Here is a 57,671-nt window from a genome sequence, read left to right as displayed (position 1 = left end):
ATAAAGGGGGTTTTTCAATGTCTGTTTGGACAGTAGCAGGGTATAAGCCTTATGAGCTTGGCATCTTTAAACAAAATGATCCGGCTGTATTCTTTATCAAAAAAGCGCTGGAAAAGGAGCTCCTGCGCCTGCTTGATGAAGGCATGGAATGGCTATTGATCAGCGGCCAGCTTGGTGTCGAGTGCTGGGCGGCAGAGGTGCTGTTTCAGTTGAAGGAGGAAGTTCCTCATGTTAAACTTGCTGTGCTTACTCCGTTTGCGCAGCAGCAGGAAAATTGGAAAGAAGAAACCCAACACTATTATGAAGCGATTCTCGCCAAAGCTGATTTTGTCGATTCAATATCGAAGGAGCCGTATAAGAGCCCGTCACAATTTCGAAATAAAAATCAATTGTTTTTGCGAAAAGCAGCTGGCCTCCTGGCAATTTATGATGACGAAAAGCCGGGATCTCCTCAATATTTGTGGGATATGGCCCGGGCTTTTCAAGAGAAGCATCCGTTTGAGATTCGCCAAATAACATTTTATGATTTGCAATTTATTACAGAAGAGGAACAGTTGAAAGAAACAGACTGGGATTAAGGGCTGAATAGATTGACAAATGCGCCTGTTTTTGAAAAAATAAATGCAACACGGTTTGGAATATATTGAGGTGATGACGGGAATGTTATCTAATAAAGTGAAACTGACAGCGAAGGACATTTTAGAAAAAGACTTTAAAACTTCTATGAGAGGCTATAACCCAGATGAAGTGGATCAGTTTCTTGATTTAATTATTAAGGACTACGAGGCATTTCATCAAGCTATCGAAGAGCTGCAGCAGGAGAATCTGCGCTTGAAGAAACAAAGTGAAACGACAATGCGCCGTTCGCAGCCTGCTCCGGCTCCGGCTCCGCAGCCAGCTGCCGGTTCAACAAACTTCGATATTCTGAAGCGCTTGTCCAACCTAGAGCGGCACGTCTTCGGGGATAAGCTGTACAACGAATAAGTAGCTGTGCAGCTGAACAAACTCTTGCATTAGTTGGTTTTTTCCTATATAATAGTGCAGGTGACAATAATAGCGTTCGGGTAATCGCTGCAGCTGTTTAGCTGCAGAGGAAAGTCCATGCTCACACAGTGCTGAGATGCCTGTAGTGTTCGTGCCTAGCGAAAAAGTAAGCTAGGGCAGTTCGGCTCCGGCTGGATTGACGGCAGGGAAAATGCCTAAGTCTTCGGATATGGCATGATTACCTTGAAAGTGCCACAGTGACGTAGCTTTATAAGAAATTATAAAGGTGGAACGAGGTAAACCCCGCGAGTGAGCAACCCAAATTTAGGTAGGGGCACCCTCTTTAAGGAAATGAACAATAAGAGGGGCGGCTGTTTTTAGAACATCCGCAGATAGATGATTACCACCGGAGTACAAGATCATCCCTGATCGCTTGCAGTACAATGGTACAGAACATGGCTTACAGAACGTTATTATGGGATATAATTTCACAAGCTCTCCTTTATGGAGAGCTTTTGTTCTATATGGCTGTTTTTTTAATGAATACATAATTCTATAAGTGCAGGTGATTGGATGCCAACCTATACATTAATGGCTACAGCCGCAATGGGGCTCGAGGCAGTTGTGGCGAATGAAGTGAAAAATCTTGGCTATGAATGCCAAACAGATAATGGAAGAGTTATTTTTCAAGGGGATGAGTCAGCGATTGCCCGCTGCAATATGTGGCTGCGGTCGGCTGACCGTGTAAAGATCATTGTTGGTGAATTTAAAGCAACCACATTTGATCAGTTGTTTGAAGCAACGAAGGCGCTGCCATGGGAGCAGTACTTGCCGAAGGAAGCCGAGTTTCCAGTGCAAGGGAAATCGGTGAAATCGACTTTATTCAGTGTATCTGACTGTCAGGCCATCGTAAAAAAAGCAATTGTTGAACGCCTGAGAAACAAATATAGAATTCAGACATGGCTGCAAGAAACCGGTCCTTTATTTAAAATTGAAGTTTCTTTGCTGAAAGATAAAGCCACACTTACAATTGACACTAGCGGTGCTGGTCTGCATCGCCGGGGTTACCGTATCGCTCAAGGAGGCGCCCCGTTAAAGGAAACGCTGGCGGCTGCTCTTATCCAGCTGACAAATTGGCATCCCGACCGCCCGTTTGTTGACCCGTTCTGCGGTTCGGGCACCATCCCGATAGAGGCAGCCCTGATTGGTCAGAATATCGCTCCAGGGTTTAATCGGGAGTTTGTCTCGGAAGAGTGGCACTGGATGGGCGAAGAGGTATGGGAGAACGCGAGAGTGGAAGCGGAAGATGTAGCCAATTATAATCAGCCTCTAGATATTACGGGCAGTGATATCGATCACCGAATGGTTGATGTGGCGCAAAAAAATGCCTTCGAAGCAGGATTGGCTGATTTAATTCAATTTAAACAAATGAATGTCAAAGATTTCTCGACTTCAAAAGAATATGGAGTGATCGTCGGAAACCCTCCTTATGGTGAACGTCTCGGAGACCGGCCGGAAGTGGAGCAAATGTATCAGGAGATGGGCCAAGCGCTGGCCGGCTACGATACGTGGTCTGTATATATGCTGACATCTCATGAAGGATTTGAACAATTTTACGGCAAGCAAGCGACGAAAAAACGGAAGCTCTTTAACGGGTTTATTCGAACGGATTATTACCAGTATTGGGGAAAGCGCCCGCCAAGACAAAAAGATTAACTTACACTAGCCAGGGGGTCTTGTGCCCCCGTTCGCCCAACGGCCAAATAGATAGAGTTCCGTCCAAAAGAGCCTAGCAAAGCGGCGAATCTTTGCTAAAATAGAGAAAATAGTAAGAACAGGGGCTTTGTCTGCACGAATAAATACAGAATAAAGAACAGCGGATTGATTATTTAATTACGTGGGAGGGCAATGAAGTGATCGGAAATGTTGTTTCTGATGCGAATTGGTTTCAACTATGGGGAGCCGGTTATTTGGTTTGTTTAGGGATCTTGTCTTTTCTGTATGCAAGATTAGTTTCTTCGGACAAGTATGTATTTAAGCGAATGCAGCGATTTTATTTTTATTCAGCTCTGATTTTATTTTATCTTTTCGTAGGCAGCCCGTTTGCTGTTATTGCGGCAGAGGAATTATTTAGCGCGCATGTTGTTGAACTGACGGTTATGCTGTTTGTTGTGCCGCCGCTTTTTATTTTAGGATTGCCCAAAGAGTTCTTGCGGTCTTTCTTTTGGTCTTATCGCACAAGATTTGTGTTAAAGCTGTTTACCCATCCGTGGGTTACAGCGCTCTTATTTAGCTTGCTGTTATCGGTTTATCTGGCCCCTGACATTTTTAACTTCTTGCAAAAGCATACACTGCTGTTAGGAAGCGCTCAGCTTATTATGCTTGGAGCTGCTTTCCTGATGTGGTGGACCATTATTTCACCGTTGCCTGAGATGAATCGCTTATCTGAGTCTGTGCGGGTGATGTATGTCTTTGTAGCGTCTTTGCTGCTTTTGCCGATCGGAATTTTCCTGCTGGTTGCAGAAAGCCCTTTTTATGAAGTCTATAGACCTGGCCAACAATTATTGCCTAACTTGACGGCCTTGCAGGATCAACAGCTGGCAGGAGGCGTGCTGAAGGGGATTCAGCTTGCTTCTTACGGGATTGCGCTTTTCCTTCTTATTTCCAGATGGGCAAAGAAAGAGGAGGAGCCGGATGATGATTTTCCCTTTTATCCGGGACAAGCGATAAATGCTCCGATGAAAAAGTAAGGAGGCGGCTGGAAATATTCCAGCCGTTTTTGTATTTTACCGAAAATTGCGAATGATTTAAGAAAAAATCGAAAAATGTTCGTGAATAACATTGAAATTCTCATGTGTGCTGATATAATTGTGAATACAACTAAACAAAGCATTCGCTCATATAATCGCAGGAATAGGGCCTGCAAGTTTCTACCGAATGACCGTAAATCATTTGACTATGAGTGAGCAGTGGAAGGGCATTCTTTCTTGTTGCCTTCTCAACCCCCAAAGGGCATTGCTTCACTCAGTAATTGAGGAATGACATGATCTTTGGGGTTTTTTCTGTCCAAAAGATCGAAAAAGTTGAGGAGGATATAAAATGAAAAGTTTACAAGATAAGATCGTGAAAGAGGGAAATGTACTCTCAGATCAAGTGCTGAAAGTAGATTCTTTTTTAAATCATCAAGTGGATCCGAAGCTGATGAAAGCAATCGGACAAGAATTCGCCCGCCGTTTTGCTGATGAAAAAATCACTAAAATTTTAACGATTGAATCAAGCGGGATTGCTCCTAGTGTGATGGCTGGTCTTGAACTTGACGTGCCTGTCGTCTTTGCTAGAAAGCGTCAATCGCTTACATTAATTGAAAATTTATATACAGCTGATGTTCATTCGTTTACGAAGCAGGAAACAAACCGAATTGCCGTTTCTAAATCTTTTATAACAGAAGAAGATCATTTGTTGATTATTGATGACTTTCTTGCCAATGGACAAGCCGCACTTGGCTTGCTGGAGATTGCTGAACAAGCGGGCGCCTCTGTTGCCGGCATCGGCATCGTCATTGAGAAAGCGTTCCAGAACGGCCGGCATTTGCTGCTTGAAAAGAATGTCCGGGTAGAGTCTCTTGCCAGAGTCCAATCACTAGCAGATGGCAAAGTGACATTTGCGGAAGGAGTCCTCGCATGAAGCCATCTATTCTCAAATCCGCTTCATTAGGATTCCAGCACGTGCTTGCGATGTATGCGGGCGCAGTCATCATTCCGTTGATCGTTGGCGGTTCTATGGGCTTGACAGCGGAGCAGCTGACCTATTTGGTTTCGATTGATATTTTTATGTGCGGCATTGCGACGTTTCTTCAGGTGTGGAAAGGGCGTTTTGTAGGAATTGGCCTTCCGGTTGTGCTAGGGTGTACGTTTACTGCGGTTGGACCGATGATGGAGATCGGCCAGAAGCATGGAATTTCAGCGATTTACGGGGCGATACTGGTCTCGGGGATTTTTGTCCTGCTGATTTCCTCTTTTTTCAGCCGGCTTGTCCGCTTTTTTCCGCCTGTTGTCACCGGCTCGGTTGTTACCATTATTGGTGTCACCTTAATCCCGGTAGCGATGAACAATATGGCCGGCGGACAAGGCAGTGCTGATTTCGGTTCTGCAGCCAACATCTTTTTGGCATTTACTACTTTATTTATCATTATTGCATTATTCCGCTTTTTCGATGGATTTGTCCGTTCGATTGCTGTGTTAATCGGATTGCTCGCTGGAACAGTTATTGCCGCTTTTATGGGGAAAGTAGACTTTTCGCCAGTCAAAGATGCAGAACTTGTCCATATGGTGCAGCCGTTTTACTTCGGGCTGCCGACATTTGAATGGGCTTCAATCTTAACGATGATTCTGGTGGCTGTTGTGAGCATGGTGGAATCAACAGGCGTTTATTTCGCTGTTTCGGATATCTGCGAGCAAAAAATTGATAAAAAAGATATAGCAAAAGGATACCGTGCAGAAGGGCTTGCTTATACGCTTGGCGCTATTTTTAATGCTTTTCCTTATACCGCATTTTCCCAAAATGTCGGTCTCATGCAGTTATCCGGCATTAAGTCAAAAACGGTCATTTATTATACCGCCGGCTTTTTAGTGATCCTCGGTCTTGTGCCGAAGATCGGCGCCTTGACGACGATTATTCCGTCCGCCGTTCTTGGCGGAGCCATGGTAGCAATGTTTGGTATGGTGGTTGCGCAAGGAATTAAAATGTTGAGCCGGGCGGATATGTCCTCTCAGGAAAATTTATTAATCATCGCTTGTTCAGTCGGCATGGGCCTTGGCGTTACGGTGGTGCCTGAATTGTTTGCCGGGCTGCCGTCTGGTTTGCAAGTCTTAACGGGCAACGGCATTGTTGCCGGCAGCTTGACAGCAATCTTCTTAAATATTTTATTTAATGAGATTGGCCGGAAAAGCAAGAAGATCGTTCAATTAACAGAATCAAAAGTGTCTTGACCATACAAGGTGCTCTTCATCACATCCCCCTTTCCCAGCCAAGAAAGGGGGATGTGTTTGTGTTCTTATTTCAATTCAAGAAGCAAAACTAATTTTTGTTTATTGAATGGTTCTAAAGATTTGTCAAACAATAAGACTGAGACGAGAGCCTCTAGAGGTTAAAACATCCTCCTGATTGCTTCCTGTGACTAAAAAATTATAAAATAAGATTGAAAATCATTATCGGTCGTGTTAACATGTAATTGAAGATGAAAATTATTCTCAGCGTTAATTAAAAATTATTAATTAAAAGGACGGTGCTTTTTCATGGTTTGGATGTTTGTAGCGGCAACAGTTGTAGCATATGGAGGCGTAATGAAATATGTGATCGACGGTGTCGGCAAACCGCAAGCACCGCGTAACTAAATAGAACTAAAAGGAGTTCGGGAATGGTCATATTCCGAACTCCTTTTTAATTGAAAACTAAGGGGGGACCGTGCGGAAAAGGAAGCACCTGAAATGGAAATCAACAGTCCCCATTTATAACCAAAACAAAAAAGGCTGCAGCCAATCTCTATTTTCAGCGAAGAGTTTATCGGCAGTTTAAAAGAAGGCTCTAACGCCTTCTTTTTTTCGTATGGGAAAGTTGGCGAAAATCGTTTACAATAAAAGAAACTTATTCACAGATGAGAAACTTATATAAGGAGAATTATGAGAATGTCAGTAGCAGCCATTGAGCAAACGATGACTCAAATGATGTCAAAAACAGTCGGTCTTTTCGAGATCTTTCAACGGGCCGGTGATGAAGAGAGGGCTAGAAAGGCCAAATTATTTTTAAAAAAGTTACATGATGAAGAATTCATTGTGGCGTTTTGCGGTCACTTTTCAGCCGGCAAATCTACGATGATCAATGAATTGACCGGGGAAAACCTGCTGCCGTCCAGCCCGATTCCGACAAGCGCAAACCTCGTGAAGATTCATCATGCTTCCGAGGACTTTGCCAAAGTTTATTATAAGGACAAGCAGCCCCTTCTTTTCAAGGCACCTTACGATTTTGAAAGGGTAAAGGAGTTTTGCAAAAACGGGGAAGAAGTGGAAGCAATTGAGATTGGCCATAGCACTTCTAATTTGCCGTCTGAGGTAACGGTTATGGATACACCGGGTGTAGATTCGACAGATGATGCCCACCGCATCTCAACGGAGTCTGCCCTTCATTTAGCCGATATGGTGTTTTATGTGATGGACTACAACCATGTGCAATCGGAATTAAACTTTATCTATACAAAGGAATTGCTGGCACATGGAGTAAAGCTGTACTTAATCATTAACCAGATTGATAAGCATCGGGAAGAAGAGCTTTCCTTTGAAGCGTTTCAACAATCTGTGCATACGTCTTTTGCTGCTTGGGGAGTCGAGCCGGAGCGGTTTTTCTTTACAAGTTTAAGAGAACGCTCCTTGCCGCATAATGATTTTCAGGAAGTGAAGGAACTGATTCAGGAAAGCATGACGGACAGGGAGGAGCTTGCCCTCCGCTCTGCCGAAACAATGATGAACCGGCTCGTCAGCGAACACCTTGCCTGGCTAAAGGAAGAACAGGCCGAAACAAAAGAAGCTCTGCTGTCTTTGCTGGGTGATGAATGGAATGAGCAAGAGATTGCTGAGAAAGAACAGCAAGCTAAAGAGCAGTTAGACAAGCGTGATGCACAGGCCCTGGTTCGCGAATTGGAAGAGGGCCGGGAAAAGGTGTTGAAAAATGCTTACTTAATGCCGGCTTCCACGCGCGAATTGGCAAGAGAGTTCTTAGAAGCTGTCCAGCCCGGTTTTAAAGTGGGGATGCTGTTCAGCAAGAAGAAAACAGAAGAAGAACGGCAAAGAAGGTGCGAGCGCTTCCTTGCTGATTTAAAGGAAAAAATAGAAACTCAGCTTGAATGGCATCTGCGCCAGCAAGTAAGCAGCTGGCTGAAATCAAGCGGACTCAATGATGATGAGCTGCAGCTGGAAGCAGAAGAGCTGACAGTGCCGGTTGATGGACAATTAATTACCGGCATGGTGAAATCAGGAGCAATGGCTACCGGGGATTACGTTCTTACGTACACGGACGACCTAGCCGGACAACTGAAGAAGAATGCACGCCGGTTAACGGACGCTATTAAAGAAAAAGCTGCTGAACGGATGGAGAAGCGTTTTGCTGCGGAGAAGCAGGAGCTTCAGGCGAGATGGTCAGTATGGCATGAGAAGCTTAACGCTGTTCAACAACTGAGTCAGCTAAAAGCCGCAGCAGAGCAGCGGCAGCAGGAAATCCGCGGTCTGCTCGCAGAAGATCAGATCACTCTTCCTGCTCTATATGAAACACTTGTCAAGCAATGGGAAGAGCAGCAAAGCAAAGTCACTGTTTTTGATGAAGCGATCGCTGCTGAGCTCGCGGCTCCGTTGGCGGAGGAGAAAAAACGAGAAGAAGAAAGCGTTCCTGTGCCCGTTGGAAAGCCGGCTGGCACGGTAGCAGAAACGGCTGCCCGATTGAAAAAAATGGGCACAAAGCTGGCTGGCATTCCAGGCTTTCACCGCTTCATCGATGGATTGAAGCAAAAGGCTGCCCGCCTGGAGGAACGCGAGTATACGATTGCTTTATTTGGCGCCTTCAGCGCTGGAAAATCTTCTTTCGCGAACGCAATGCTCGGCGAAAAGGTGCTGCCGGTTTCGCCAAACCCGACAACCGCCGCTGTTAACCGTATTCACCCGCCTAGCGAGGGAAATGCTCATCGGACGGCGAATGTGCATTTGAAAACTGAACAGCAAATGCTCATTGACTTGCAGCAGTCCCTGCAATTTTTCAAGCAAACGGTTCAGTCGCTTGACGATGCCTTTGAGCGAATTCCCGGATTGCTGCAAAATACCGACGGAGAAGGCCGCGAAAATATTCATTTATCCTTTTTGAAAGCTTTCTATGAGGGTTACAAGGAATATAAGGAGCATCTCGGAAAAACGCTTTGCGTGGATCTGCCGGCATTCCAAGGCTTTGTTGCCAATGAGAAACAAAGCTGCTTTGTCGAATCGATTGATTTATATTATGATTGCGAGTTTACGCGCCAGGGAGTCACACTCGTTGACACGCCGGGGGCAGATTCCATCAATGCCCGGCATACGGGAGTTGCCTTTGAATACATTAAAAATTCGGACGCTATTTTGTTCGTTACTTATTATAATCACGCGTTTTCAAAAGCAGACCGTGAATTTCTTATCCAGCTGGGCCGTGTCAAAGATGCGTTTGAGCTTGATAAAATGTTTTTTATTGTGAATGCGATTGACTTAGCAAGCAGCGATGAAGAGGTTGATGAAGTCATTAATTATGTGAAAGATCAGCTGCTGCAGTATGGCATCCGCTTCCCGCGCATTCACGGGGTATCCAGCCTGCAGGCGATTCAAGAGATTGAGCGGGGGGAGCTGGATCATCCTCATTCGAATTTGCGTCCGTTTAAACAAGATTTTCACCAGTTTTTACAAGGAGACTTGGCGGAGATGGCGATCCAATCGGCAGAGGCCGAATGGCTGCGCGGTTTGGAACAGCTTCGCCAGCTGATTGCGACGGCGAAAGAAAACCGTGATAATCGTGAACAGAAAAAAGCGGAATTGGATAGCCAGTTGAATGATATTAGCAGCTATATTAACAAGGAAACAGGCCAATTAATAGAAAAGCGCCTGATCCAGGAGATAGATGAGCTTGTTTTCTACCTGAAGCAACGTGTTTTCTACCGTTTTACCGATTTCTTTAAAGAGGCGTTTAATCCGGCAGCGCTCAATGGCAGCCGGCCAATAAAAGCAGCTTTAAGTGAAGCCATGAAAGAATTGCTTGAAGCAGTCGGCTATGATTTGGCGCAGGAAATGAGAGCGACCAGTCTGCGTGCTGAAAAGCAGGCACATAAGCTGCTTTCAGAGAAATACGAAGCCTTGAAGCTGCATAGCCAGTCTATTCAGCCGCAGCTGCAATTTTCGGCTATTGAATGGCCATCGAGAGAAACTCCTGAATTCCCTGTGGCTTTTCATGAAATGACACCTGAAGCATTTGCGGACGCTCTGTCTTTATTTAAGAATGCGAAAGCCTTCTTTGAGAAAAATGACAAGCAGCTCATGCAAGAAAAGCTGTATAGCCGTTTAGGAGAACTCGCCGATCGTTACTTGGCCGAAGAAAAAGACAAGCTTAGCAAATGGGCACTTGAAGAAGCGGCAGAAGGGCTGCGGTTAATGACGGATACAGCGACTTCCGACGTTGACGAGCAATTTGCTGCTTGGCTGCAAGTGCTTGGTGCCGCAGAGAATATCGAAGAATGGGAGCAGACGCTTGTTGAGCTCGAACGCCCGTAAACAGGCAATTATCGATCATTTTCACGCCTGTGCCACTTGCCGGCATTTTCAGCCGCTGAAAACGGAGCAAGGCATGCGCTACTATTGTGCCCGCCTGCAATATGAAACGAAACCGGCTTATCAGTTTAATTGCTGGAATCCGAAAGACCAAGTGGTTAAACTGTTAAAGAAGAAGCTTGATATGATCAGCGATTCCGATGATGAGTAAAAAGGAGAGGACAACGTGAAATATATCCGTTCGATTAACTGGTTATCAGAGCGCTTGAATGACTCAAATGTTTGCATCGTGGACTGCCGCTTTCATTTGGCAGATACGGCAGCTGGCGAAAAAGAATATGGGAAAGCTCATATCCCTGGGGCCTTCTATGCTCATCTTGATCGGGATTTGTCAGGGGAAAAGAACATTCATGGCGGCCGTCATCCGCTTCCTGACCTAGAGGCGTTCCGCAAAACAGCAGAGTCTTATGGAATTACAGATGAAACCATTGTTATCGCCTACGATAACGGGGATGCCATGTTTGCCGGGCGTTTTTGGTGGCTGTTATCATATATCGGCCACTCGCATGTTTATATTCTTGATGGCGGTTTTTCTGAGTGGGAGAAACAAGGGCTTCCGGTGTCAACTGAGGTACCTGTCCCAAAAGAAGGCTGCTTGTCTATGAATGTGCGGCATGACTGGCTCGTCTCTATTGAAGAAGTAAAAAGGGCAGCTCTTGAAAAAGATGGAACCGTGCTCATTGATTCCCGTGCGCCGGAACGCTATGCCGGAAAAGTAGAACCGCTTGATCGGGTAGCAGGACATATCCCTACTGCAGTCAATTTCTTTTTCCAAGAAGGGCTTCGCCATTCATTTTGGAAGAGCGCGGAGGAACAGAAGGCACGCTTTAAACAGCTGGATCCAAGCCAGCCGGTTATTGTGTATTGCGGATCGGGCGTGTCGGCCACTCCCAATATTATTGCCCTGAAGCAAGCGGATTTTGCTCATGTCCGCCTGTATGCCGGAAGCTACAGTGATTGGTCATCCTATGAAGAATTGCCTGTAGAAAAGGAAAAACAGTGAATGGAAAAGCTGCTCCGTTTGTCAGCAACGGGCAGCTTTTCTCTTGGCTTTGCTTAACTGCCGGGATACTTGTGATAGAATACTAGAGAGGTGACAAAATGAATAGACAAGAACATTTGCTGCTGATAGATGGCATGGCTTTGCTGTTTCGGGCTTTTTTTGCGACAGCAGTCAGCGGCCAATTTATGGTGAACTCACAAGGGATGCCGACAAATGGTGTTCAAGGATTTATAAAGCATGTCCTGACGGCGATTGAATACATGCGGCCTACCCACGCGGCTATATGCTGGGATATGGGCAGCCAAACTTTCCGGAATGAATTGTTTTCCGATTATAAATCGAATCGCCAGGCACCTCCTGTTGAGCTGCAGCCGCAATTTGATCTGGCTAAAGAAGTAGCCGGCTCTTTTTTGTTGCCCAATATTGGTGTGAAAGGGTATGAGGCAGATGATTGTATCGGCACGATTGCCAAGCAGGAACACCAAGGGCGGCGGGTTACCATTTTAAGCGGGGATAAGGACCTTCTGCAGCTTCTTGATCAGAACATTGAAGTGACGCTGCTGCAAAAAGGCTTTGGCAATTACTTAACTTATACGGAAGAAAGCTTCGCTCACCAGTATGCCATTACTCCAAAGCAGTTTATTGACGTAAAGGCATTGATGGGTGACCCTAGTGACGGTTATCCGGGAGTAAAAGGCATAGGCGAAAAAACGGCATTTAAGCTGGTCAGGGAATTTGGCACTATCGATGGCATCCTTGAAAATATCGAACAGCTCACGCCCTCGCAGCAGAAGAAGATGAGAGAAGGCTTCGATATGCTCCATCTATCACGTCAGCTTGCGGAAATTAATTGCGACGTGCCTTTAGTTTGGGATATTACAGAAGCAGACTGGGAAGGGGTTAGCAAAGAAGCGGAAGAAGCAGTGGAGCAATTGGAGTTAAAAACAGTACGACGCCACTTAACACAAATGAAAGCGGCAGCTGCCTATTCAGAGGCTGCTGATCCATTTGCATAATGTTCAAGGTGGGAACTGAAGTGAAGAAAGAACAGGCACTGGCTGATTATTTGCTTAAGTTAGAGGAAAAAGGATTTCGGTTTTCCGATGAAGTGGTCGCTTTTATTTATTTTGGAAAAAGGTCAACGGATGCGTCTGATGTATTAGTGATCGCCGGTATAGAGATTACATTAAAAGTACAAAAGGAATTTGATGGCAGCTTTTTTCTCTCCTTGCTCGAGTGGTTTAAAGAGAAGGGGATCGCCAATCGGCAGACCGCCTTCCGCTTTGCCCGTTCCAACGGTTTGCTGTAGTTCAGCTGATGGCTGGGTGAACAAGATGGAGAATACTTTCGAAAAACAACCGCTTGGACAAACCAGGCGGTTGTTTAGATAAAAACACCGGATCTGCAGCGGGAAAAGCGGAACGAGCGCAATACTTAAAGGAATCTAACACCTGCGTTAGAAGCGGCTGGCCTGCCTCATCGTTTTTTCATGCCTTTGTTTTGCCTGACGCCTTCGCGAGCCAGACTGTCCGCACGATTTTCTTTGCTTGGTATCCATTTCACAAAAAAGAGCGGAAATTCTTTGGACAATGTTAAAATTTCTTTTAAGAGAGGTTTATACACTTCTTTATGTACATATTCTTTTTCAATAGCCTGCACGACTGTTTGGGAATCGCTCCGCAAAGAAACGGTGGCTGCCTCTCTTTCCTTCAATAATTCTAATGCTTTAATGACAGCAAGGAATTCCGCCTCATGTGTATCTTTGATTCCAAAAGGAAAGGAGTAGCGGTCCACATGGCTGCCGTTTTTAATAAACACACCGCCGCCCGCCCAGCCAGGCGATCCGCTGCTCGCTCCATCTGTATATACTTCAAACAAACAAACTCCCCCTTTATCTTTGCCATACAAAATTTTACGGAAAAAACAAACCATTTGCAATATGCAAAGAGGAGAGGTCTGTCCAGCCAACCAAACTGTTCACAAGCAAACGAAAAAAAGATGACTGATTGAAAGCTGGTTCGTTCAGTCATCTGGCTGGCTGTTATTTAGGAAAACGTTTGGCAATATAGCCGAACGGGGTATCGATTAAAGCCACAATCCACTTTAATGCATACGTAGACAGGAAAATTTGAAACCAAATTCCGGCCGGAAATGCGCCAAGAAAAGCAATGCTCGTAAACACAAGTGTATCCAAAAGCTGGCTGATCATCGTGCTTCCATTGTTGCGGATCCAAAATTGTGAGTCTTTCGGGAATTTTTTCTTTAAATAGGAAAAGATATACACATCGGCAAATTGACTGACCAAATAGGCGGCAAGACTGCCGGCAGCGATGCGGGGCAACAAGCCAAACAGCTGTCCTAAAGACTCTTGAGCCATATCAGACGGGCTCGGCTCAAAGAGCAAGACCATTTGCATAATGACTGTCATCATGACTAAGGTAAAAAAGCCAAGCCACACGGCTTTTTTTGCATCCTCCTTGCCGTAGCGCTCATTAAGCAAGTCGGTCGCCAAAAAAGCTGTTCCATACATCGTATTGCCCAGTGTCGCCGTTAAGCCGAATACTTCAATGGTTTTTACTACTTGAAGGTTGGCTAGTATCGTGGCCACTCCAACCCATACGAACAGCCCCATGCGCCCAAATAGTCGATACATCGCCAGAAATATAGTAAAGTTAACAATGATAAATAGAAAGCCGAACCACTCGTTAAACATGTAAAACCTCCTGTAAGATAAAAGAAATAGCGGGAAAATAGTTGTCTTTCTTTGCACATTTGAGCATAACGTACATTATACAAAAACATAAAAATTGGTCAAGAAGAAAAACGGAGGATCGATATGAAAATGAAAATTAAATGGCAGTATGAATTCAAGGGAAGAAAGGCAGAATTTGAATCTGAGTGGATAAGCAAAGATATCGTATTGCCGCTGATCGAGGATCTGGGGAGAACGGGCCGGATGAAAACGGCGACCATTATGGATGAATTATTGAATGAATGGACGGTTAAGGAATTTACAAAATTAAATAAGCAGCTTGATGAAGAACCAAGTGAAGTAGAAGTATACTTTGACGGCGGATTTGACCGCTCTTCACAAATATCAGGAATTGGAATCGCTGTATACTATAAGAAAAACGGTGAGGATTGGCGCTGCCGCATCAATGACCGGCTCTTGCAGCTGGAGTCCAACAACGAAGCGGAATATGCGGCTCTTTACAGGGCTATCGAGCTTCTTGGGGAAATCGGTGTTAAGCAAGTGCCAGTGACGATCACAGGAGATTCACATGTGGTTCTTAAGCAGCTGTCAGGTGAGTGGCCTTGCTTTGATGAAACGTTAAATAAGTGGCTCGACCGAATTGAAAGCAAGCTGGAATCGCTTCATCTTACGCCGCTTTACAAACCGGTGGACAGAAGGCAGAATAAAGAAGCGGATAAACTCGCCAATCAGGCGCTAGAAGGAACCATTGTTAACAGTCATTCGGTTATTTCCTAAGCAGTGTCTTGTTCAGAAAGGTGTGGTGTATTTGGAAAGAAAACAGCTAATAGCCGAGGTAGAAGGAATTTTGCACACATATTGCGAAGGCTGCCTGCTGAAGGCGGCATTTCGAAAAGAGAAGGGAAAATCCTACGCCCATAAATTTTGCATTACAGAATGTACTGTAGGAGAACAGCTTAAAAGGTGCGGAGAGCGCCTGCTTAAATAAAAACAAACAAAATAAAAAGCCGGCAGCATATGCCGGCTTTATGAGTTGGATTATAGTTTTACAACGTTAGCTGCTTGAGGTCCACGGTTTCCTTCTACGATTTCAAAAGAAACTTCTTGGCCTTCTTCTAGGGATTTATATCCGTCGCCTTCAATTGCAGTGAAGTGAACGAATACATCGTCTCCGCCTTCTACTTCGATAAATCCGAATCCTTTTTCATTGTTAAACCATTTTACTTTACCGTTTTGCATGTTAATGAATCCTCCTAAATCTTCGAAACACATCTTATCTATATGTGCCCAAATCAAAATATTCATTACAAACAGAGAGTCTGTTTATAATACATACAATATACCGGAAAAAGTAAAAAAAGTCAAGGAAGGGAAAGGGAAAAATACAAAAAATTTCACCATTTCCGATTAAACGGAAAAACTTCCTTAACTTGTACTGGAACTGCTCTTATAGTAAACTTAAATAGACGAGTACATTCAGGAGGATCCCGATGCCGACACCAAGCATGGAAGATTACATAGAACAAATTTTTATACTTATAGATAAAAAAGGATACGCCCGTGTATCTGATATTGCCGAAGCGTTGTCTGTCCATCCCTCGTCTGTAACGAAGATGGTTCAAAAACTGGACAAGGACGAATATTTAATATACGAGAGATACCGTGGTCTTGTTTTAACTGCCAAAGGAAAGAAAATTGGCAAGCGTCTCGTAGAGCGTCATGATTTGCTGGAGGAATTTCTGCGGATCATTGGTGTGAAAGAGGAACACATTTATGAAGATGTGGAAGGAATTGAGCATCATCTAAGCTGGAATTCCATTGACCGCATCGCTGATCTTGTGGACTATTTTAATGAAGACCCTGCACGAATTCAAACATTGCATTCTTTGCAAAAAAAAACCATGGACTAAAAGGATTGTCCCGCTCGCAAGCTTACAGCTGACCAGCGGGACAATCTTTTTAGTGATTCTTATGACCTATGTACAAGTCACCGCTTTTTTTCTATTATTAAAAAATTAGCTTCGTTAAGGTGGCAGGAAAGCAGTCTTCTTGTTTCGTTTCTTAAAAATCGGGCGGAGAAAAGGTTGATTCCAGGCTGTCATTTTAACAGGGGAAAAAATTTTTTTATTCTTTCTTGCAGCCATTACATAGAATCGGAAGGGAAAGAATAATAATAAAGATAAAAAGCAGAGTGAGATGAGAATAACATGCTTGAAGAAACCAGCTTTTCTTCCTTGATGAAAAAAAAAGATCCGAAGTTGACTCTAAAAATAAAAAAGGAATTTCCGGGGGCTCGCTGCGTTGGAGGAAAATATTCGCCCGCTGATCATTCGGTTACGCTTTTTAAGCAAGATATCGCTATTCAATGTGAAAGGCTTTTAGGATCATTGGAGCGGCTGAAGGAATATGAATGGATTATTTTTGCTCACGAGCTTGGGCATGCGCTTGATGAAGAGCTTCCTTCCTTAAGCGACCGGCTCGAAGAAACGAAAAGCCTCGATGTTTTGGCTCAAATTGAGTTAAATGCTTGGAGCATTGCGGAAGAGCTTATTCCATTTATCGATTCACGGCTGTTTGCCAGGGTGAAAGAAGAATCACTGCGCTATTTTTCAAGAAGCCCGCTTGTTCATTAACATAATAACTGTTCCGTTTTGCCATATGCACAACCGCTCTGAGTCTAGGAGCGGTTCTATTTATATTGCCGAAAGCCGGTTGATTCCCTTACAATGAAGAAAACTAAGGGGGAATAAATCATGGCGAACGGATCGTGGCACACAGAAGCTAAAAGCCAGTGGGATGCGAGAGCGGAAGGATGGCAGTCGAAAAGCGCAGAGATGTGGGAACGAGGCAGCCGAAAAGGGATCTGTCCTTTTTTTTTCGGATATGTTCCACAAGGCAGCCGGGTGGCTGATCTGGGCTGCGGTGACGGTTACGGCAGCCGCAAGCTCCATCAGTCAGGGTATGAAGTGATTGGAATCGATTTATCGAATAAGATGGTTCAGCTTGCCCGCAGGTTTGAAACAGAAGGACTGACGTTCAGGCAGGGAGATTTATCCAGCCTGCCATTTGCTGATGAAGAGCTTGATGCCGTTATGGCTATCAATTCCTTGGAATGGACGGAAAACCCATCTCAAGTGCTGGCGGAAATTCGCCGGGTGCTAAAGCCTTCCGGAAGAGTGTGTGCAGCTATACTCGGGCCAACCGCCGGACCGCGGGAAAACAGTTATAAGCGCTTAAGCGGAGAAGCTGTTATTATGAATACGATGATGCCATGGGAATTTGCCAGATTGGCGGCAGACAACGGCTTTTTGTATATGGCTGAGGAGCATGTGTATAAAGGCGGCATTACAGAGCCATACGTACAGGCCTTCCCAGCTGAATTGAAGCAATCGTTGACGTTTTTTACACTATTTATGATAGAGAAAGCTTGAACAACTGCAAAGAAGGTGTTGACGTGTTTGATCCGACCGCTTTTGATAACATTAAATTTATGATGCAGGCGGAAGTATATGACCGGGATCTTGCCGGCCTGTTTCACATTCATCATCGCACGGATATAATGGATCTCGCCAGCCTCAGCCGGGAAGCAGCGATTACGTTTTCGCTGGCGGAAAGGCCTGGCCTTCAGGTATCGCTGATTATCAAGGCAGACCTGGCAAAGCTGGCAGGGGAGTTGCTGCCTCTTGCCGGTACGGTTCCAAGTGTTTCGCTTCGTATTTTGTACACGGGGTCGGAACAAGAATTGCCAGCGGCGAAGATGGATCTTTTCGAGCGTATATGGGGAACCGAAAGACGCTACGAACGGAAGAAAATAGAATCTGATCAAACTGGTACTGTATATGAATGGCATGTGTATTTCGAGCGGATGATAACAGAAGAAATGCTGCCGGAACTTGGTGACTTGGTGAGTTTTATTGCTGAGTCGCTCCAGATGGAAGCCAAAGACAATAGATGATCTGCAAACGGGGAGAGAATGGAAATGAGAGCGCTGAGTGTGCAAGACATGACAAAATCGTACGGGGAAAAAGTGCTGTTTGATCATTTAACTTTTTCCATCGGTGAAAAGGAACGGATCGGTTTAATTGGTGTAAATGGAACGGGGAAATCCAGCTTGTTAAAAATCGTTGCCGGAAAAGATACGCCTGATGCTGGCGAAATTGTTTGCCCAAATGATTACACCATCGCTTATTTGGAACAAGAGCCCGAAATGAATCCTGAGCTGACAGTAATGGATCAATTGTTTCTAAGTGAGGCGCCGGTGATTCAGCTGTTAAAGGAATATGAGAGAGCATTAAAGCAGCTTGAAGAGAGCCCTCAGGATCAGGAAGTGGCAGAGCAGCTGTTCGAGTTGCAGAAACAAATGGATGCCCTCGGTGCTTGGGAAGCTAATACAAATGCGGAAGCGATTTTAACACGGCTGGGCATTTCTGATTTTAGCCGAAAGGTCGGTGAATTGTCAGGCGGACAGAAAAAGCGGGTGGCGCTGGCGCAAGTACTGATTGAGACACCTGACTTATTAATTTTGGATGAACCGACCAACCATCTGGACTATGAAACGATCGGGTGGCTGGAAGAATATTTAAGTAAATATTCAGGAGCTGTGCTGCTCGTTACTCATGACCGTTACTTTTTAGATCGAGTAACAAATAGAATGTTTGAACTGGACCATGGACAGCTCTATACATACAAAGGAAATTACCAGGATTATATCGCTGCTAAAGCAGAGAGGGAAGAGCTGCAGGCAGCTGAAGAAGATAAGCGGAAAAATCTGTACCGCCGCGAGCTTGCCTGGATGCGCAGAGGGGCGAAGGCAAGAACGACCAAACAAAAAGCCCGGATTGACCGTTTTGAGCAATTAGAAGGATCAATCGGTCAGGGACCGAAGAAAGAACAAATTGATTTAGCCATGAAAGGCAGCCGGCTCGGCAAACAAGTATTCGAGCTAAGTCATGTGTCGAAATCATTTGATGGAAAAGTGATTTTAAAAGATTTTAACCTGCTCGTAAAGCCGGGAGACCGTTTCGGGATTATTGGAAAAAACGGCAGCGGAAAATCGACCTTTATGAACCTGCTTGCCGGCAAACTCCCATTCGACAGCGGTGAAATCGTAACAGGACAAACAGTGAAGACAGCCTATTATACACAAGAGCGCACGGATATGGATGAAAAGATGCGGATGATTGCCTATATTCGGGAGTCAGCGGAAATGGTGACAACAAAGACAGGAGAGAAAATTTCTGCTGCACAAATGCTGGAGCGTTTTCTTTTTCCGATGCATGCTCATGGCACACCGATTTATAAGCTGTCTGGCGGAGAAAAGCGCCGGCTGTACTTGTTGAAGTTATTAATGACGCAGCCGAACGTTCTGCTGTTGGATGAACCGACTAATGATCTGGATACAGAAACTTTGACTGTATTGGAAGATTATTTAGAAGATTTCCCGGGCGTTGTTATAACTGTTTCCCATGACCGTTATTTTCTTGATAAAACGGCAGACCGGCTGCTGATCTTTGAAGGAAATGGGGTCATTGGCTCTTACTATGGACAATACAGCGATTATTTAGCCGAACAAGCGATGGCTGAAAAGCTGGAGAGCGCACCGGCTAAAGAAGCCAAGAACGAAACTGTGAGAGAAAAGCCGAAAAAGAAAAAGTTAAGCTATCATGAACAGCGGGAATGGGAAACCATTGAAGAAGAGATCGCCAATGTCGAGAAGCTCATAAGCAAGGCAGATGAGGAGCTAGAGGCTGCGGGCAGCGATTTTGAAAGGGCGCAGCAGCTAAGCAAGGAATTGGAGCAGCTGAATGAAAAGCTGGAGGAGCTTATTGAGCGCTGGAGTTATTTATCGGAATTTGTGCAATGAGCAAATGAAAGCACCGGCGGTTTCATCTATGGTAAAATGGCGGTAAAGCTTGGGAAAGGAGCCGTTCATTTTGCGTATTGTAAAGATTGAACCTACACCAAGTCCAAATACAATGAAGGTCATTTTGGACGAAGAATTGCCTGCGGGGAAAAGCAATAACTATAAAGCCGGTGTCTCAGAAGAAGCACCGGAGCAAATTCAGTCCATCCTCGCTATTGAAGGAGTGAAAGGCGTCTATCACGTCGCCGATTTTTTAGCAATTGAGCGAAACGGCAAATATGATTGGCAAAGCCTGCTTCCGCAGGTAAGGGCTGTTTTTGGCGAAGCTGCCGGCGGAGAGGAAAAGGCTGCCGCAGCCACGGACTCATATGGAGAGGTTCAAGCCTCTATTCAAACGTTTAAAGGCATCCCCATTCAACTGAAGCTTACTTCTTCCACAGAGGAAAAACGCTTTCCGCTGCCGGATTATTTTTTGGAAGCATTTAAGAAAGCCCAGTTGGCGGAGGATAACTATGTTCTTCAACGAAAGTGGGAAGAGTTTGGAATTCGATATGGTGACTTAGATGAGATGGGCAAAGAAACGGTTGAAGAGATTGTGGCCGCTTATCCGCGCGAGCGTCTGGAAGCGCTGGCTGAGGACGGGGCGCAAGGCAAGCCTGAGCGTGAAATAAAGCGGCGCAGCTTAAAACTAACGGCTTCCATGTGGCAGGAAGAAGCAGACTGGCGCAAACGTTATCAATGGCTGGAGCAGATGGAAGCTCCGTCTGAAGGGGATCTTCCTGTTCTGCAGCTGGCGCTTTCGGACAGTAAGCCGGCGATTCGCCGGTTAGCCGTTGTTTATATTGGCATGATTGAAGACAAAAAGGTGTTGCCGCTCTTATATGAAGGGTTGAATGATCCGACAGTGACGGTTCGCCGCACGGCTGGCGATTGCCTTTCTGATCTTGGATTTGAAGAAGCGATTCCGGCAATGTGCAAGGCTCTGGAGGATAAGAGCAAAATCGTCCGCTGGCGGGCCGCTATGTTTTTATACGAAGTTGGCGACGAAACAGCATTGCCTGCTTTAAAGCAAGCGGAAAATGACCAGGAGTTCGAAGTGCAAATGCAGGTGAAGATGGCGATCGAACGTATCGAAGGCGGCGAAGAAGCGAAAGGGTCTGTCTGGAAGCAAATGACAGAATCCAGAGAAAAATAATGACGGAGGGACCAAAATGACAAACGCTTATGAAGAGTATATGAAGCAAATGGCCGCGCCGATGCGGGCCGAATTGACAAACGCAGGTTTTAAGGAGTTAACAACTGCAGAAGAAGTGAGTGAATTTATGTCCAGCGCAGAAGGCACAACGCTTGTCGTGGTAAATTCGGTATGCGGCTGTGCAGCTGGTTTGGCCCGTCCTGCTGCGGTGCAGGCAACGATGCATGAGCCGGCTCCTGATCATCTTGTGACTGTATTTGCCGGTCAAGACCGGGAAGCAACGGCTCAGATGCGCGAGTTTTTCGATGGCTACGAACCGTCTTCTCCATCAATGGCCTTGTTAAAAGGCCAGGAAGTCGTTCATTTCGTGCCGCGCGAGCATATCGAAGGAAATGATATGGGCTCCATTATTCAAGACTTGACAGCAGCATTTGACCAATATTGCAAATAAACAAAGGATGTCTCCGGGCATCCTTTTTTACAGGAGAAAAGATGATTGTATCTACATCAGCACGCACCAATAAGAATCTTGAAGAAAAAGCAAAAAAGACGGCCGATGAACTGGGCTGCCGATTTGTGCGGAGAGAAAAGCGCTCGATCGCTTCACTGCAGGCGCACTACCATTCTGACTGCCTGATCGTTGCCAAAAGTCGGTTGGAGTTATATTCCCGTGATGCAGAGGAACCGTTTTTCTTTCATCCCAACTCAGCTTCCTTTCGCGTCAAACGACTGATGAGAGGGGAAGAGGATCCGTTTATTGCTGCCGCCGGACTACGGCCGGGGATGTCTTTGCTTGACTGCACGCTCGGTTTAGCATCAGACAGCGTTGCTGCCAGTTTTGTCACAGGAGCGGCAGGCAGGGTAACGGGCGTGGAGGGCCAGCCGGTGCTTGCCTATATGGTGCGAGAGGGCCTAAAGGAATGGGTGTCTCCTTTGCCGGAGCTTAATGCGGCCATGAAGAGAATTGAGGTAGTCAACGAGTCCTATGAGTCTGTGCTGGCCCGCCTTCCGGACCAATCATTTGATATTGTCTATTTCGACCCGATGTTTGCCAAGCCGATCTTAACTTCTGAAGGGATTGCTGGCTTGAGAAAGCTTGCAATTCAGAATGAGTTAACAAAAGATGCCGTTCATGAAGCGCTGCGGGTTGCTAGACACCGGGTAGTTTTAAAAGACCACTATCAATCAGGCCGTTTTGCAGAACTGGGGTTTGCCCAGCAAATCCGTCCTGCTTCTCTCTTTCATTTCGGAACGATTGAAGCAGAAGACAAAAGAAGAGTGGACAGCGTAACAAACAAGGAGTGAAGATCAGATGAGCAACAATGAACAGCAATACCTGGATTTATGCCGGTATGTATTAAAAGAAGGAATCAGAAAAGACGACCGGACGGGAACCGGGACGATTAGTGTATTTGGCTGCCAAATGCGTTTTGACCTGCAGGAAGGCTTTCCGCTGCTGACGACCAAACGGGTGCCTTTCCGGCTGATTGTCAGTGAGTTGTTATGGTTTTTAAAAGGAGATACGAACCTTCGTTATCTGTTGGAGCATAACAATCATATTTGGGATGAGTGGGGCTTTCAAAAATGGGTGGAATCAGAGGAGTACAATGGTCCTGATATGACTGATTTCGGCATCAGAAGCCAGCAGGATGAAGAATTTAAGAAGCTGTACGAAGAGCAGCTTGCTGTTTATCAGCAAAAAGTGTTAACTGACGATGGCTTCGCTCAAAAGTTCGGCGATCTTGGAAACGTATACGGAAAGCAATGGCGCAGCTGGGAAGGCGCCGATGGAGAAGTATATGACCAAATTCAGTATATTATTGATGAAATTAAACGAAATCCGGATTCCAGACGCTTGCTGTGCAACGCATGGAGTGCGTCCGAGCTTAAAAATCAGCAGCTTCCGCCGTGTCATTATGCTTTTCAATTTTATGTAGCGGAAGGCAAGCTCAGCTGCATGTTTAACATGCGTTCAAACGATGTGTTTTTAGGTCTTCCGTTTAATATCGCCTCCTATGCATTGCTGACCCATTTAATCGCCCATGAGTGCGGCTTGGAAGTGGGCGAGCTCATTTACACAGGTGCCGATGTACATATTTATTCTAATCATATTGAACAGGTAGAGAAACAGCTGCAAAGAGAGCCGCGCCCGCTTCCGCAGGTGAAGCTAAATCCTGAAGTTAAAAGTGTTTTTGACTTCACAATGGAAGATATCGAGTTGATCGGCTACGACCCTCATGGTCCAATCAAGGCGCCGGTAGCTGTTTAAAACGCATGAAAGAGAAACAGCGGGATTAGTTTGTAAAATTAAATACAAGTGTATATGTATTCCTATAATAAAAGCAGTGAACGGTCTTTAATGGCTCCAATCCTATATAAAAATCCAATAAGCTTCTTAAATCGAAACAGGTGAAGAATAAGGATAGATGTATACAGAGATATTTTCCTGTTCATCTATCCTTTTCTTATGTGCCCGCTCGTTTGAATTTACAAGGGGATTGCGGCAGCATTATAATGAAACTGCTGACCTGTTTGCGATGGCGAATGAATCAGCCATGAACAGGATGTCTGCCCTCCTAATGGAGCAGGCTTTATTTTTCTAATAAAGGGTACTATACTAGCATGATGATCGCAGAAGATAGTGGAGGTTATTCTAATTGGAAAACTATAAGCTGGATGTTCACGGTTCTCTATTTGATTGGGATTTAGACAAGGGGACATTTACATTTGAAAATGATGAAGTCGTATTGTTCTGGGTGAATACAGCCTTTAAAACCTTGCTTGACTCTATTGAGGAAATATCAGGCGAAAAGGCAGCCAAGCTTGTGCTGGAAACAGCCGGATACCGGACAGGAAAGATCGTCAGCCGCTTTTATTTAGATTCGATCGGCGATGTTGACACGGTTTTAGAGAAGCTCCCTATTACATACTTAACAGCTGGCTGGGGAATCACAGAGATCCAGTCTTTTTCGCAAAAAGAAAAAAGAGCAGTTGTCCGCGTTAAGAATAGCTGGGAATATAAGATTAATGTTGCCCAGCACAAGACGGAGGAAGGCACCTTTCTGCCTGGACACTGGGCTGGCGTTCTGAGCGGACTGTTGAATGCGCAAGTTTGGTACAAAGTATCGAAGAGCCAAATTGCGGGAGATTCATATACCGAATATGAATTCTTTCCTTCTCATGTGACACCGACGCTGAATGTCCATACGATGATTCAGGAAGAGGAACAGCGTGCGAAAAGAGAACTCGAGCAAACGATTTCCGAGCGGACAAAAATGTTATCGGACATTATTAAAGATATCTCTTCTCCCATTATTCCAGTAATGGATTCTATTCTTGTGATCCCGCTTATAGGGAAATATGAAGAATTCCGGGCAGAAGAGCTATTGAATCGGACGCTGCTGAATTTGCCGAACTACCGGGCTTCCTATTTAGTTCTTGATTTAACAGGAATTAAAGGAGTGGATGAATACACGCTCGATTTTTTGAGAAAGTTTGTCCAAGCGGCCTCTTTGCTGGGAACAAATTGTTTGTTTGTTGGCATCACGCCGGAGTTAAGTTTGAGGATTACGCAAAGCGGCTACGAAATCCAAGAGAGCCCTTGTTTCTCTACTTTGCAGCAAGGCATTACATATGCTCTGGACCAGCAAGGGCTGCAAATCACGGAAAAACCGTGATGAATAATACGTATAATATATACTGCCTCTATTGTTGAGAGATGAATAGCGGCAAGATGAAAAGAGAAGGTGACGGGCATGATTTCTTTTATTTGGGCAATGGATGAAAACGGCGTGATGGGGAAGGATAACGGCCTCCCTTGGCGGCTTCCCGAGGATTTGAAGTTTTTCAAAGAAACGACAATGGGCCATCCGATTGTGATGGGAAGAAAAACATATGAGTCCATCGGCAAGCCGTTGCCTGGCCGGGAGAACATTGTTATTACACGTGATAAAGAGTATGAAGCAGCCGGGTGTACCATCGTTCACTCCTATGAAGAACTGCTTGAACGGGCTAAACAGGAGAAAGAGTTATTTATCACCGGCGGAGCAGAAGTTTTCAAGCAAATGCTGCCTTATGCGGACAAGCTGTATGTAACGGTAATCCATCATTCTTTTGCAGGAGATACATTTTTTCCTGATTCTATTGAATGGGAGGAATGGGCGCTTATTTCTGAAAAGCAGGGGCCGAAAAATGAGAAAAATCCCTATGAATATTATTTTCGAATGTATAAAAGAAGGTAGCAGCCGGTTTTAATTGTATGAGCTTGCAGTTTTTCTGCAAGCTTTTTTTGTTAGATAAAATGAAGAAGAGAGGGAAATTGTCTCTTATGCCGCCTTCGAAGAATAAAACTTGAAAGCCGGTTTGTGCGTATGAATGATAAGAAATCAGGAGAAGGTTTTTTTGGATAATATGTTGCGAAATAAATAATTCAAAGGAACTCAGTTTTTGCGCTATAACGCACCAAAGCACTAACGAGAAAAAAACGTATTATTAATATTCTGAAAACACTTGATTTTCTGTTATCTTTCAAGCATAATAAATTTATCTTAGAAATAAATGAAGAATTTACTAGAAAGATAGGGACTTAAGGAGGAGTATGGATGAAAAAATGGATAAAAGGGATGACTGCAGCTGGGATAGCAAGTGCATTGTTATTGGCCGGCTGTGGCGGAGAGAGTAAAGAAGAGGGACAAGAAGCAAAGGGGCAAGAAGCTAAAAAGTATCAGATTGGCGTTACTCAGCTTGTTGAGCACCCGTCTCTTGATAACGCTTACAAAGGCTTTAAAAAAGCGTTGGAGGATGCAGGGATAGAAGCAGACTATGATGTGCAAATCGCTCAAGGAGACCAAAACAATAATCAGACAATCGCCAATAACTTTGCCGGTGACAAAGTTGACCTCATTTTTGCTAACTCCACTCCTAGTGCAACAGGGGCGCTGAATGCTACGAAAGACATCCCGATTATTTTTACCTCCGTTACTGATCCAAAGGCGGCAGGACTTGTAAAAGACACGGAAAAACCTGGCGGAAATATTACCGGCACAACAGACTTGCATCCGGACGCCATTCCGAAAACGATTGAATTTATGTCTAAGGAATTTAAAGGCAAACGCGTTGGGGTTATTTATAATGCGGGAGAGCAAAATTCTGTAGCCCAGGTGGAAAGCGTTAAAAAAGTAATGGAGAAAAACGGGTTAAAGCTTGTGCCGGTGACGGTATCATCTTCTTCTGAGGTAAAACAGGCTGCTGAATCGCTTGCCGGAAAAGCCGACATGATTTATATCGTCACTGACAATACAGTCGTATCTGCACTTGAGTCGGTTGTTCAGGTGGCTAACCAAAAAGACATTCCATTATTCGTCGGCGAGCTTGATTCTGTCAAGCGCGGAGGGTTTGCAGCGTTTGGCTTTGAATACTATGACATCGGTTATGAAGCGGGAGAAATGGCGGCGAAGGTATTAAAAGACGGGGAAAAACCGGGAGACATGCCTGTACAGCCTCCGCAAAACTTGAAACTGCTGATTAATGAGAAAGCCGCAAAAGAAATGAATATCGAAATTAAAGATGAATGGAAGAAAGAGGCAGAATTTGTGAAGGAATAATTTTGCGGGGCAATAAAGCAGAATTAGCTAGCCAAAGTAACCAGGTGAGGGGGCTTTATTTAAAGCGGTAGATGGCGTCTATCTCTTACGCTAAGGCTGATGGGAAAGGTTTGTTTTTCAGCGGGGTGCCGGACAAAAGCGGAGGAAGCCGCCCGGCTATGAATGTCGCAGAAAGCAGGTGTTCCCACAGCCCTCTTACCATCGGTCCACAGGAGGAGATTTATATGTTCACAGCCTTATTTGGCTCAGTAGAAGTTGGTGTTATTTATGCCATTATGGCTTTAGGAGTCTATCTGTCCTTTAGAATATTGGACTTTCCTGATTTAACAGTAGATGGAAGTTTCGTAACTGGAGGGGCAACAGCGGCTGTATTAATCATTTCCGGCGTTAACCCCTTTCTCGCTACAATAGCAGCCTTGGCCGCTGGATTTTTGGCAGGATGCGTAACAGGTATACTTCATACCAAAGGAAAAATTAATCCATTATTATCTGGAATCTTAATGATGATTGCTCTTTATTCCATTAATCTTCGCATTATGGATAAACCTAATGTACCGCTTCTTTCCGAAGAAACAGTGATTACAAAAATCGCTTCCTGGTGGCAGGGGATCGGCTTTGACAGCATGATGCAAAGCTTATTTACCTCTATTGGCTTAGGCGATTATATCCCTTCTACATGGGGAATTTTTATTGTTATGTTCATTATCGCTTTTGCTATTAAAAAGATGGTGGATCTTTTCTTAAAAACGGAGATTGGATTAAGCCTGAGGGCAGTTGGTGACAACGATGGAATGGTAAGAAGCTTTTCAGCTAATACGGACTGGCTAAAGGTTCTTGGCTTGGGCATTTCCAATGCGCTAGTTGCCTTTTCTGGAGCATTAGTAGCCCAGTATAACGGTTTTAGCGACGTTGGAATGGGCATCGGGATGATTATTATCGGATTGGCTTCCGTTATTATTGGGGAAGCGGTCATTGGCAATGCGACCATTGTCAGAGCCACTCTTGCTGTATTAGTGGGAGCTATTTTATACCGTCTGATTGTAACACTGGCATTGAGAGCAGACTTCTTGGAAACAGGAGATATGAAGCTCATTACGGCTGTTATTGTCATTTTTGCTCTTGTAGTTCCTAAGTTAATTGATAAACAAAAAGCAGGAGCAAGAAAGAAAAAACGGGCCGCCCAATTAGATTCGGCCAAGTTAAATGGAGGCGATCAGGTTGCTGCAGCTAGAACAGATTTATAAAGTTTTCTATGAAGGAACACCAGATGAAAAGATCGCTTTAAATCAATTATACTTACACATGAAACCTGGTGATTTCGTCACAGTGATCGGCAGTAATGGGGCTGGAAAGTCTACTCTCATGAACATTATTTCAGGGAATATTTTTCCGGATTATGGAACTGTAAATATCAATGGAACAAATATGACTGCCATGTCAGAGCATAAGCGTGCCAGAAAAATTGGGCGGGTGTTTCAGAATCCGCTTGCGGGAACAGCGCCGACAATGACGATTGAAGAAAACTTGGCTCTTGCTTACAATCGAACGAAGCCGCGGACGCTGCAGTTCGGTGTAACCAAGAAACGCCGTGATTTCTTCCGTGAGCAGCTTGAGATTCTGCATCTGGGTCTTGAAAACCGTCTGCAAGCGAAGGTCGGACTGCTGTCTGGGGGAGAAAGGCAGGCGCTCTCCTTGCTGATGGCTACCTTTACCAAGCCGGATATTCTTCTGTTGGATGAACATACGGCCGCCCTTGATCCGGCAAGAGCGGATTTAATTACTAAATTAACGAAAGAGATTGTAGAAAAGTTCCAGCTAACTACACTAATGGTTACTCACAATATGCAGCAGGCGCTCGATCTTGGCAACCGTCTGATTATGATGGATAAGGGTCAGATTATTTTCCAGGCAAACGAAACAGAAAAGCCAAACTTAACTGTGGAGAAGCTGTTGGCGGAATTCCAAAGAATCCGCGGCGAAGCCCTCTTAAGCGACCGTTCACTTTTGGCATAATAAAAAATAAATTAAATTGGCTTTCTGTAATTTGAGGAGCCGATTCAAAAGGTCATGAAACATGACTTTTCGAATCGGCTCCTTTTTCTTTTAAAAATAGACTTGGTCTTTATTGCGGCAGATGCTTTCTTCACCGTGCTCCCTCCAGAGCTCGCGCTGTTCCCGCACGAGTCGCCGCTATCCTTGCAAACAGGCGGAGAAACATCAAGCTTTTTCTCCACCTGTTTTTATTTTATAGACGAATTGGACAGCCACTTTCTGTTGTTTGATGAAGTAGACATCAATTTTTTATTTATTGGGATCTATTGGTCTAATTGTGATTTTCTAACCCGTTATATCCCGTCTGTTTCTTGGTAAACAGTCGTTCATATAGGGAGAAAAGCATAAATATCAGTAAATTCTGACTAGTGGGTAATTGGCACGCTTATTGCATTATTGATAACTAAGTGAAAGTAAAAATAAGGGGGAGTTCATATGAAAAAAAAGCCTGGTTTCGTTTTGGCCATTATCCCTATCGTTGCGCTGCTGTTGCTGCTCGGAATAGGTTACGGCCTCTTTCATTTAAGAGCGGAGCCTCTTCTGATCATTGCCGCGACGATAGCGGCCGTTATTGGGAAAAGCTTAGGTGTATCTTGGGAAGAAATGCAAAATGGAATTGTTGAGACAACTGCTAAATCAATGTCTGCGATTCTAATTTTAATTACGGTCGGGGTTTTAATTGGAACTTGGATGGTGGCAGGCACCATTCCAATGATGATTTTTTATGGAATAAAGTTAATTGATCCTAATTATTTATTGGTTACTGCTTTTTTTGTCGCCGCGATTGTTTCCACCTTCACTGGCACGTCGTGGGGATCAGCAGGAACTATTGGAGTTGCAGTGATGGGAATTGCTCTTGTCCAAGGTGTTTCTTTGCCAATGACAGCGGGTGCGGTTGTAGCAGGCGCTTACTTTGGAGATAAACTGTCCCCGCTTTCTGACACAACGAATTTGGCTCCTGCCGCCGCTGGAAGCAAGCTATATGAGCATATAAAGCACATGCTGTACACGACTATACCAGCTGCCATTATTGGATTAATTGTTTATTTTATAGCAGGAAAAATGATGACCATTACTAGCGGTGATAATCAAGAAGCCCTCAATGAGATGACTTCCACTTTGGTAGCTATGTATGATTGGAACTTATTGTTAATTGTGCCTATTCTGATCGTTTTAGCGGGTTCGATTTTAAAGTATCCTACTATCCCGGTTATGCTTGCTTCTTCAACAATAGCCATTATTTTAGGAGTGACTTTTCAAGGTGTTTCTATTGCAAATGCGTTCTTGTCTACGGTCAGCGGATTTGATGTCAGTATGATGTCTGGAACAGTCGATGCAGCCAAAGTTCCGGAGGATGTCTCGAATTTGTTGAACCGCGGGGGAATGACTTCGATGATGGGAACGACCTTAATTGCTTTTTGTTCTTTTGCCTTTGCAGGAATCATAAGCAAAATTGGGTGTTTAGATGTTGTATTGGAAAAAGTCAATGAAAAAGCCCAGTCAACAGGCAGCTTAATTCTGGCTACTGTCTTATCTTGTATTACGATTGCTATCACGACGGGAAGCTCTTATTTATCTATTTTAATTCCCGGAGAACTTTTTAGAAATGTATATGCTGAAAGGGGTTTGCATCCTAAAAACCTTTCAAGAACGCTGGAGGATTCAGGGACTGTCGTTGTCCCGATCGTTCCTTGGTCTTTGGCGGGAGTGTATATGTCGAGTACGTTAGGCGTGCCGGTGATTGAATTTTTGCCGTGGGCAGTTATGTGCTATGTAGGGTTTATTTTTGCCATTATTTATGGATACACAGGGTTCTCAATCGAGAGAATCAAACCATCTGCTGAAGTGGATTCTTCAAAAGATGACTTTCAATATAAATTTTAAACAGCTGCAGGGGGAAAAAACATGATATTAAAGCTTATTAAGGGTACACATGTATATTCACCAGAAGATTTAGGAGAAAAAGATGTGCTGATTGCAGGCGATAAAATTGCTGAAATCGCTAATGACATAGCAATAAGCGGGGTAGACGTCGAGGTGATCGATGGAAAAAATACGATATGTATACCAGGTTTAATTGATCGCCACGTTCATATTACCGGAGGAGGAGGAGAAGGAGGGTTTTCTTCAAGCACACCGGAAGTTCAACTGGGGTCCTTGGCGAGTAAAGGAATTTCTACAGTAGTAGGCCTGCTTGGCACAAATGATATAGGGCGCAGTATAAAAAATTTATTATCTAAAGCCAAGTCTTTAAGAGAAGAGGGGATCAATGCGTATATTTTAACCGGAGGATATGGTTATCCCCCCAACACATTTACAGGAGATGTAAGGGAAGATATTATGTTCTTCCAAGAGGTATTGGGTTTAAAGCTTGCTATTGAGGACCATCGTTCTTCTTATATCACAAAAGAGGAGATGAAAAGGCTGGCTGCCCATGTAAGAGTAGCCTCTATGCTGTCGGGAAAGAAAGGGTTCATCCATTTGCATATGGGAACCGGCCGCAATCATTATAATACTCTCTATGAAATTCTCTCGGAAACCGATTTGCCCATTAGCCTGTTCAGCCCGACGCATATTAACCGAAGCGAGGATTTATTGGAAGCATCTATAGAATATGCTCATCGCGGAGGACTTGTAGATCTTACTTCCAATATTACGCTAAAGGGAAGCCGAGGCCGATTGTCTCCCGCACAAGCGCTTAAGTATTTGGTGGACAAAGGGGTGGCAATTGATCAAATAACGGTCAGTTCAGATGCTAACGGCAGTATGCCTGTCTTCAATGAGGCAGGTGAACTGAAGGGTCTTGAGGTGGCAGGGTTTCAGCCTACACTGGATGCTTTAAAGGAACTGGTCAGTGAACGAGGGCTTTCCGTGGAGGAGGCACTAAAACCATTTACGGTGACTCCGGCAAAAGGATTAGGGCTTTATCCGGCAAGAGGCGTCCTGCAAGAGGGCAGCTATGCAGATATTGTCCTGATGGATGAAGAGATGGGAATAAGAAATATGTTCGTCAATGGGATGCAATTTATAAAGGAATATGAACTGGTGAGAAAAGGCACATTCGAATCATAGAACAGGGACATTTCTTTTCTTGTGAGAGAGCTTTAGCTGTGGATAAAGCTCTCTTTTTTTATTGTCAGTTTATTGTTAACATTTATAACAAATCCGTACGAACGAACGGCCAATTAGGAGCAGAAGAGAGGAGGAGCAGCAATGAAGGAATTAATCATCATTTCTCTAGGAGTCAACACGTTGGAAAGCATGACGGAACAAATTAAACGTTATGTCGGAGATGAAGTGGCTATTCGGGGATATTCCATTGAAAAAGGCGTGGAGGAAGACTTTAAAGATAAAATTGTGCTCTTAACAGGAGCACCGATTTTACAGCACGTAGCTGCACAAGTACAAGGGGCTAAAAAGATTATCGTTGCCAGACGGGCATTGAGCTATCGTCATATTGAAAAGCTTTTTATGCTGAAAGAGAAAACGAATGTTTTATTAGTGAATGATACAAAAGAAAGCTGTTATGAGGCTATCGAGCAGTTGAAGGGGCATGGCTTTCACTCTCTGGCTTTCTTTCCTTACTATCCGGGTATTTCAAGCTACTCTTCATGTGCGATAGCTGTCACACCGGGAGAAAGCCGGTTTGTGCCGCCGGAAGTTTCAGAAGTCATTGATATTGGGAATAGACAGGTTGATATCACCACCATTACCGAAATTATGTCTGAATTAAATATTCTTAAAAAAGCCGGGATGCTTGCCTCCTCTGAATTTGTCAGTGAAATTATCGAGCTAACCAAGTACTTATCAATCATTAACAGAAAGTTGGATGATTCAAATTTATTGTTAACTATGATTTTCGATAAGTTTCCTAAAGCATTATTGTTTTGCGATGAAAAGGGGCAGGTCACTTACTCTAATGAAAAAATGAAATGGATTTTTGAAGGGAATGCTTTTCTGGATGTTCATGTGACAGACTTATTCGGAGCCGAGTTTGATATAAGGACGGCTCAATATTATGAAGAAGAGCTGTTTCAATTAAGAAATAATACATACATTCTATCTGTGGATAAGGTTGAAAATGAGAAAGAGGTCATTTGTTATTTAATTGAACTTGAAAACTATGACAATTTTAAATATGTAGATCAAGTGATTAGCTCTAAAATCAATAGCGGCAAATTCATAGCTCGTTACCAGTTTGCTCATATTCATTCCCGCAATGAGCGAATGAATAGGATGATTCAACTGGCGAAGAGGATGGCCAAGAGACAGGGTTCGATTCTCATTCAAGGAGAAAGCGGAACGGGGAAAGAACTGCTTGCTCAAGCGATTCATAATGAATCCCCGCGTTCTAACCAGCCGTTTGTTCCTGTCAATTGTGCAGCTCTTTCTCCTTCGGTGTTGGAAAGTGAGTTATTCGGCTATGAAGAAGGAGCATTTACTGGTGCTAAAAAGGGAGGGAAAAGGGGATTATTTGAATCAGCGAATCATGGAACGCTCTTCTTGGACGAAATTGGAGAGACTCCGCTTGATGTGCAAGCTAAATTATTAAGAGTCATTGAAGAAGGGGAAGTGAGAAGGGTTGGGAGCAATCATCAGGTGCCGGTGGATGTTCGCATCATTTCGGCTACCAATCAAAATCTGGCAGATAAAGTAGCGGATGGATCTTTTAGAAAGGATTTATACTACCGCTTAAATGTTCTGCCTTTGGATACAGTACCTTTGCGGGAAAGAAAAGAAGATATCATGCCTCTGGTTCATCATTATTTGAATGTATTCACCCAGAATAATGTGTATCATGTAAATGAATACTTGGATAAAGAAGCAGCAGATTTTTTATCCCTCCATCCTTGGCCGGGAAATGTAAGAGAGCTGGTAAATATAGTTGAATATATGGTAAACATAAAGCTTCCAAAACAAAGAATGGGGCTGAATGATTTGCCGGCCTATTTCATTGCAGAATGGAAAAGCGAAGAACCGCAGACAGAGCTCAAGCAGATCAAGCCTTTTCTGTCAGCAGAAGAGCAGGTGCTGCTCATTATTTATCAAAAGTATGGGATCGGCAGGAGACGTATTGTGCAAGAATTAGAAAATAGAGGTTTGTCCATTGGAGAGGGAAAAGTAAAACTTATCCTTGAAGCTTTAAGGAAAAAAGGGTGGATCGAAGTGAATAAAGGTGTAAGAGGATGTACAGTAAGCCAGAGAGGCGAAAAGCAGGCAAGAAAGATTGCGGAAAGTGCCACAGTTGCAGAAGAAGCCGACTAGAGGGCGCGAGAGCCGCTATAAACTAGCGTTCATTATAGACGAAGCTTCTCTTCGTCTTTTTATATTTATTGGAATATCCAAAAACGAGAGATTAAGATGTTCATAGAATAGGTTTAGCGATATAATGTGATCAGATGGATAATAAGGATGTGGAATCGTGCAAAAAATTAAAGTAGTAACGGATTCAACTGTGGATCTAAAGAAAGAAGTGCTGGATCAGTATGGCATTACTATCGTTCCTTTAACGATTTTTATAGATGGAAAAACGTATTTAGATACAGTTGATATTTCACCTGATGAATTTTTAGAAAAAATGAAGGAGGCAAATGAGCTGCCAAAAAGCTCACAGCCTTCTGTAGGCCGCTTTTTAGAGGTATATGATGAGTTAGGAAAGGATGGCAGTCAAGTGCTGTCGGTTCATATGACAGGAAAGATGAGCGGGACTGTACGGGCGGCCGAACAGGCCGCAGAGATGAGCCAAACGGATGTCACGGTGGTTGATTCCGGCTATATTTCAAAAGCGCTGGGTTTCCAAGTCGTGGAAGCGGCAAAGCTTTCTGAACAAGGCGTCCCGGTTGAGGAAATCGTCCATCAGCTGCAGGAAATTCGTTCGCAGACGAAGCTCTACATTGTGGTGGATACGTTAGAGAATTTAATAAAAGGCGGCCGTATTGGCAGGGCAAAAGGTTTTATCGGCTCTCTCTTAAACATAAAGCCCATTGCAAACCTGGATACAGGAGAACTAAATCCGGTGGCAAAGGTGCGCAGCCATGCCCAAGTGATTAAGTACTTATCTGCGCAAATAGCCGAGGAAATTAAAGGGAAAAAGGTGATAAAAATTGGTTTGATGCATGCGGAGGGCTATGAGCTGGCAAGCCGGTTAAAAGAGAAGCTCATCGAAGTCACGGGATTTGACGATTTTGAAATTGAGACGACGACTCCGATTATCTCCACCCATACAGGAGTAGGCGCCCTTGGGTTGATGTACTGGGCGAAATGAGCGTTTGCTTCCTATAAATAAAAAGTGTTCTGAAAGCTTAAGCTTTCAGAACACTTTTTTATGCCGGCATTGGAGTTGGGGTTGGCTTTGCGTACCCCTCCTTGTATTTTTCATCAATATATTGGCGAATTTCTTTCAGTGGCTTGCCGTCTTTAAACATCAGCACAGATTCGGCAGCAATTTCCAAGCATACGCCGCAGCGTGTGCCGTGATCGTCCCAAACGATTTTGTCTTCTGAGATATCAGCCACAAAACAGTTTAAATTACTTTTGTGGCCAGCTGAATCACCGCAGCCGCAATAGCAAGGCATAGATTCAAGAACCTCAGGGTTTTTGGCGGCCGCTAAGTAAATAGCTTTCATCTGCTCATCTTTATCCTTTAAGAAATCAGGCATTTCTTCTACAGAAGAGGTAGTCTCCTGCAAATCCCCATTCGCTTGAGTATGGGCATCATGATGGCCGGAATGCTCCGCCTTCTCAGATTTTTCCTCGCTGGTTTTAGAGGAACAGCCTGCAATTAGGACGAGCAACGTGCCAAGAACGGCAAAATAATATAGTACCTTCAATTCGGTCAAACTCCTTTTTCAGTGTTTTTGCTATACAGTTAAACATATTATACTATACAATCGATCAAGGGCCTATTGAGAAGCTGTGCTCAAAGCTTCTTCTAAAAAAGGAATATGCTATAATATGAATAATTCAAACGGCGGGGTGAACAACTTGAGAAAAATGTGGATCATTTTTTTGGCCTTTGTGTTCAGTTTAACAGGCTGTTCCACATTTCCAAACGAGACAACAGAGGTCGTTCCAAAAAATTTACATGTCGTTTCGATTGGTGATTCGTTAACACAAGGAGTAGGAGACAGCACGGAGAGCGGCGGCTATATCCCGTATTTGCAACAGCGGCTGGAACAGCTTCCCGAGGTGAAAAAAGCTAACTTTGTGAATTACGGGGTCAAAGGAAACCGCACAGATCAGCTGCTGGAGCGCCTTAACCAGCAGGAAGTGAAAAAATCCCTGCAAAAAGCTGACCTTGTCATTATTACCATCGGTGGAAATGACATTATGAAGGTATTTAAAGATAATTTTACCAAGCTAAGCGTTCCGGCATTTGACCGGCAGCGCAGCTCTTATGAAAAAAGGCTCGATGAAATTATCCAAACGGTTAGAAAAGAAAACAGGGACGCCGGGATTGTCTTAATGGGCTTATATAATCCTTTCACCAAAGTACTGGCGGATGTGGAGGAAGTCAAAGCTATCATTCATGATTGGAATGAGGCAAGCAAAAGCATTGTTGAACAATATGACCAAACCTGTTTTGTGGCAGTCGAAGATCTCTTTGAAGATCCGAAGGAAGAACTATTGTATAATGATCAGTTTCATCCAAACGATCAAGGCTATGAACGGATCGCCGACAGGATATTTGAAACAATCAAAGGAAAAAAGCTGGAAGAACTGACAAACAAAAAAATTATTTACGCAAATGAGGAGAGAGAATGAATAAAAAGTGGAAACTGGCATTTTTAGGGTTGCTTACTTTAAACGTGATCATTGTTCTGATCCTCGCTATCGCCTTGTTCTCACCGATCAAGGATGAGCCGCTGCCGAAAGCTCAGCCGGAGAAAGAGGCCGTTGAGTTTCATGTGCAATCCAATAAAGAAGATTTAAACCGGGTCATTAAAACGTTTATAGAAAAAGAAAAGGCCAAGGGTTTCGTTGATTATAATGTCTATTTGCGCGATCAAGTAGAATTATACGGGGACATCGCCGTGTTTTCAGAGAGAATCAACTATAAATTAAGCTTTGAACCGGAGGCGCTGAAGAACGGAAATGTCATCCTTCGGCAAAAGGGCATTAAAGTGGGCAGGATCAATTTGCCCGTCTCCTATGTCTTAAAGGCAGCAAGAGATGCTTATCAATTTCCAGACTGGGTGAAAATTATGCCCAATGATGAATTGATTTATATCTCTTTAGATAAAATGAAGCTTGAGAGTGATTTGAAAGTTAAAGCAGATCGGATCGACTTGAAAAAGGACGATATTCGTTTTACATTTCAGCTTCCGACAGAATAGCCGCACACAGTCAAGAAGTGTCCCTGAAGGCAGATCCGCCATTCAGGGACAGCTTTTTTTATCAGTCATGTAAAAAGCGGCAGTGGATTTCAATTCATTAAACCGGGTAGTACTTATAAAAAGAGGTGATGGGAAATGGAAGAAAAGGCAACGTTTGCTGGAGGCTGTTTCTGGTGTATGGTCAAACCGTTTGAGGAGCAGCCGGGCATTAAGGAAGTCATTTCGGGTTACACGGGAGGATCGACTGAGAATCCAACGTATGAAGAGGTGTGCAGTGAAACAACCGGCCATTATGAAGCGGTGGAGATTACCTACGACCCGGCTGTTTTTTCATACGAACGACTGCTTGAAATTTACTGGAGGAATATTGATCCGATAGATATTGGCGGTCAGTTTCATGACCGCGGCCGATCTTATCAGACAGCCGTTTTTTACCATACAGAAGAGCAGCGGCGACTGGCAGAGGAATCAAAGCAAAAGCTGCAAAAGAGCGGGCGTTTTCCGCTCCCGATCGGCGTAAAGGTTTTGCCGGCTCAGCCGTTTTATGAGGCGGAGGAATCTCATCAGCAATATTATAAAAAAAATCCGCATCATTACGAAGATTATCATCAAGGGTCAGGGAGAGCGGCCTTTATCCGCAATCACTGGGGAGGAAAAAGAAGTGAAAGCTAACCGGACGGAATTAAGCAAAAACTGAACGAGCGGCAATTTGAAGTCACGCAAAACAACGGAACGGAGCCTCCTTTACGCAATGAATACGGGAATCTTTCAAAAATTTTTCTTTACCGAAACACCTCTTTCCTTTATATTGGGTGAAAAAGGAGATGGGGTTGTGCGAAAATCATTTTATCATTACTTAATGAAATTTCGGGAAGAGCCGCCGAGAGATGAATTGGCGAAATTTGCGAATCATGCATTTGCGGATCACAGCTTTCCGAAATCCGCTGATGACTATGATGAATTAAGCCGTTATTTAGAGATGAACGGCTCTTATTTATCAGGCATGAGGGTTTTTGATGAGGCATGGGACCGCTATTTAGAAGAAGAAACGTAAGAGGCTGCCGAAAGTATTGCGGACAGCCTTATTCTTATCGCTCCGTTAATCATTGCCGCCAGTTTCCCCGGTGGGATGCAAGAGCATTTTAAAGTGAAAAAATTGAAACTTTTTTGCGGTACCGGCGTATATTACATGAGCTTATGAATAGAGAAGGGGGAAACGGTATGTCATTTTTTAATAAAATTTTGGCTAGCATTGGAATTGGCGGAGCAAAAGTAGATACTAAGCTGGAAAAATCAGAATACACGGCTGGGGAAGTCATTCGAGGACAGGTAGAAATCGTCGGGGGAAGCACAGAACAGCAAATTGACTCGATTTATTTGACTGTGTATACGACATTTACCCGTGAAGCGGATGACCGCAAGTATACGGATCATGCGGCAGTGAAGAAACACAAATTAAATGAACCATTCAAGATTGGCGCTAACGAGAAAAAATCTATTCCTTTTTCCATGGAGCTGCCGACAGATACACCGATTACTTACGGCAATACGCGTGTTTGGGTAGCAACAGGGCTTGATATTAAAAATGCGGCTGACCCGGGCGATAAAGATTATATTGAAGTGCGGCCGACGCGGTTGACTGCGGCTGTTCTGGAGGAGGTTGGACAGCTCGGCTTCCGTCTCAGAGAGGTAGAATGTGAACAGGCGCCAAGATGGAGCGGCAGCCGCTTTCCATTTGTCCAAGAATTTGAATTTGTGCCGATAAGCGGTCCATTTCGAGGCAAACTCGATGAATTGGAGATTATTTTCTTAGCACAATCAAACGAGAAAGCGGAATTGCTCTTTCAAGTAGACCGTAAAGCAAGAGGGCTTGGCGGATTGTTTGCAGAAGCATTGGAAATGGATGAAACCCATATCAAGCTAATAGTAGATTCTGCAGAAATACCAAATTTACGAGAGAGGCTCAGACAAACGATTGCTAAATACGCTTAAGTAGCCTGTCACTAAGAAAGCGCCCATATTCATTGCAGACCCTTCTAAAAAGAATTACAATAATGAAAGCAGAAAGAGATTATTTAGGAGGGTTTACAATGAGTATTCATATCGGAGCAAAAGAAAATGAAATAGCAGAAACGGTTCTTCTTCCAGGTGATCCGCTGCGGGCGAAATATATTGCGGAAACATTCTTGGAAAATCCGGTTTGCTATAATGAAGTCAGAAATATGTTTGGATACACAGGAACGTACAAAGGGAAAAACATCTCTGTCCAAGGAACAGGAATGGGCGTCCCTTCTATTTCTATCTACATAAATGAACTGATGCAAAGCTACAACGTCCAAAATTTGATTCGTGTCGGTACATGCGGAGCCATTCAAAAAGACGTAAAAGTCAGAGATGTTATTTTAGCTATGAGCGCGTCTACAGACTCCCAAATGAATCGATTGACATTCAAAGGAATCGATTATGCACCAACGGCGAACTGGGAATTACTAAAAAAAGCTTTTGACGCCGGTACAGAAAAAGGGCTTCAGCTGAAAGTTGGAAACGTCTTTACTGCCGATATGTTCTACAATGACAATGCTGACCATGAGTTATGGGCGAATTATGGCATGCTGGCCATTGAGATGGAAACGGCGGCGCTGTACACATTAGCGGCAAAATACGATCGAAAAGCGCTGGCTGTGCTGACAGTGAGCGACCATATTTTAACGGGAGAAGAAACAACTGCGGCCGAACGCCAATCAACGTTCAATGACATGATTGAAGTAGCTCTTGAAGCAGCCATTCAAGAATAAATGTTCAGCCGCTTGATATTAACAAACGAACAACCAGCCTATTGAAAGGGCTGGTTTTCCTTTGAACGTCCTGCCAGCAAGAATTTGACAAAATTAAGTAAAGAATCAGGTGATAAAATGAAAAAAACAGGATGGTTACTAACAGCTGCATTGCTGCTCAGCGGCTGCCAGCAAATAGGAGGAGCTGATCATGACCAGCAAGAAAAGCCACATGAGCAGAGCGCTGCTGAGAAGCCGAAACAACAGGAGAAAGAGGCTCCTGCCGCTTTCGAGCTGGATTCCGCTTTTTTTAATGAAGTAAAGGAAGCTGAAGGAAAAAAGGTGATCACTAACCCTGAAAATATTATGGTGCTGGTAAATAAAGAGTTTTCCTTGCCCGGAGACTATACACCGCCAGACTTAGTGCGCCCGAACGTGCCGTTTTCCTTTGGAGAACAGGATATTGAAAAAAGCCATATGAGAAAAGAAGCGGCTGCGGCGCTTGAAAAAATGTTTGCCGCGGCAAAACAAGAGCAGATTGAGCTGTTTGCTGTTTCGGGCTACCGTTCTTATAAGCGGCAGGAAGAAATTATGAATAATCAAATCGCAAAAGCAGGCTCCTTTGAAAAAGCTGCGCAGGCAGTGGCGCCACCTGGGCAAAGCGAACATCAGACGGGCCTGACGATGGATATCTCAGGGGAAAGTGTCCAGTTTGATTTAATCCAAGCATTTGAAACGACGAAAGAAGGGCAGTGGCTTGCTAATAATGCGCATAAGTACGGGTTCATTTTGCGCTATCCGAAAGGAAAGGAAGCGGTTACCCAATATATGTATGAACCGTGGCACTTTCGCTATGTGGGCACCAAGGCCGCCGCAGAGATTTACAAACAGGGATGGACGCTGGAAGAATACTTCAATCACGTGAAAAAAATATAATTCCTTTCTAACCTCTCCCCCTATTCCATTCGGGAGAGGTTTTTCTTTTTAATTCGCTTGAAAACTGATAGAATGTAAGAGTTAAACAACGAACATTAAGCATGGAAAGCGGTGAGCATCATGGATGAAAATCAATCTGGCCAGCCTGGCGGCAAGCATCCGTCTCCATACATCCGGTTAAAGAGGTTCCATTTTATTATGCTTGTGTTTTTCCTCGTTTTTGCAACAGCGGCCATTACTACGCTCGCTCTTGCTTTTGGAGGGGAAAAAGCAGCAGAGGTCGGCATGAAGCCGCATCAGGAATTTGAAAAGCTGTATGAGGCCTATGACAAACTAGAGAAAAATTATTATCAAGACGTAAATAAAGAAAAACTCGTAAACGGGGCAATTAATGGGATGATTGATTCTTTAGATGATCCGTACTCGGACTACATGGACAAAAAAGAAGCGAATCAATTCCATGAGAGTGTTTCTTCGTCCTTTGAAGGAATTGGTGCAGAAATACAAGAAGAAAAAGGCATGATTAAAGTTGTTTCTCCTATTAAAGGCTCTCCGGCGGAAAAAGCCGGACTTCGCCCGAATGACCGGATCTTGGCGGTCGATGGGAAAAGCCTGGAAGGGATGAGCTCCTCGGAAGCCGTTTTACTGATTCGCGGTGAAAAAGGCACAAAAGTCAAATTAAAAGTCCAGCCCGCCGGAGCAAAAGAGCCAATGGAAATGACGCTCGTACGCGATGAAATTCCGATTGAAACAGTATATGCGGAAATAAATGATGAGAAAGTCGCCCATATTCAAATCACAAGCTTTTCTGAACATACAGCGGCAGAGCTAAAAGATGCCATCAAAGACATGGAAGCAAAAGGAATGACATCCATGGTGCTTGATGTGCGGCAAAACCCTGGCGGACTGCTTGATCAAGCCATTGAGATTACCGATATGTTTGTGCCGGAAGGGAAAATTCTTTTCCAGGTAGAGGACAATAATGGCAAGCGTGAAAAAATGGTATCTGATAACAAAGAGAAAATATCGGTCCCGGTCGTTGTCCTAGTTGACAGCGGCAGCGCCAGCGCTTCAGAAATCTTTGCAGCGGCTATGAAAGAATCCGCAGGTGTTCCGATCATCGGGGAAAAAACATTCGGAAAAGGAACCGTGCAAACAGCAGAGGATTTTAAAGACGGTTCGAATATGAAGTTTACAACTGCCAAGTGGCTGACGCCAAGCGGCAATTGGATTCACAAAAAAGGAATTAAACCGGACATACCGGTCAAACTTCCTGACTATGCTAACTTGTCTTATTTAAGTCCCGACAATGAGCTCAAGCTCGACAGTTTATCAGAGGAAGTAAAAACTGCCGAGAAAATGCTTGAAGCACTTGGCTACCCGCCAGGAAAAGTAGACGGCTTTTTTGATGGAGAAACTGAAAAAGCGGTAAAAGATTTCCAGAAGAAATCAAACATTGAGCAAACAGGCGTGCTGTCAGGTGAGACGACCGTACAATTGATGACGGATTTACGAGAAAAGATTCAAGAAAATGATACACAAAAACAAAAAGCAATAGATACATTGAAAAACGAGCAGACAAGCTCCGCTTCATAAGAATACAAAGAGCCGGCCTCTTCCTGAGCATTGGGAAGAAGCCGGCTCTTTATCTATAGTCAAGTAAACGGATCGCCTGCACCAAAAGCTAATCAGAAAATGTCGCTTCCTTTTGCTGCTCTTAATTGGTTGCGGCCCGCTTCTTTTGCTTCATACAGTGCTTGATCAGCCAAGTGGATTAAATCGTCCGGCGTATAATCATGTCTACCGGGCAAAACAGTAATGAGACCGGCGCTAGTCGTTACAAACTCACCAGCTTTAGATTTTCCATGCGGGATTTTCAGCTTTTCCACACTTTTTCGGATTTCTTCCGCGGCTATGCAACTTTCCTTAGGAGGCATGTCTGGAAGAATGGCGATAAACTCCTCTCCTCCATATCTTGCGAGGATGCCGGAAAACTCAGCAACCTTTTTCTCCATGGCGGCAGCGGCAGTTCTTAGGCAGGTGTCTCCTTTTAAATGTCCGTATGTATCATTATAAGTTTTAAAGAAATCAACATCTAGCAATACAACGGACAATGGTTTATGCCATTGAGTCGCTTTTTTCAATTCTGCTGAAAGCTTTTCATCAAACGTCCGGCGATTGGGAATGCCGGTGAGTTCATCTATAGCAGAAAGCTGATTTAATTGCTTGTTAATCTCTTTCAGTTTGTTTTTCGCTTTCTTTAATTTTGAAACATCAGAGAAGACAGCGATGTAATGAGTGGTTTTATCTGCCTCATCCTTGAGAGTGCCGATATTCAGCCATTGAGTATAGGTGCTTCCAAATTTATCTTTATTGGAAATTACGCCTTCCCAGTAGCCGTTAGTTAGCAAATTCATCCACATTTCCCGTGAAAACGACTCGTCATGTTCTCCTGATGGAAGGAGTTTCAAGCGTTGGCCTTTTACTTCCTCGAACGAGTAGCCGGTGATTTTGGTAAATCCTTCATTGACATAGGTGATCTTCTCATCTGAATCAGCAATGATCACGCCCTGCTGTGTTGTTTCAAGAACCTTGGCAAACAATTTTAACTCGGACTCCACTTTTTTCTGTTCGGTAATATCCTGGATTTGTGAAATAAAGAACAGCGGGTGATGATCCTCGTCGCAAACAATAGAAGCGGTCAATAAAACAGTAATAATGCTCCCATCTTTATGAAAATACCGCTTGACCATTTGGTAGGAACTTTTTTTCCCTTGTATTAATTCATTGACATGGGATAAATCACTTTCCAAATCGTCAGGGTGGGTTATATCTTTAAAGGTTACTTGAAGAAGTTCTTCTTCAGCATAGCCGATTAATTGGCACAAGGCATGATTGACTTTCAGCCATTTTCCATCAAGGCCGACAAGGGCCATGCCAATAGCGGAATGTTGAAAAGCATTGGAAAACAAGACATCACTATCGAAATTTTTCATGATAACTACCTTTCAAATTGACAAACTCAATGTATTTTAACAGCTGCCTAATAGCATCGTTCTGTTTCTGCATTTAGATAAACGAGGCCAGATAGGTGGATCATCTACTACAAAATCATTCTTCCTTGAATAATGTATGTGATAAATGACATAGGTATTATGTAACTTTTCTCTTCTAATAATAAATCATTTAAATATATTGTAAACAGTGAAAACTTCTTCGTTAAGCGGAAAAGCATGGAAAGAACAAGCCGATCTTCTTTACGAATCAGCAAAAAAATTGTCGGTCTTGTCATCTTATTGTCTTTTTTGAAAAAAACTTCTGAATTCTTCTCTTTTTTTAGAAAAGAAAACGTGCCAATTTCATGAAAGGAAACCACGAGGATGGAAAATAAGCCGATGAGTTCTTGCTTATGAAACCTATGGCAAACGCCGCTATTTCAAGGATAAAGGCGTTTAATTGTTGCCTGAAGCCACTCAGACTCTCTCAAAAAAAGAGACTGGTTTTTTTGCTATGAATTGCCTCTCTTATTACAAAAAAATCATGTTACGATTTTACTGTCAAAAAAAGAAAAAGTAGGAGTGAAATTTATATGAATAAAAAAGTAATCGTTTCATTAGCAACATCCGTCGCATTACTTGCTTCTCCGTTTGTCAATAAAACAGAAGCCGCTCAAGTTTCACAGCCAACAGTAAAAGTTCAGTGCCAAACAGGACAAGTTGTTGTCCCTAAAGAAGTATCAAAGCAATTAGAACAAGGAACGATCAATTTACAATGGGTATTGAAAAACTATGGCTGGACAGTTCAGAAGCCGGTGCAATCAGCACCATCTACAAAACCGGCACCAGAAACAAAGCCAGTGCCTGAGACGAAGCCAGCTCCAGAAACAAAACCGGCGCAACCCGCACCATCTACGAAGCCCGCACCGGAAACAACTGCCCCTGCACCAAGCAAGCCGGCACAGCCAACTGCTGGATTGAGTGCATTCGAGCAGCAAGTGGTTGATCTAACAAACAACGAACGCCAAAAAGCAGGATTACCAGCTTTAAAAGCTGACACGCAATTAAGCTCAGTGGCTAGAAAAAAATCAGAAGATATGTTGGCTAAAAACTATTTCTCACATACTAGCCCAACATACGGTTCTCCATTTGATATGATGAAAAAGTTCGGTATTACTTACCGTACAGCAGGAGAGAATATTGCTAAAGGGCAGCGCACACCGGCAGAAGTGGTAAAAGCATGGATGGAAAGCCCGGGACACCGTGCAAATATTTTGAATAAAGATTATACACACATCGGTGTTGGATACGTAGCAAACGGAAACATTTGGACACAAATGTTTATCGGAAAATAAGTAAAAAGAGAATTTGCTGTCGAAAAAAGAGGTTCCAGATAAATTCCGAATCTCTCAGACTGTAGACAAACTCAATGAAAATTGAAGTTTGTCCGCAGTCTTTTTTATTTTTTATTATGGACAGGGCTGTTGATCTTAAAGCGATATAAGAGAATGAAAAATGATCAAAATGGCCTCTTTCTTGAAATTTATTGTGATCCAGCTGAACCATACTTGTGACGGGGAAGAGATGTTCACTAATCGTTCAGTAAAGCAGGAGAAGCTTAATGACTGATACGATAAACTCATAATCTATCTAGTTGTTTAAGAGTCTATTTTCCTTAAAATTACATTAAAGGTAGTTAAATGTATTCAAAAATTTAAAAATAGTATGAATATTGATAGGAACGTGCTATTATTATTCCTGAACCACAATTCATGTTAACTAGGGAGGAATTTAAGTGAACAAAAAAGTGTTAGCTTTTGGATTGTCGATTGGATTAGCCGCTAGTGCCTTTGCTCCTGCTTCATCTCTTGCAGCACCGAAAAATGTTTTATCCAATTACAAATACAACCAGACAGTTGGATCGCCGGAATTTGTTTCAGGCCACCTGACAAAGCCGTCTCAAAAAAGCGCTGAAAGTATTGTTCATGAATATGTAAGCGCTAACAAAGAGAAGTATAAGCTTGGTTCCCAATCACCTAAAGAATCGTTTAAAGTCATGTCCAGCAAGAAGGATAAAGACGGCTCTACTGCTCTTCGGCTGCAGCAAATGTATAATGGGGTTCCGGTTTGGGGATCTACCCAAGCTGCAACCGTCACAAATGATGGGGTATTGACTGTTTTCTCTGGAACCGTTACGCCTAATCTTGAAGATAAAAAAGGATTGAAACATGAAGAAAAAGTCAATGCCAACCAATCTATTAAAATTGCTGAGGCAGACCTTGGGTTCGTTCCAAAATATGAGAAAAAGCCAACGTCTGAGCTAGTTGTCTATATGGAAGGCGATGAGGCTACATATGCTTATCTCGTAAACTTAAATTTCCTCTATCCGAAGCCAGGAAACTTTAATTATTTTGTTGAAGCTTCTACTGGAAAAATCTTAAATAAATATAATGACCTTCACGAATCGAATGCTCAGCAGACAGGAAAGAAAGGTCCCGGCAAACCCGGTCCTTCCGCCACTTCTACTGATACAACAGGCACTGGAAAAGGAGTATTAGGAGATACTAAAAGCCTTAATATGATACTGTCAAGCTCTACCTATTATTTGCAGGATCGGACAAGAGGCGGCGGTATATTAACGCATGATGCAGCGAATCGCTCCAATATTCCAGGCACGCTTTGGTCTAGTGCCGATAACGTATTAACCAGCACTTATGAGGCAGCAGCTGTCGATGCTCATCATTATGCAGCTAAAACCTATGATTATTATAAAGAAAAATTTAACCGCAATTCTTATGATGACCGGGGAGCTGCACTTAAATCGACGGTTCACTATGGCAGTAAATACAACAACGCCTTTTGGAATGGAAGCCAAATGGTGTATGGAGACGGCGACGGGTCAACATTCATCCCGCTATCAGGGGCACTAGATGTCGTAGCGCATGAATTAACACATGCTGTAACGGACAATAGCTCAGATTTAATTTATCAAAATGAATCCGGAGCATTAAATGAAGCAATGTCCGATATTTTTGGCACTCTCGTTGAATTTTATGCTAATAATAACCCTGACTATGAAATCGGAGAAGACATTTATACACCTGGCGTGGCAAACGATGCTTTGCGTTCGATGAGCGATCCGACAAAAAATGGCGATCCAGACCACTACTCTAAGCGTTATACAGGAACAGGAGATAACGGCGGTGTCCATACAAATAGCGGCATTATTAACAAAGCGGCTTACTTGCTGGCAAAAGGCGGTACTCATTATAGCATCACCGTTCCAGGAATCGGCAATGAAAAGGTAGGGAAAATCTACTACCGGGCGAATACGGTCTACTTAACAGCCTCCTCTACGTTCAGCCAAGCCCGTGCGGCATTAGTTCAATCAGCAGCTGATCTGTATGGAGCCAGTTCGCCGGAAGTAAATGCTGTAAATAAGTCTTTCGATGCAGTAGGTATTAAATAAGTGTTGATATTTTAAGCAATTAACTGAAGGATGCTGTTAAGTACTCGACGCTTTGCTGTCTGTGTTCCGCCGGACTTACTTGCTTTTTAGACGATCAAGCCGGGGAGCCTGGGTGAGAACATATCTGCCAATCTTAAGCACCGTATATTCGCGGTGCTTTTTTTTGCGGTTATGTTTGCATATTTCAAAGCGGATGATTAGTATAATTTATATAATTACTTTTTTGGAGAGGATGTCATGGGGAGAAAAACGGCACTGATTACAGGCGGTTCAAGAGGAATTGGCAAGTGTACGGCAGCTGTTCTAGCCGAGCGGGGATATAACATCATTATCAATTACCGCACCAGCAAGACAGAAGCAGAAAAACTAACCGCCGAGCTATCGGAACAATTTGGAGTCGGAGCGATCGCGGTACAAGGTGACATTTCAAAAAAATCGGATTGCGAGGCGCTGATTGACCAATCAGCTGAATCTTTTGGCGGGGTGGACGTGTTAATTCATAACGCTGGTCCTTACATTTCATTGCGAAAAACAATGGATGAGTATGAATGGGATGAATGGCAGTACATGATTAACGGCAATTTAAACAGCGCTTTTTATTTAACCAAGCTGGCGTTGCCCTATATGCGCGCCGAAAAGTGGGGAAGAGTGATCACCTTTGGCTATGATAGGGTAGAAACGGCACCAGGCTGGATTTACCGCTCCGCCTTTGCGGCTGCCAAAGCCGGTCTCGCTTCTCTTACAAGAACGCTTTCCTTGGAAGAAGCGAAACATGGCATTACCGCTAATATGATTTGTCCAGGTGATATTGCTGAGCGCTGGAAGGAAGAAACCATTGCCAATGCAAGACGCGAGACAAGCCCTCTCGTTCCGGTGGGCCGGCCGGGTACCGGGGAAGATCTCGCCAGAGTTGTCTCTTTTCTCGTTTCTGATGATGCGGACTTTATTACCGGCAGCATGATTCCTGTTACTGGCGGCCAGGACGTTCTCGGAAAAATTTACCGCGCTGATTATGACAATCGACCGCAGGAATAATTCTATTTAGGCTTCCGCTTGTTTTACGGCTGGAAGGTAAAACGAAGAACTATCTCTGAAAGGACCTGTTAAAGGTCCTTTCAGTTTGTCGGCAAAAGGCAGCTGGAATAATCTTATTGTGCCCCCTTTTAGGAGGGAGAAAAGCGGCGCTTTATCATCAAAAAAATCAATGGCTCCCTCTTTTTGTGCCCCCAGTTGATTGGAAAGGAAGGCGCAAAGACTCCTGCGGAAATCGAAGTAGCCTCGTCCACAAGAAAAATAAAAAAACTGCGGACAAACTTCAATTTTTATTGGACTGCTTGAGAGAAACTAGTAGGCAAAATTGGCTATTTGTCCAAGCTTTTTCTTAGTTTTACCGCACTATTTAACAAATCTCTCTCTCGTCTAGCGGCAAAGTAATTGCTTCTGTCAAACTGCTTTGCTTTTTGTAATACAGTTGACGTTTACTAATCGGATCAAATCCTTGATAATCAACTGGAAGCGTTTCTATTTTGGAGAATAGGAGTGGTTGAATGAGCAAGAAAAAAGCGATGTCTCTTTTATTAACAGCTGGGCTTGTGTTCAGTGTTCAAGGCGCTTATGCGCAAGGAAAAGAGGGAGTGCCAAATTCACAGGCTGCCGCCGCTTTCGACAACAAGATAATCAAAAAAATTAACTCCGATCATATGTATAACACCGTTGCTTTATTATCAGAACAGCCAAGGGCAGCTGGAACTGATGGAGAATTAAAGGGAGCCATGTACATAAAAGGCCAATTTGAGAAGTATGGCTATCAGACAGAATTGCAGCCCTTCAAATTTTATGATGCGGTAAGAAAGAATGTTAGCGGAACCTTGGAAATCGGGAATCAAAACTTCCATCCGTATGTGGTTTCTGGTTCCTATAGCGATGAGGTGACGGCTGAAGTCATTCATGTCGGAAAAGCAATCGCCGGCACGGTGCCGGGTGCAGTAAGAGGGAAAATTGCTTTAATAGAGCGAGGCGATATTTCATTTCTTGAAAAGATTCAAAACGTTCTAAATAAAGGTGCTGTCGGAGTTATTATGTACAATAACTCCGGTACATCCAATACGTTTGGTCAGGCTGGATATGGACAAAACATTCCGGTAGTGGCTATCACAAAGGATCAGGGCTTAACGTTAGTAGAGCAATTAAAAGCCGGCACAAAAACGGCTCATCTGAAGGTGACAGGCTCAGGTATGGAGGAAAAAACCTCTTACAACGTCATTGCCAAAATGAAGCCGCACAAGAACAAGGATACAGGACAGATTGTTATGATTGGTGCTCATCATGACTCTGTTCCAGGTGGACCTGGTGCTAATGATGATGCTTCGGGAGTATCCGCTGTGCTGGAGCTTGCAAGAGTTATGGCGAATATGCCGACCGATACAGAGCTGCGATTCGTTACCTTTGGCGCGGAGGAAAAAGGCTTGCTAGGATCTTACCACTATGCCGGGACGTTAAGTGATGAGGAAGCGGATCGAATGGTCGCACATTTTCAAATGGATATGATCGGCAGCAAGGATGCAGGCGGCGGCCACAAGGCAAATGGATTAATCATGTACACCATTGATGGAAAGAAAAATTTAGTGACAGATCTTGCCGCAGCTGCAGGCGCAAGAACAGCATTAGGCGAAGCGGTTCCGTACGGCCAGTTGGGACGCAGTGATCATCAGCCGTTCCATGAACTTGGCATTCCAGCCGCTTTATTTATTCATTCTCCTCTTGAGCCGTGGTACCATACACCAGCGGATACCATTGATAAAATTGATAAAAACAAACTGCAAGAAACAGCAGAAATTGTGGGTGCCTCCGTCTACCAAATTGTACGGCCGGATACACCTGCCCTGGAGCACTCTCGAGTAGCTCCGGGACCTGTAGATTACGATTTCGAAAACCGTCCGCCTGGTGCATAACCAATAGTAAGTATGTTCAATTGGAAATCTTATGGTTAGAAGGAAAAGAAAAGTCCGGCAGAGAGCTTATGCTTCTCGCCGGACTTTTCTTTTCAAGAAATTTTCTTGGCGGTTCCGTTAAGTAGGCAGATGATCGACCGGTTCATTAGTATGTGAATGCTTCCGCTGAATCAGGAATAGGCGGGTAGATAGAGTAAGAGCTCCGGCGGTTAAGCCTGAGATCAAACCAATCCAGTAGCCGTACGCTCCAAAGTCTGTTGTATTGGCAAGATAGTAGCCTAACGGCAAGCCAATGACCCAATAGCTGATCATTGTCATAACAAAAGTAGTATTGACATCTTTATACCCGCGCAACGCTCCTTGAACAGGGGCTTGGATAGCATCCGACAGCTGGAATAATGCTGCAAAGAAGAGAAAGTGAGTCGTCAGCTTCAGCACTTCCGGATCTTTTGTATAAAACGAGGCGATTGGCTCCCGGAACAGCATGAGCAGCGTAATGCATAATAAGGCGGAACAAATAGCTGCGCCAACGCCGAGCCAGCTGAAAACCTTGGCATCTTTCAGCCGGGCCGCTCCAACCTCAAAGCCGACAATAATCGTTAAACTCATTGAAATGCTGAGTGGAACCATATAAAGGAGCGAAGCGAAATTAATCGCTACCTGGTGTGCGGCAATTACCTTTGTGCTGTATTCGCTCATCAGCAAGGTGACTGCAGAAAAAATACTTGTTTCAAAGAAAATAGACAGTCCGATCGGGATACCGATAAACAAGATCTCCTTCCATTTAGCCAGCGAAATGGAAGGGAAGGAATGAAAGATTTGATACCGGCTAAACGGCTGTTCCCGATGAATGACGAAGGCGGCAATGATGGTAATCAGCCAGTATGTAATCGCTGATGCATAGCCGGCTCCCACACCGCCAAGGGCCGGGAATCCCCATTTGCCAAAAATAAGGGTATAGTTGAAAAAGATATTTAATGGCAAAGCAATCAATGTGATGACCATTGAAGTTCTAGTCATCCCGAGCGCATCGATAAAGCATCGAAGAACCGTATAGATGAAAACAGGAATGATGCCGAACGATAGGGCAATGACATACTTTTGAGCAATGTCTCTTACATTTTCCTCAAGATGCATCATATTTAAAACCGGACCGAGCGCTGCCCATCCGATAGCAAAAACGATGACGGCCAGCGCGATGGCTGCATAGATGCCTTGCATAACGGTAAAAGGGACTTCTTTCGTTTTTTTGGCGCCTGCCAATTGAGCGACAATAGGAGTAATAGCAAGCAAAATTCCGCTTAGCCCAGTGTAAACCGGCACCCATAGAGAAGAGCCGATTGCAACGCCTGCTAAATCATCAGCAGAGTACCGGCTCGACATCATAATATCGAAAAAATTCATTGAGAACATTCCCAGCTGAGTAATGAGAATAGGGATTAAAATAAATAGGAGCCGTTTGATTTTTTGATTGATTGTAAAAGCCTGTTTCATTTCCCGCCCTCCTTTGTTCTGTATTTGTACATAGAATGAGAGAATTATACCATAAAAGCGATAGGTACTGCCTAATATATATGAAAACCCCTTCAGCGGCCGCTGAAGGGGAAAAGGGAAAGGTGATACAATTGTTAGGGGACAGCAGAGATCAAGCTTCCAATGCTTGTTCCTCGGCCGCTTCGCTTTGTTGACGCAGCATGTAAAAGGTAAATAAATCCTTGGATACCTCAAACAGATCAAACACTTCCTCCTGTTCATTAATGCGTGAGTAAACGGCAGATCGTGTTTCGTTAGCGAGGATAGCGTAAGGAAGTTTTTCTGCGGCTTTGCGCGAGCGGGTATTGGTTTTGCGAATGCGCATAAATACCGCTTCCATGTCGAGCTCAAAAAACAGCTCGTGGAAAAATGCTTCCTTGGCAGGAGCATTGTATCCTTTTCCGTGGAATGGCTTGCCGAGCCAGGTGCCCAAAAAGCCGCACTGGTCTTCAATGTCATATAAATTAATTGTGCCGATTGGGTTGCCCCATTCATCAGTAATCGTACGGGAAATTAATTCTCCGCGCTCTTCTGCTTCAATCGTTTGTTTCGTTACAAACACAAATTCCTCATAAGAATGCGCTTTTTGGCGCACAAAAGGGAAGACTTCCGGATGCGTCATCAAGTCGAATAATACATGACTTTCGTGTACATCGCGCTTCTTCAACATGTAAATCCCTCCATATGAGGGCACTCCGGTCCTGTAGTGTCCGAATCCACCCTCGAAATTTTTCATAGCATTCACAAAAAATTTCGGGGTGGGAATCGAACCCACTAGAACCAGCTGCAGAAGCTGGTGGCGCACCATTTGCCTTCCCTAATACTCATCAAATTGTTTTAAATCTAGATCTATCATACAAAAAAAAATTCTATTTGAAAATAGATTTTTTTCCTGTTTTTATAAAATTTTTTTCTTATTAAATAGAGTCGTTTCTTCAGGCAAATCAGGCGTTTTACAGAAAAGAGTTTGATACAATATAGTATGAAAAGGAGTGGGTGAACATGCACACAAAGACAGGACTTGTTCTCGAAGGCGGTGGAATGAGAGGCGTTTATACAGCAGGTGTCCTTGACTTTTTTCTCGAAAATAAGATCGAATTTCCGTATGTGATCGGCGTTTCGGCCGGTGCCTGCAATGCAGCGTCTTATATTTCAAAACAATGGGGGAGAAATAAGCGGGTCAACATCGGGTTTGTTCGTGACCCCAATTATATTTCACTGCGAAATTTCTTTAAAAAAGGTGAATTATTTGGCATGGATTATGTCTTTGATGTGATCCCTAATCAAATTGTGCCGTTTGATTATGATGAATTCACACAAAGCGAGACCGAGTTTGTGATTGGCACAACGGATTGCCAGACGGGCAAGCCTATTTATTTTAGCAGAAAAGAATACAAGGAGGATTTGTTAACCCCTATCCGGGCATCAAGCTCACTTCCATTAGCTGCGCCGATTGTTTCCTTTCAAGGGCACGAACTCCTTGATGGCGGCATGAGTGATCCGGTTCCGGTGAAAAAGGCAGAACAGGATGGCTGCAGCCGCAATGTGATTGTGCTTACACAGCATGAAGGATATCAGAAGAAGCCCGCCCGTTCTAACTTTATGATCAAGCGTAAATATGCCGCTTATCCGGAAGTAATAAAGACGCTTGAAAACAGGTGGATACACTATAATCAAACACTAGCGTATATTGAGCAGTTACAAAAGGATAAGAAGGCGTTCGTTATTCGTCCGACGCAGCCCCTTGAAATCAGCCGCATTGAACGCAACCAGCGAAAGCTGACGAAAGCATATGATTTAGGCTGGCAAAATGCGTCTGACCTATTTGCGGAGCTGAGTGAATGGCTTGGTGAAAGCCAAACTGTACCTCGTTAATAAACATAGTCAGGCAATGACTGTCTTGCAAAGAGCGAATCCATGTAAGGGTTCGCTCTTTGTTATGCAAGCATAGCTGCTCTGCATTCAAGGATTTGCAAAAGGACAAATGGGGAATGAGATAGTAGGACAAGCCTAGATCGATGCAAGGAGGGACGTTTATGTATCTGGATATCACGTTAAAAATCGTTGTCGGATTAGTCACGTTGCTGCTTGTCATCCGGCTGCTTGGCAAAAAAGAGCTGTCTCAGATGACTCCATTTGATCTAATTTACCTTATTTTACTGGGCAGTTTTTTAGAGGAGGCCATGTTTGATCAAAAAATCTCCATTCTTCAAGTTTTGTATGCTGTAGCTCTATGGGGAATGTTAATTTATTTCATAGAAAAAATGGTGATGAAATCAGAATGGCTCAAAAAATTACTCAAAGGAGAAGCATCTGATTTAGTCGTTAACGGCAAGGTAAGCATCAGAGAGTTAAAGAAAAACCATATGGAAATGGAACAGTTGCGAACGTTGCTTCGCAGCCAAGGGTATTTTTCGCTGCATGATGTGGAGCAGGCTACGCTAGAAACGAATGGAACGTTAAGTGTATTGCCGAAAGCAGAAGGGGCTCCAGTGACACCTGCCATGCTGAATATCACGGCCTCAGAAAATCAGCCGACGTATTTGCTGATCGATGAAGGAAAAGTGGATGGTGATGAACTGAAAAGAGCAGGGAAGAGTAAAGAGTGGCTCCGATCAGAATTAAAAAAAGAAGGGGTTGTCTGCGCGGATAGCATTTTCTATGCAGAATGGTCAGGAAACAAGGGGTTTTACATCGTGCCCTATAAAGAATAGAGAAAGACGAATCAGGCTGTTGATCAACGTTTACTTTCTTTATCAGGACTTATTCCTGAAAAGATGAACGTGTTTTTCATCAGCCTGATCATTGTAAAAAATATTAGCTTGATTTGTACTCCAATAAACAGTCTCCGGTTACTCTTTATTATGTAGGCTGTTATTTTTTAAAGGATGAGTGTGCCTGATGCCGCTTGCCATTAGACTGCCGCAAAATGGACAGTTAGGTGTTTCAACAGCAGCAAAAGCTTTGCGCATCCAGCCATTGCAGTTTTCAGACGTACACTCCCACGTCTGGATATCTTCATTTGGCAAAGGCTCTTCCCGTCTGTTATTATAATAAGCCATCTTGTCACTCCTTAGTTTCTTTTTCGCTCCTCTCTCATTATCTCACAATTCTTTATTTTTTCCTAAAGTTCTTTTTAAGTATGTCGCTAATAAGAGTGAAACAGACCCCATCAATTACTGGCGACCTTCACCAGAGATTGATATTTATAAATTAGCTTGTCCAATTCTTCGCTGTATTGAATCGTCTCGAAGTGATGAAGCCCCTTTGACATTCCGACTTTGATCATCATTTTTCGTTTCGAATTAATTTCTGCTGTTAAGTCATTAAACATTTCCTGTTTCTCCATTTCTAAACTCTCCCGAACAAATAATTTTTTGCGAAGAAGACACAACATTACATATTATGGCCGCTTCTCTTCACTTTAGAAAGACATTCGACAAAACTTCTAACAATGTTACATAATGAACCATTCTTTTTTGTTCTTTGTCTGCATATGCATGAAGAAAAGAAGTAGTCAAGAAGAGAAACTTTTTAGAAGGAATTTACATAGGTACAAAGAATTTGTATAGTAAGTGAATAAGGAGGCGGAAGAATGGCGGATTTATTCAGTTCGTTTGAAGAAGTAAAAACCAGTGATCAGTTGCTCAATCTGTTGAACGGGGATTGGAAGTTTGTTTGGCTGGAGGACGAACAGAGAGAAATCAAAGTAAATCTCCATGGCTGGAAAAATTATGCCTGCTATGAATTTACCCATACACAGCGCTACGGAATCTGCCCGATTGAACACTTGTGGGAATTTGTGAAAGTAACCAGTTAAGCATTTGAAATAAATTGATCTTTTGAACCTTTTTCCATTTCAGGAAAAAGGTTTTTGTTTATCAGGCAGACGCAGATAAGGCGTCTGCCTGAGTAATTACTGACGGTGCTGGATTAAATCGATGGAGCCTAAGACAATGTGGGCTAGGCCAAATCCAAAAACCGTATTGGCAATCATTTTATTCGAGCCCCGTTTTTGCTTTAGAGCATATCCAGCAGCTGTAACAGCCGTACCTAAAGCAGTTGGAATTAAGCCTTCGCGAATCTCCATATATATTTCCCCCTATCGAATCCAGCGTAGTTTATTCTTTTTCACCGTAGGCAGCAAGAAGACCGGCTCGTCAGGTGATGCCCAAGAGTGCTGCCTATATGCTTAATTTGACTTAAATTAAAAAATATATCCAAGAAAATGATGGCACAAAAAGCGCTGGCGAACGACGAATGAGGAGGGAAAAGACAGGGAAAGATATAAGCGCAGCAAAAAGAAAACCAGACAGCAATTTGTCTGGTTTTAAGCGATGCAAGAAAGGACAAAGGCAAGGCTGCAATGAGAAGGGGATAGCTAACTGCAGCCGGCTCCTAAAAAGAACAAATTAGTAGCCGTAACCTAAGTAAGATGCACCGATAATGATTAAGAGGATGAACAACACAACGATTAACGCGAAACCGCCGCCGTATCCGCCGCCGTAACCCATAGTTTTCCACCTCCTTGTAGAGGAATTACTACATCATATGAAAAAATGTTGTAAGTGATTGGACGGTCGCGCGGAATGGCAAAAATAATAAAAAAGTCACTTTTAGCGGCAGCTCTATCAAAGTACAGAGCCAGACTATTCGCATATAGAAAGGGGGAAACAGCAAGATGGAACGCGGAAAGCAGGAAGAATATAGAACCCAGGTTGAATATAGCAATCTGGATCAGAGAAGAACACTGACAGGACCTAAGGATGCGGACAAGGGAAATTATCCGAGACGGCCTCAGCATGTATCTATTCAGGCGCAAGGAGCTGGTCAGCCATCTGAGGAATAAGATAAAAGCTCGGAGACGCTCCGAGCTTTTAGTATGTTTTGTAAGGAGTATTCCAGCGCCATAAGCCCTGTTTCCTATCTGCTCGACGAGGAAATGAGTATGATGCATAATGAGAGATGAACAAGGAAATCGGGGATAGGAGCGAGGACGATGATTCAATTACTTCCTTTTGCCAGAGAAGATATTAAAGAGTTAATGAAGGAAATTGATTCCAAGCCATTAATGATTCAATGGTCAGGACGGGCGTACAGTTATCCGCTGACAGAAGAGCAGGTTAAGAATTACATGGATAAGGAATACGGAAAAGGCAGTTATATTTATAAGGCTGTAGATTCTTCCACAAATGAAACAGTTGGACACATTGCCTTAAGAGAAATTGACGAGCAGCATGAACTGGGGCGGATTAGTTATGTGCTTGTATACAAAAGGCACCGCGGAAAAGGAATCGTCAAGCAGATTATGGAACAGATTCTTCATTTTGCTTTCAGTGAATTGCAATTGAACCGGGTGAGCCTGGGTGTTTTTACATTTAACAAGCCAGCTATTGCTTGCTATGAAGGTTTCGGTTTTCAAACAGAAGGCGTCCATCGCCAGGTGTGCAAATTGAGCGATCATGAATATTGGGATACGATCGAAATGGCCCTTCTAAAAAAAGAATGGGCAGAACGAACCGTCCCTGTTCAAGAAAAAGTGATAGCAAAAGAAGGCAGTTTAGCTGAAACGCTGAAAACCAAGGAATGAAAACCAAGGCTGCGTGAAGCAGCCTTTTCGTTTTTTAAATGATTTTCAAGTCATTCAAGAAAAAGATAGGCCTTTCGGAGTCGATGAGTCAGGCTATTTTCTTGAGATTCATGGGAGTGAAAATAAGCATCTTTTGCAGCGACAATTTTTTAACTCCTCTTAACAGCGCCTAACGCATGCCATGCTTTTCTTGTGTCTCTGTGAATACACGCTCAAGCGTTTGATTTATTTATTTTCAAACAAGCTTCGTTAGGCTGCCTTAACGTTGTCTGCTCTGTTGATTGGAATGG

At 43.6% G+C, this 57,671-nt stretch carries 59 protein-coding genes, 1 other RNA gene, 1 pseudogene and 1 riboswitch; of the genes and pseudogenes, 50 read left to right on the top strand and 11 right to left on the bottom strand.

Annotated features, from left to right (window positions below; genetic code table 11):
* The first annotated feature begins 17 nt into the window (after positions 1-17).
* The 12 genes from BBA02S_RS07785 to BBA02S_RS07730 all read left to right on the top strand — a co-directional run bounded on the left by BBA02S_RS07785 (position 18) and on the right by BBA02S_RS07730 (position 12,679).
* On the top strand, positions 18-578 hold the full coding sequence (locus tag BBA02S_RS07785; RefSeq protein ID WP_041113327.1) for an SLOG family protein: 561 nt from the start codon (positions 18-20) through the stop codon (positions 576-578).
* 82 nt (positions 579-660) lie between these two features.
* Positions 661-984 (top strand): cell division regulator GpsB, encoded by a 324-nt coding sequence (gene gpsB, locus BBA02S_RS07780; protein WP_041096877.1) that lies wholly within the window; start codon positions 661-663, stop codon positions 982-984.
* 72 nt (positions 985-1,056) lie between these two features.
* Positions 1,057-1,452: RNase P RNA component class B (gene rnpB, locus BBA02S_RS07775), an RNA gene on the top strand.
* A 105-nt stretch (positions 1,453-1,557) separates the two neighbouring features.
* On the top strand, positions 1,558-2,700 hold the full coding sequence (locus tag BBA02S_RS07770; protein ID WP_041096875.1) for a THUMP domain-containing class I SAM-dependent RNA methyltransferase: 1,143 nt from the start codon (positions 1,558-1,560) through the stop codon (positions 2,698-2,700).
* 197 nt (positions 2,701-2,897) lie between these two features.
* The gene (locus BBA02S_RS07765; protein WP_041096873.1) at positions 2,898-3,734 is read left to right on the top strand and encodes a cytochrome c oxidase assembly protein; all 837 of its coding nucleotides are present in this window, start codon (positions 2,898-2,900) and stop codon (positions 3,732-3,734) included.
* 127 nt (positions 3,735-3,861) lie between these two features.
* A riboswitch (purine riboswitch) is annotated at positions 3,862-3,963 on the top strand.
* A 120-nt stretch (positions 3,964-4,083) separates the two neighbouring features.
* A complete protein-coding gene (locus tag BBA02S_RS07760) occupies positions 4,084-4,668 on the top strand; it encodes a xanthine phosphoribosyltransferase (RefSeq protein WP_041096871.1) in 585 nt (194 codons plus the stop codon).
* Positions 4,665-5,972, top strand: a complete 1,308-nt coding sequence (locus BBA02S_RS07755) for a nucleobase:cation symporter-2 family protein (RefSeq protein ID WP_041096869.1) — start codon at positions 4,665-4,667, stop codon at positions 5,970-5,972. Before BBA02S_RS07760 ends, BBA02S_RS07755 begins: the two co-directional genes overlap by 4 nt.
* A 696-nt stretch (positions 5,973-6,668) precedes the next feature.
* Complete coding sequence (locus BBA02S_RS07750; RefSeq protein WP_041113328.1) at positions 6,669-10,310, top strand: dynamin family protein; 3,642 nt, start codon at positions 6,669-6,671, stop codon at positions 10,308-10,310.
* Entirely contained in the window at positions 10,291-10,518 is a 228-nt protein-coding gene (locus tag BBA02S_RS07745; RefSeq protein ID WP_306305172.1) for a hypothetical protein, read from the top strand. The genes BBA02S_RS07750 and BBA02S_RS07745 overlap by 20 nt, the downstream gene beginning before the upstream one ends.
* Before the next feature lie 15 nt (positions 10,519-10,533).
* Positions 10,534-11,370, top strand: coding sequence for a sulfurtransferase (locus tag BBA02S_RS07740; RefSeq protein WP_041096865.1), 837 nt, complete (start codon positions 10,534-10,536; stop codon positions 11,368-11,370).
* 98 nt (positions 11,371-11,468) lie between these two features.
* On the top strand, positions 11,469-12,386 hold the full coding sequence (locus BBA02S_RS07735) for a 5'-3' exonuclease (protein ID WP_041113329.1): 918 nt from the start codon (positions 11,469-11,471) through the stop codon (positions 12,384-12,386).
* A 20-nt stretch (positions 12,387-12,406) separates the two neighbouring features.
* Positions 12,407-12,679 carry a DUF6123 family protein gene (locus BBA02S_RS07730; RefSeq protein WP_231557145.1) on the top strand — a complete coding sequence of 91 codons (273 nt, stop codon included), beginning with the start codon at positions 12,407-12,409 and terminating at the stop codon, positions 12,677-12,679.
* A gap of 167 nt (positions 12,680-12,846) precedes the next feature.
* Here the strand turns inward: BBA02S_RS07730 and BBA02S_RS07725 are convergent, their stop codons facing one another.
* Both BBA02S_RS07725 and BBA02S_RS07720 read right to left on the bottom strand, forming a co-directional pair.
* Positions 12,847-13,248: an RNase H family protein gene (locus BBA02S_RS07725; protein WP_041096859.1), complete on the bottom strand. Its 402-nt coding sequence runs from the start codon at positions 13,246-13,248 to the stop codon at positions 12,847-12,849.
* A 163-nt stretch (positions 13,249-13,411) separates the two neighbouring features.
* Entirely contained in the window at positions 13,412-14,083 is a 672-nt protein-coding gene (locus tag BBA02S_RS07720; protein WP_041096857.1) for a queuosine precursor transporter, read from the bottom strand.
* Positions 14,084-14,206: 123 nt separating this feature from the next.
* Between BBA02S_RS07720 and BBA02S_RS07715 the strand changes: the two genes are divergently transcribed.
* Complete coding sequence (locus BBA02S_RS07715) at positions 14,207-14,860, top strand: reverse transcriptase-like protein (protein WP_041096855.1); 654 nt, start codon at positions 14,207-14,209, stop codon at positions 14,858-14,860.
* Between the two features lie 22 nt (positions 14,861-14,882).
* A complete protein-coding gene (locus BBA02S_RS07710) occupies positions 14,883-15,071 on the top strand; it encodes a zinc-finger domain-containing protein (RefSeq protein ID WP_305954908.1) in 189 nt (62 codons plus the stop codon).
* A gap of 50 nt (positions 15,072-15,121) precedes the next feature.
* Here the strand turns inward: BBA02S_RS07710 and cspD are convergent, their stop codons facing one another.
* The gene (cspD, locus tag BBA02S_RS07705; protein ID WP_041096853.1) at positions 15,122-15,322 is read right to left on the bottom strand and encodes a cold-shock protein CspD; all 201 of its coding nucleotides are present in this window, start codon (positions 15,320-15,322) and stop codon (positions 15,122-15,124) included.
* Between the two features lie 251 nt (positions 15,323-15,573).
* Here cspD and mntR point away from each other — a divergent pair, with 251 nt between their 5' ends.
* From mntR to BBA02S_RS07610, 19 genes are all read left to right on the top strand, one after another.
* Positions 15,574-15,993: a transcriptional regulator MntR gene (gene mntR, locus BBA02S_RS07700; protein WP_041096851.1), complete on the top strand. Its 420-nt coding sequence runs from the start codon at positions 15,574-15,576 to the stop codon at positions 15,991-15,993.
* Positions 15,994-16,290: 297 nt separating this feature from the next.
* Positions 16,291-16,716 (top strand): hypothetical protein, encoded by a 426-nt coding sequence (locus BBA02S_RS07695; protein ID WP_063440224.1) that lies wholly within the window; start codon positions 16,291-16,293, stop codon positions 16,714-16,716.
* A gap of 120 nt (positions 16,717-16,836) precedes the next feature.
* Positions 16,837-17,514 (top strand): class I SAM-dependent methyltransferase, encoded by a 678-nt coding sequence (locus BBA02S_RS07690; RefSeq protein ID WP_041113330.1) that lies wholly within the window; start codon positions 16,837-16,839, stop codon positions 17,512-17,514.
* Between the two features lie 23 nt (positions 17,515-17,537).
* On the top strand, positions 17,538-18,038 hold the full coding sequence (locus tag BBA02S_RS07685) for a hypothetical protein (RefSeq protein ID WP_052475114.1): 501 nt from the start codon (positions 17,538-17,540) through the stop codon (positions 18,036-18,038).
* Between the two features lie 24 nt (positions 18,039-18,062).
* Positions 18,063-19,946 carry an ABC-F family ATP-binding cassette domain-containing protein gene (locus BBA02S_RS07680; RefSeq protein WP_041113331.1) on the top strand — a complete coding sequence of 628 codons (1,884 nt, stop codon included), beginning with the start codon at positions 18,063-18,065 and terminating at the stop codon, positions 19,944-19,946.
* A gap of 70 nt (positions 19,947-20,016) precedes the next feature.
* Positions 20,017-21,141: a conserved virulence factor C family protein gene (locus tag BBA02S_RS07675; RefSeq protein WP_041098146.1), complete on the top strand. Its 1,125-nt coding sequence runs from the start codon at positions 20,017-20,019 to the stop codon at positions 21,139-21,141.
* Between the two features lie 16 nt (positions 21,142-21,157).
* Positions 21,158-21,592: a BrxA/BrxB family bacilliredoxin gene (locus tag BBA02S_RS07670; RefSeq protein WP_041113332.1), complete on the top strand. Its 435-nt coding sequence runs from the start codon at positions 21,158-21,160 to the stop codon at positions 21,590-21,592.
* Between the two features lie 41 nt (positions 21,593-21,633).
* On the top strand, positions 21,634-22,446 hold the full coding sequence (locus BBA02S_RS07665; protein ID WP_052475113.1) for a class I SAM-dependent methyltransferase: 813 nt from the start codon (positions 21,634-21,636) through the stop codon (positions 22,444-22,446).
* A gap of 7 nt (positions 22,447-22,453) precedes the next feature.
* Positions 22,454-23,410 carry a thymidylate synthase gene (locus tag BBA02S_RS07660; protein WP_041096843.1) on the top strand — a complete coding sequence of 319 codons (957 nt, stop codon included), beginning with the start codon at positions 22,454-22,456 and terminating at the stop codon, positions 23,408-23,410.
* Between the two features lie 388 nt (positions 23,411-23,798).
* Positions 23,799-24,818, top strand: a complete 1,020-nt coding sequence (locus BBA02S_RS07655; RefSeq protein WP_041096841.1) for an STAS domain-containing protein — start codon at positions 23,799-23,801, stop codon at positions 24,816-24,818.
* A 78-nt stretch (positions 24,819-24,896) separates the two neighbouring features.
* On the top strand, positions 24,897-25,382 hold the full coding sequence (locus tag BBA02S_RS07650) for a dihydrofolate reductase (protein ID WP_041096839.1): 486 nt from the start codon (positions 24,897-24,899) through the stop codon (positions 25,380-25,382).
* A gap of 360 nt (positions 25,383-25,742) precedes the next feature.
* Positions 25,743-26,744 (top strand): ABC transporter substrate-binding protein, encoded by a 1,002-nt coding sequence (locus tag BBA02S_RS07645; protein WP_041096837.1) that lies wholly within the window; start codon positions 25,743-25,745, stop codon positions 26,742-26,744.
* Between the two features lie 224 nt (positions 26,745-26,968).
* A complete protein-coding gene (locus BBA02S_RS07640; protein WP_041098142.1) occupies positions 26,969-27,988 on the top strand; it encodes an ABC transporter permease in 1,020 nt (339 codons plus the stop codon).
* Positions 27,963-28,757, top strand: coding sequence for an ABC transporter ATP-binding protein (locus tag BBA02S_RS07635; protein WP_041096835.1), 795 nt, complete (start codon positions 27,963-27,965; stop codon positions 28,755-28,757). Before BBA02S_RS07640 ends, BBA02S_RS07635 begins: the two co-directional genes overlap by 26 nt.
* Positions 28,758-28,811: 54 nt before the next feature.
* Positions 28,812-29,114, top strand: coding sequence for a hypothetical protein (locus BBA02S_RS07630; protein WP_041096834.1), 303 nt, complete (start codon positions 28,812-28,814; stop codon positions 29,112-29,114).
* Between the two features lie 117 nt (positions 29,115-29,231).
* Complete coding sequence (nhaC, locus tag BBA02S_RS07625) at positions 29,232-30,680, top strand: Na+/H+ antiporter NhaC (protein ID WP_041113333.1); 1,449 nt, start codon at positions 29,232-29,234, stop codon at positions 30,678-30,680.
* A gap of 21 nt (positions 30,681-30,701) precedes the next feature.
* The gene (gene iadA / locus BBA02S_RS07620) at positions 30,702-31,868 is read left to right on the top strand and encodes a beta-aspartyl-peptidase (RefSeq protein WP_052477256.1); all 1,167 of its coding nucleotides are present in this window, start codon (positions 30,702-30,704) and stop codon (positions 31,866-31,868) included.
* Between the two features lie 141 nt (positions 31,869-32,009).
* Positions 32,010-34,061 (top strand): sigma-54 interaction domain-containing protein, encoded by a 2,052-nt coding sequence (locus BBA02S_RS07615; RefSeq protein WP_041096830.1) that lies wholly within the window; start codon positions 32,010-32,012, stop codon positions 34,059-34,061.
* 157 nt (positions 34,062-34,218) lie between these two features.
* Positions 34,219-35,061, top strand: a complete 843-nt coding sequence (locus BBA02S_RS07610; RefSeq protein ID WP_041113334.1) for a DegV family protein — start codon at positions 34,219-34,221, stop codon at positions 35,059-35,061.
* A gap of 58 nt (positions 35,062-35,119) precedes the next feature.
* Here BBA02S_RS07610 and BBA02S_RS07605 read toward each other — a convergent pair whose 3' ends face one another.
* Complete coding sequence (locus BBA02S_RS07605; RefSeq protein ID WP_041096826.1) at positions 35,120-35,626, bottom strand: PCYCGC motif-containing (lipo)protein; 507 nt, start codon at positions 35,624-35,626, stop codon at positions 35,120-35,122.
* 124 nt (positions 35,627-35,750) lie between these two features.
* On the opposite strand from BBA02S_RS07605, the gene BBA02S_RS07600 reads away from it, so the two are divergent.
* From BBA02S_RS07600 to BBA02S_RS07565, 8 genes and pseudogenes are all read left to right on the top strand, one after another.
* On the top strand, positions 35,751-36,560 hold the full coding sequence (locus tag BBA02S_RS07600) for an SGNH/GDSL hydrolase family protein (RefSeq protein ID WP_231557146.1): 810 nt from the start codon (positions 35,751-35,753) through the stop codon (positions 36,558-36,560).
* Positions 36,557-37,132, top strand: a complete 576-nt coding sequence (locus tag BBA02S_RS07595) for a YpmS family protein (protein WP_041096824.1) — start codon at positions 36,557-36,559, stop codon at positions 37,130-37,132. Before BBA02S_RS07600 ends, BBA02S_RS07595 begins: the two co-directional genes overlap by 4 nt.
* A 135-nt stretch (positions 37,133-37,267) precedes the next feature.
* Positions 37,268-37,918: pseudogene (msrA, locus tag BBA02S_RS07590) on the top strand (peptide-methionine (S)-S-oxide reductase MsrA); the annotation flags it as partial.
* A gap of 46 nt (positions 37,919-37,964) precedes the next feature.
* Positions 37,965-38,186: a YozE family protein gene (locus BBA02S_RS20240; RefSeq protein ID WP_255211749.1), complete on the top strand. Its 222-nt coding sequence runs from the start codon at positions 37,965-37,967 to the stop codon at positions 38,184-38,186.
* 167 nt (positions 38,187-38,353) lie between these two features.
* Positions 38,354-39,124, top strand: a complete 771-nt coding sequence (locus BBA02S_RS07580; protein ID WP_041113335.1) for a sporulation protein — start codon at positions 38,354-38,356, stop codon at positions 39,122-39,124.
* Between the two features lie 98 nt (positions 39,125-39,222).
* Positions 39,223-39,927, top strand: coding sequence for a purine-nucleoside phosphorylase (gene deoD, locus BBA02S_RS07575; RefSeq protein WP_041096818.1), 705 nt, complete (start codon positions 39,223-39,225; stop codon positions 39,925-39,927).
* Between the two features lie 117 nt (positions 39,928-40,044).
* Positions 40,045-40,842, top strand: coding sequence for a M15 family metallopeptidase (locus tag BBA02S_RS07570; RefSeq protein WP_041113336.1), 798 nt, complete (start codon positions 40,045-40,047; stop codon positions 40,840-40,842).
* A gap of 120 nt (positions 40,843-40,962) precedes the next feature.
* Positions 40,963-42,438: a lmo1851 family serine protease gene (locus BBA02S_RS07565; protein WP_041096815.1), complete on the top strand. Its 1,476-nt coding sequence runs from the start codon at positions 40,963-40,965 to the stop codon at positions 42,436-42,438.
* A gap of 92 nt (positions 42,439-42,530) precedes the next feature.
* Here BBA02S_RS07565 and BBA02S_RS07560 read toward each other — a convergent pair whose 3' ends face one another.
* Entirely contained in the window at positions 42,531-43,838 is a 1,308-nt protein-coding gene (locus BBA02S_RS07560; protein ID WP_041096813.1) for a diguanylate cyclase domain-containing protein, read from the bottom strand.
* Positions 43,839-44,431: 593 nt separating this feature from the next.
* Here BBA02S_RS07560 and BBA02S_RS07550 point away from each other — a divergent pair.
* From BBA02S_RS07550 to BBA02S_RS21445, 4 genes are all read left to right on the top strand, one after another.
* Positions 44,432-45,193, top strand: a complete 762-nt coding sequence (locus tag BBA02S_RS07550; RefSeq protein ID WP_041096808.1) for a CAP domain-containing protein — start codon at positions 44,432-44,434, stop codon at positions 45,191-45,193.
* Positions 45,194-45,633: 440 nt separating this feature from the next.
* Positions 45,634-47,307, top strand: coding sequence for a M4 family metallopeptidase (locus tag BBA02S_RS07545; RefSeq protein ID WP_041113338.1), 1,674 nt, complete (start codon positions 45,634-45,636; stop codon positions 47,305-47,307).
* Between the two features lie 237 nt (positions 47,308-47,544).
* Positions 47,545-48,342 (top strand): SDR family oxidoreductase, encoded by a 798-nt coding sequence (locus BBA02S_RS07540; RefSeq protein WP_041096804.1) that lies wholly within the window; start codon positions 47,545-47,547, stop codon positions 48,340-48,342.
* Between the two features lie 512 nt (positions 48,343-48,854).
* Complete coding sequence (locus BBA02S_RS21445) at positions 48,855-50,258, top strand: M28 family peptidase (RefSeq protein WP_041113339.1); 1,404 nt, start codon at positions 48,855-48,857, stop codon at positions 50,256-50,258.
* A gap of 117 nt (positions 50,259-50,375) precedes the next feature.
* Here the strand turns inward: BBA02S_RS21445 and BBA02S_RS07530 are convergent, their stop codons facing one another.
* Both BBA02S_RS07530 and BBA02S_RS07525 read right to left on the bottom strand, forming a co-directional pair.
* A complete protein-coding gene (locus BBA02S_RS07530) occupies positions 50,376-51,752 on the bottom strand; it encodes an MATE family efflux transporter (RefSeq protein ID WP_041096800.1) in 1,377 nt (458 codons plus the stop codon).
* Between the two features lie 151 nt (positions 51,753-51,903).
* A complete protein-coding gene (locus tag BBA02S_RS07525) occupies positions 51,904-52,461 on the bottom strand; it encodes a GNAT family N-acetyltransferase (protein WP_041096798.1) in 558 nt (185 codons plus the stop codon).
* 332 nt (positions 52,462-52,793) lie between these two features.
* Here BBA02S_RS07525 and BBA02S_RS07520 point away from each other — a divergent pair, with 332 nt between their 5' ends.
* Both BBA02S_RS07520 and BBA02S_RS07515 read left to right on the top strand, forming a co-directional pair.
* Entirely contained in the window at positions 52,794-53,666 is an 873-nt protein-coding gene (locus BBA02S_RS07520; protein WP_041096796.1) for a patatin-like phospholipase family protein, read from the top strand.
* A 161-nt stretch (positions 53,667-53,827) separates the two neighbouring features.
* Complete coding sequence (locus BBA02S_RS07515; protein WP_041096794.1) at positions 53,828-54,505, top strand: DUF421 domain-containing protein; 678 nt, start codon at positions 53,828-53,830, stop codon at positions 54,503-54,505.
* 138 nt (positions 54,506-54,643) lie between these two features.
* Here the strand turns inward: BBA02S_RS07515 and BBA02S_RS07510 are convergent, their stop codons facing one another.
* Positions 54,644-54,853 carry a cold-inducible protein YdjO-related protein gene (locus BBA02S_RS07510; RefSeq protein WP_041096792.1) on the bottom strand — a complete coding sequence of 70 codons (210 nt, stop codon included), beginning with the start codon at positions 54,851-54,853 and terminating at the stop codon, positions 54,644-54,646.
* Between the two features lie 110 nt (positions 54,854-54,963).
* A complete protein-coding gene (locus BBA02S_RS20235; RefSeq protein ID WP_082028120.1) occupies positions 54,964-55,140 on the bottom strand; it encodes an aspartyl-phosphate phosphatase Spo0E family protein in 177 nt (58 codons plus the stop codon).
* Positions 55,141-55,386: 246 nt separating this feature from the next.
* Here BBA02S_RS20235 and BBA02S_RS07505 point away from each other — a divergent pair, with 246 nt between their 5' ends.
* Positions 55,387-55,611, top strand: coding sequence for a hypothetical protein (locus BBA02S_RS07505; RefSeq protein WP_041096790.1), 225 nt, complete (start codon positions 55,387-55,389; stop codon positions 55,609-55,611).
* 96 nt (positions 55,612-55,707) lie between these two features.
* Here BBA02S_RS07505 and BBA02S_RS07500 read toward each other — a convergent pair whose 3' ends face one another.
* A complete protein-coding gene (locus BBA02S_RS07500) occupies positions 55,708-55,881 on the bottom strand; it encodes a hypothetical protein (RefSeq protein WP_041096788.1) in 174 nt (57 codons plus the stop codon).
* 322 nt (positions 55,882-56,203) lie between these two features.
* Complete coding sequence (locus BBA02S_RS20230; protein ID WP_082028119.1) at positions 56,204-56,305, bottom strand: YjcZ family sporulation protein; 102 nt, start codon at positions 56,303-56,305, stop codon at positions 56,204-56,206.
* A gap of 167 nt (positions 56,306-56,472) precedes the next feature.
* On the opposite strand from BBA02S_RS20230, the gene BBA02S_RS20595 reads away from it, so the two are divergent.
* Together BBA02S_RS20595 and BBA02S_RS07495 are read left to right on the top strand one after the other, a co-directional pair.
* A complete protein-coding gene (locus BBA02S_RS20595; protein WP_156141437.1) occupies positions 56,473-56,640 on the top strand; it encodes a hypothetical protein in 168 nt (55 codons plus the stop codon).
* Between the two features lie 150 nt (positions 56,641-56,790).
* On the top strand, positions 56,791-57,381 hold the full coding sequence (locus tag BBA02S_RS07495; RefSeq protein WP_052477257.1) for a GNAT family N-acetyltransferase: 591 nt from the start codon (positions 56,791-56,793) through the stop codon (positions 57,379-57,381).
* Positions 57,382-57,671 lie beyond the last annotated feature (290 nt).

This window comes from Bacillus badius NBRC 15713 (assembly GCF_001591605.1).
Classification (GTDB): Bacteria; Bacillota; Bacilli; order Bacillales; family Domibacillaceae; genus Pseudobacillus; species Pseudobacillus badius.
The sequence above is the reverse complement of the archived record's forward strand: the minus strand, read 5'-3'. Positions and strand labels throughout refer to the sequence as shown.

Coding starts and splice junctions, on each gene's coding strand:
- BBA02S_RS07785 (WP_041113327.1), top strand. CDS start 18: ATGTCTGTTTGGACAGTAGCAGGGTATAAGCCTTATGAGCTTGGCATC.
- gpsB (WP_041096877.1), top strand. CDS start 661: ATGTTATCTAATAAAGTGAAACTGACAGCGAAGGACATTTTAGAAAAA.
- BBA02S_RS07770 (WP_041096875.1), top strand. CDS start 1,558: ATGCCAACCTATACATTAATGGCTACAGCCGCAATGGGGCTCGAGGCA.
- BBA02S_RS07760 (WP_041096871.1), top strand. CDS start 4,084: ATGAAAAGTTTACAAGATAAGATCGTGAAAGAGGGAAATGTACTCTCA.
- BBA02S_RS07755 (WP_041096869.1), top strand. CDS start 4,665: ATGAAGCCATCTATTCTCAAATCCGCTTCATTAGGATTCCAGCACGTG.
- BBA02S_RS07750 (WP_041113328.1), top strand. CDS start 6,669: ATGTCAGTAGCAGCCATTGAGCAAACGATGACTCAAATGATGTCAAAA.
- BBA02S_RS07735 (WP_041113329.1), top strand. CDS start 11,469: ATGAATAGACAAGAACATTTGCTGCTGATAGATGGCATGGCTTTGCTG.
- BBA02S_RS07720 (WP_041096857.1), bottom strand. CDS start 14,083: ATGTTTAACGAGTGGTTCGGCTTTCTATTTATCATTGTTAACTTTACT.
- BBA02S_RS07715 (WP_041096855.1), top strand. CDS start 14,207: ATGAAAATGAAAATTAAATGGCAGTATGAATTCAAGGGAAGAAAGGCA.
- cspD (WP_041096853.1), bottom strand. CDS start 15,322: ATGCAAAACGGTAAAGTAAAATGGTTTAACAATGAAAAAGGATTCGGA.
- mntR (WP_041096851.1), top strand. CDS start 15,574: ATGCCGACACCAAGCATGGAAGATTACATAGAACAAATTTTTATACTT.
- BBA02S_RS07695 (WP_063440224.1), top strand. CDS start 16,291: ATGCTTGAAGAAACCAGCTTTTCTTCCTTGATGAAAAAAAAAGATCCG.
- BBA02S_RS07690 (WP_041113330.1), top strand. CDS start 16,837: ATGGCGAACGGATCGTGGCACACAGAAGCTAAAAGCCAGTGGGATGCG.
- BBA02S_RS07680 (WP_041113331.1), top strand. CDS start 18,063: ATGAGAGCGCTGAGTGTGCAAGACATGACAAAATCGTACGGGGAAAAA.
- BBA02S_RS07670 (WP_041113332.1), top strand. CDS start 21,158: ATGACAAACGCTTATGAAGAGTATATGAAGCAAATGGCCGCGCCGATG.
- BBA02S_RS07665 (WP_052475113.1), top strand. CDS start 21,634: ATGATTGTATCTACATCAGCACGCACCAATAAGAATCTTGAAGAAAAA.
- BBA02S_RS07660 (WP_041096843.1), top strand. CDS start 22,454: ATGAGCAACAATGAACAGCAATACCTGGATTTATGCCGGTATGTATTA.
- BBA02S_RS07650 (WP_041096839.1), top strand. CDS start 24,897: ATGATTTCTTTTATTTGGGCAATGGATGAAAACGGCGTGATGGGGAAG.
- BBA02S_RS07645 (WP_041096837.1), top strand. CDS start 25,743: ATGAAAAAATGGATAAAAGGGATGACTGCAGCTGGGATAGCAAGTGCA.
- BBA02S_RS07640 (WP_041098142.1), top strand. CDS start 26,969: ATGTTCACAGCCTTATTTGGCTCAGTAGAAGTTGGTGTTATTTATGCC.
- BBA02S_RS07630 (WP_041096834.1), top strand. CDS start 28,812: ATGAAACATGACTTTTCGAATCGGCTCCTTTTTCTTTTAAAAATAGAC.
- nhaC (WP_041113333.1), top strand. CDS start 29,232: ATGAAAAAAAAGCCTGGTTTCGTTTTGGCCATTATCCCTATCGTTGCG.
- iadA (WP_052477256.1), top strand. CDS start 30,702: ATGATATTAAAGCTTATTAAGGGTACACATGTATATTCACCAGAAGAT.
- BBA02S_RS07615 (WP_041096830.1), top strand. CDS start 32,010: ATGAAGGAATTAATCATCATTTCTCTAGGAGTCAACACGTTGGAAAGC.
- BBA02S_RS07600 (WP_231557146.1), top strand. CDS start 35,751: ATGAATAATTCAAACGGCGGGGTGAACAACTTGAGAAAAATGTGGATC.
- BBA02S_RS07595 (WP_041096824.1), top strand. CDS start 36,557: ATGAATAAAAAGTGGAAACTGGCATTTTTAGGGTTGCTTACTTTAAAC.
- BBA02S_RS07580 (WP_041113335.1), top strand. CDS start 38,354: ATGTCATTTTTTAATAAAATTTTGGCTAGCATTGGAATTGGCGGAGCA.
- deoD (WP_041096818.1), top strand. CDS start 39,223: ATGAGTATTCATATCGGAGCAAAAGAAAATGAAATAGCAGAAACGGTT.
- BBA02S_RS07570 (WP_041113336.1), top strand. CDS start 40,045: ATGAAAAAAACAGGATGGTTACTAACAGCTGCATTGCTGCTCAGCGGC.
- BBA02S_RS07565 (WP_041096815.1), top strand. CDS start 40,963: ATGGATGAAAATCAATCTGGCCAGCCTGGCGGCAAGCATCCGTCTCCA.
- BBA02S_RS07560 (WP_041096813.1), bottom strand. CDS start 43,838: ATGAAAAATTTCGATAGTGATGTCTTGTTTTCCAATGCTTTTCAACAT.
- BBA02S_RS07550 (WP_041096808.1), top strand. CDS start 44,432: ATGAATAAAAAAGTAATCGTTTCATTAGCAACATCCGTCGCATTACTT.
- BBA02S_RS07540 (WP_041096804.1), top strand. CDS start 47,545: ATGGGGAGAAAAACGGCACTGATTACAGGCGGTTCAAGAGGAATTGGC.
- BBA02S_RS21445 (WP_041113339.1), top strand. CDS start 48,855: ATGAGCAAGAAAAAAGCGATGTCTCTTTTATTAACAGCTGGGCTTGTG.
- BBA02S_RS07530 (WP_041096800.1), bottom strand. CDS start 51,752: ATGAAACAGGCTTTTACAATCAATCAAAAAATCAAACGGCTCCTATTT.
- BBA02S_RS07525 (WP_041096798.1), bottom strand. CDS start 52,461: ATGTTGAAGAAGCGCGATGTACACGAAAGTCATGTATTATTCGACTTG.
- BBA02S_RS07520 (WP_041096796.1), top strand. CDS start 52,794: ATGCACACAAAGACAGGACTTGTTCTCGAAGGCGGTGGAATGAGAGGC.
- BBA02S_RS07515 (WP_041096794.1), top strand. CDS start 53,828: ATGTATCTGGATATCACGTTAAAAATCGTTGTCGGATTAGTCACGTTG.
- BBA02S_RS07510 (WP_041096792.1), bottom strand. CDS start 54,853: ATGGCTTATTATAATAACAGACGGGAAGAGCCTTTGCCAAATGAAGAT.
- BBA02S_RS20235 (WP_082028120.1), bottom strand. CDS start 55,140: ATGGAGAAACAGGAAATGTTTAATGACTTAACAGCAGAAATTAATTCG.
- BBA02S_RS07505 (WP_041096790.1), top strand. CDS start 55,387: ATGGCGGATTTATTCAGTTCGTTTGAAGAAGTAAAAACCAGTGATCAG.
- BBA02S_RS07500 (WP_041096788.1), bottom strand. CDS start 55,881: ATGGAGATTCGCGAAGGCTTAATTCCAACTGCTTTAGGTACGGCTGTT.
- BBA02S_RS20230 (WP_082028119.1), bottom strand. CDS start 56,305: ATGGGTTACGGCGGCGGATACGGCGGCGGTTTCGCGTTAATCGTTGTG.
- BBA02S_RS20595 (WP_156141437.1), top strand. CDS start 56,473: ATGGAACGCGGAAAGCAGGAAGAATATAGAACCCAGGTTGAATATAGC.
- BBA02S_RS07495 (WP_052477257.1), top strand. CDS start 56,791: ATGATTCAATTACTTCCTTTTGCCAGAGAAGATATTAAAGAGTTAATG.